Annotated in this window: 51 protein-coding genes (2 of these 51 running past the window's edge); 25 read left to right on the top strand and 26 right to left on the bottom strand. The window is 54.1% G+C overall.

The window, feature by feature from the left end:
- From sapC to pspF, 4 genes are all read right to left on the bottom strand, one after another.
- Nucleotides 1-335: the 5' end (the start) of a putrescine export ABC transporter permease SapC gene (sapC, locus tag SD961_RS10210; protein WP_318790260.1), read on the bottom strand. Its footprint begins 556 nt before the window's first position; the window shows 335 of its 891 coding nt (coding positions 1-335); it begins with the start codon at nt 333-335; the stop codon falls past the left edge of the window.
- Entirely contained in the window at nt 322-1,287 is a 966-nt protein-coding gene (gene sapB, locus SD961_RS10205) for a putrescine export ABC transporter permease SapB (protein WP_318790259.1), read from the bottom strand. Before sapB ends, sapC begins: the two co-directional genes overlap by 14 nt.
- A gap of 2 nt (nt 1,288-1,289) precedes the next feature.
- Nucleotides 1,290-2,912: an ABC transporter substrate-binding protein SapA gene (sapA, locus tag SD961_RS10200; RefSeq protein ID WP_318790258.1), complete on the bottom strand. Its 1,623-nt coding sequence runs from the start codon at nt 2,910-2,912 to the stop codon at nt 1,290-1,292.
- A gap of 319 nt (nt 2,913-3,231) precedes the next feature.
- Nucleotides 3,232-4,221 (bottom strand): phage shock protein operon transcriptional activator, encoded by a 990-nt coding sequence (pspF, locus tag SD961_RS10195; protein WP_318790257.1) that lies wholly within the window; start codon nt 4,219-4,221, stop codon nt 3,232-3,234.
- 171 nt (nt 4,222-4,392) lie between these two features.
- Here pspF and pspA point away from each other — a divergent pair, with 171 nt between their 5' ends.
- The 7 genes from pspA (at nt 4,393) to tyrR (ending at nt 10,249) form a co-directional block, all read left to right on the top strand.
- Nucleotides 4,393-5,058, top strand: a complete 666-nt coding sequence (gene pspA / locus SD961_RS10190; protein ID WP_318790256.1) for a phage shock protein PspA — start codon at nt 4,393-4,395, stop codon at nt 5,056-5,058.
- A 70-nt stretch (nt 5,059-5,128) separates the two neighbouring features.
- The gene (pspB, locus tag SD961_RS10185) at nt 5,129-5,356 is read left to right on the top strand and encodes an envelope stress response membrane protein PspB (protein ID WP_318790255.1); all 228 of its coding nucleotides are present in this window, start codon (nt 5,129-5,131) and stop codon (nt 5,354-5,356) included.
- On the top strand, nt 5,353-5,715 hold the full coding sequence (gene pspC / locus SD961_RS10180; protein WP_318790254.1) for an envelope stress response membrane protein PspC: 363 nt from the start codon (nt 5,353-5,355) through the stop codon (nt 5,713-5,715). Before pspB ends, pspC begins: the two co-directional genes overlap by 4 nt.
- A gap of 54 nt (nt 5,716-5,769) precedes the next feature.
- Nucleotides 5,770-5,994 carry a phage shock protein PspD gene (gene pspD / locus SD961_RS10175; protein ID WP_318790253.1) on the top strand — a complete coding sequence of 75 codons (225 nt, stop codon included), beginning with the start codon at nt 5,770-5,772 and terminating at the stop codon, nt 5,992-5,994.
- Nucleotides 5,995-6,075: 81 nt separating this feature from the next.
- On the top strand, nt 6,076-7,473 hold the full coding sequence (locus SD961_RS10170) for a YcjX family protein (protein ID WP_318790252.1): 1,398 nt from the start codon (nt 6,076-6,078) through the stop codon (nt 7,471-7,473).
- Entirely contained in the window at nt 7,470-8,528 is a 1,059-nt protein-coding gene (locus tag SD961_RS10165) for a YcjF family protein (protein WP_318790251.1), read from the top strand. The genes SD961_RS10170 and SD961_RS10165 overlap by 4 nt, the downstream gene beginning before the upstream one ends.
- Nucleotides 8,529-8,677: 149 nt before the next feature.
- Nucleotides 8,678-10,249, top strand: coding sequence for a transcriptional regulator TyrR (tyrR, locus tag SD961_RS10160; RefSeq protein ID WP_318790250.1), 1,572 nt, complete (start codon nt 8,678-8,680; stop codon nt 10,247-10,249).
- 68 nt (nt 10,250-10,317) lie between these two features.
- Here tyrR and tpx read toward each other — a convergent pair whose 3' ends face one another.
- Nucleotides 10,318-10,821, bottom strand: coding sequence for a thiol peroxidase (tpx, locus tag SD961_RS10155; protein ID WP_318790249.1), 504 nt, complete (start codon nt 10,819-10,821; stop codon nt 10,318-10,320).
- A 162-nt stretch (nt 10,822-10,983) separates the two neighbouring features.
- Between tpx and ycjG the strand changes: the two genes are divergently transcribed.
- Nucleotides 10,984-11,967 carry an L-Ala-D/L-Glu epimerase gene (ycjG, locus tag SD961_RS10150; protein WP_318790248.1) on the top strand — a complete coding sequence of 328 codons (984 nt, stop codon included), beginning with the start codon at nt 10,984-10,986 and terminating at the stop codon, nt 11,965-11,967.
- Here ycjG and mpaA read toward each other — a convergent pair.
- Nucleotides 11,947-12,654 (bottom strand): murein tripeptide amidase MpaA, encoded by a 708-nt coding sequence (gene mpaA / locus SD961_RS10145; RefSeq protein ID WP_318790247.1) that lies wholly within the window; start codon nt 12,652-12,654, stop codon nt 11,947-11,949. The two genes, ycjG and mpaA, sit on opposite strands and share 21 nt — an antisense overlap.
- Before the next feature lie 170 nt (nt 12,655-12,824).
- Here mpaA and SD961_RS10140 point away from each other — a divergent pair, with 170 nt between their 5' ends.
- From SD961_RS10140 to licT, 3 genes are all read left to right on the top strand, one after another.
- Nucleotides 12,825-14,438: a peptide ABC transporter substrate-binding protein gene (locus SD961_RS10140; protein WP_318790246.1), complete on the top strand. Its 1,614-nt coding sequence runs from the start codon at nt 12,825-12,827 to the stop codon at nt 14,436-14,438.
- 243 nt (nt 14,439-14,681) lie between these two features.
- The gene (locus tag SD961_RS10135) at nt 14,682-15,002 is read left to right on the top strand and encodes a hypothetical protein (RefSeq protein WP_318790245.1); all 321 of its coding nucleotides are present in this window, start codon (nt 14,682-14,684) and stop codon (nt 15,000-15,002) included.
- Nucleotides 15,003-15,155: 153 nt separating this feature from the next.
- A complete protein-coding gene (licT, locus tag SD961_RS10130) occupies nt 15,156-16,016 on the top strand; it encodes a BglG family transcription antiterminator LicT (RefSeq protein WP_318790244.1) in 861 nt (286 codons plus the stop codon).
- A 41-nt stretch (nt 16,017-16,057) separates the two neighbouring features.
- On the opposite strand, the gene SD961_RS10125 is transcribed toward licT, so the two are convergent.
- The 3 genes from SD961_RS10125 to bglF all read right to left on the bottom strand — a co-directional run bounded on the left by SD961_RS10125 (nt 16,058) and on the right by bglF (nt 20,852).
- Complete coding sequence (locus tag SD961_RS10125; protein ID WP_318790243.1) at nt 16,058-17,434, bottom strand: carbohydrate porin; 1,377 nt, start codon at nt 17,432-17,434, stop codon at nt 16,058-16,060.
- Between the two features lie 118 nt (nt 17,435-17,552).
- Entirely contained in the window at nt 17,553-18,944 is a 1,392-nt protein-coding gene (locus SD961_RS10120; protein ID WP_318790242.1) for a 6-phospho-beta-glucosidase, read from the bottom strand.
- Nucleotides 18,945-18,971: 27 nt separating this feature from the next.
- Nucleotides 18,972-20,852: a PTS beta-glucoside transporter subunit IIABC gene (gene bglF, locus SD961_RS10115; protein WP_318790241.1), complete on the bottom strand. Its 1,881-nt coding sequence runs from the start codon at nt 20,850-20,852 to the stop codon at nt 18,972-18,974.
- A 338-nt stretch (nt 20,853-21,190) separates the two neighbouring features.
- On the opposite strand from bglF, the gene zntB reads away from it, so the two are divergent.
- The 3 genes from zntB to dbpA all read left to right on the top strand — a co-directional run bounded on the left by zntB (nt 21,191) and on the right by dbpA (nt 25,206).
- On the top strand, nt 21,191-22,174 hold the full coding sequence (gene zntB, locus SD961_RS10110) for a zinc transporter ZntB (protein WP_318790240.1): 984 nt from the start codon (nt 21,191-21,193) through the stop codon (nt 22,172-22,174).
- A gap of 632 nt (nt 22,175-22,806) precedes the next feature.
- The gene (ttcA, locus tag SD961_RS10105) at nt 22,807-23,700 is read left to right on the top strand and encodes a tRNA 2-thiocytidine(32) synthetase TtcA (RefSeq protein ID WP_318790239.1); all 894 of its coding nucleotides are present in this window, start codon (nt 22,807-22,809) and stop codon (nt 23,698-23,700) included.
- 126 nt (nt 23,701-23,826) lie between these two features.
- A complete protein-coding gene (gene dbpA / locus SD961_RS10100; RefSeq protein ID WP_318790238.1) occupies nt 23,827-25,206 on the top strand; it encodes an ATP-dependent RNA helicase DbpA in 1,380 nt (459 codons plus the stop codon).
- 58 nt (nt 25,207-25,264) lie between these two features.
- Here dbpA and SD961_RS10095 read toward each other — a convergent pair whose 3' ends face one another.
- Together SD961_RS10095 and SD961_RS10090 are read right to left on the bottom strand one after the other, a co-directional pair.
- Nucleotides 25,265-25,552: a putative quinol monooxygenase gene (locus SD961_RS10095; RefSeq protein ID WP_318790237.1), complete on the bottom strand. Its 288-nt coding sequence runs from the start codon at nt 25,550-25,552 to the stop codon at nt 25,265-25,267.
- Complete coding sequence (locus tag SD961_RS10090; RefSeq protein WP_318790236.1) at nt 25,542-25,706, bottom strand: hypothetical protein; 165 nt, start codon at nt 25,704-25,706, stop codon at nt 25,542-25,544. Before SD961_RS10090 ends, SD961_RS10095 begins: the two co-directional genes overlap by 11 nt.
- Nucleotides 25,707-26,052: 346 nt before the next feature.
- Here SD961_RS10090 and SD961_RS10085 point away from each other — a divergent pair, with 346 nt between their 5' ends.
- Nucleotides 26,053-26,328: a DUF333 domain-containing protein gene (locus tag SD961_RS10085; RefSeq protein ID WP_318790235.1), complete on the top strand. Its 276-nt coding sequence runs from the start codon at nt 26,053-26,055 to the stop codon at nt 26,326-26,328.
- A gap of 39 nt (nt 26,329-26,367) precedes the next feature.
- Here SD961_RS10085 and SD961_RS10080 read toward each other — a convergent pair whose 3' ends face one another.
- A complete protein-coding gene (locus SD961_RS10080) occupies nt 26,368-27,360 on the bottom strand; it encodes a 2-hydroxyacid dehydrogenase (protein WP_318790234.1) in 993 nt (330 codons plus the stop codon).
- A gap of 185 nt (nt 27,361-27,545) precedes the next feature.
- Here SD961_RS10080 and SD961_RS10075 point away from each other — a divergent pair, with 185 nt between their 5' ends.
- From SD961_RS10075 to SD961_RS10065, 3 genes are read left to right on the top strand one after another with little or no spacing between them, the layout of a single operon-like run.
- Nucleotides 27,546-30,185 carry a YdbH family protein gene (locus SD961_RS10075; protein ID WP_318790233.1) on the top strand — a complete coding sequence of 880 codons (2,640 nt, stop codon included), beginning with the start codon at nt 27,546-27,548 and terminating at the stop codon, nt 30,183-30,185.
- Nucleotides 30,172-30,360, top strand: a complete 189-nt coding sequence (locus SD961_RS10070; RefSeq protein WP_041692015.1) for a YnbE family lipoprotein — start codon at nt 30,172-30,174, stop codon at nt 30,358-30,360. Before SD961_RS10075 ends, SD961_RS10070 begins: the two co-directional genes overlap by 14 nt.
- A 10-nt stretch (nt 30,361-30,370) precedes the next feature.
- Nucleotides 30,371-30,694: a YdbL family protein gene (locus SD961_RS10065; protein ID WP_318790232.1), complete on the top strand. Its 324-nt coding sequence runs from the start codon at nt 30,371-30,373 to the stop codon at nt 30,692-30,694.
- A 39-nt stretch (nt 30,695-30,733) separates the two neighbouring features.
- Here the strand turns inward: SD961_RS10065 and SD961_RS10060 are convergent, their stop codons facing one another.
- A complete protein-coding gene (locus tag SD961_RS10060) occupies nt 30,734-31,339 on the bottom strand; it encodes an FMN-dependent NADH-azoreductase (RefSeq protein ID WP_318790231.1) in 606 nt (201 codons plus the stop codon).
- Between the two features lie 224 nt (nt 31,340-31,563).
- Between SD961_RS10060 and hrpA the strand changes: the two genes are divergently transcribed.
- Nucleotides 31,564-35,460, top strand: a complete 3,897-nt coding sequence (hrpA, locus tag SD961_RS10055; protein ID WP_318790230.1) for an ATP-dependent RNA helicase HrpA — start codon at nt 31,564-31,566, stop codon at nt 35,458-35,460.
- 118 nt (nt 35,461-35,578) lie between these two features.
- On the opposite strand, the gene SD961_RS10050 is transcribed toward hrpA, so the two are convergent.
- The 5 genes from SD961_RS10050 to rstA form a co-directional block, all read right to left on the bottom strand.
- Nucleotides 35,579-36,394 (bottom strand): serine protease, encoded by an 816-nt coding sequence (locus tag SD961_RS10050; RefSeq protein WP_318790229.1) that lies wholly within the window; start codon nt 36,392-36,394, stop codon nt 35,579-35,581.
- Nucleotides 36,395-36,679: 285 nt separating this feature from the next.
- Nucleotides 36,680-37,198, bottom strand: coding sequence for an acid resistance repetitive basic protein Asr (gene asr, locus SD961_RS10045; protein ID WP_318790228.1), 519 nt, complete (start codon nt 37,196-37,198; stop codon nt 36,680-36,682).
- Nucleotides 37,199-37,357: 159 nt separating this feature from the next.
- Nucleotides 37,358-38,848 carry a carboxypeptidase M32 gene (locus SD961_RS10040; protein ID WP_318790227.1) on the bottom strand — a complete coding sequence of 497 codons (1,491 nt, stop codon included), beginning with the start codon at nt 38,846-38,848 and terminating at the stop codon, nt 37,358-37,360.
- Nucleotides 38,849-38,876: 28 nt separating this feature from the next.
- Nucleotides 38,877-40,181 (bottom strand): two-component system sensor histidine kinase RstB, encoded by a 1,305-nt coding sequence (gene rstB / locus SD961_RS10035; RefSeq protein WP_318790226.1) that lies wholly within the window; start codon nt 40,179-40,181, stop codon nt 38,877-38,879.
- Entirely contained in the window at nt 40,178-40,906 is a 729-nt protein-coding gene (gene rstA, locus SD961_RS10030) for a two-component system response regulator RstA (protein WP_318790225.1), read from the bottom strand. The genes rstB and rstA overlap by 4 nt, the downstream gene beginning before the upstream one ends.
- A gap of 175 nt (nt 40,907-41,081) precedes the next feature.
- Between rstA and SD961_RS10025 the strand changes: the two genes are divergently transcribed.
- Nucleotides 41,082-41,495 (top strand): hypothetical protein, encoded by a 414-nt coding sequence (locus SD961_RS10025; RefSeq protein ID WP_318790224.1) that lies wholly within the window; start codon nt 41,082-41,084, stop codon nt 41,493-41,495.
- A gap of 91 nt (nt 41,496-41,586) precedes the next feature.
- Here the strand turns inward: SD961_RS10025 and SD961_RS10020 are convergent, their stop codons facing one another.
- Together SD961_RS10020 and ydgH are read right to left on the bottom strand one after the other, a co-directional pair.
- Nucleotides 41,587-42,978 carry an amino acid permease gene (locus SD961_RS10020; protein WP_318790223.1) on the bottom strand — a complete coding sequence of 464 codons (1,392 nt, stop codon included), beginning with the start codon at nt 42,976-42,978 and terminating at the stop codon, nt 41,587-41,589.
- A 224-nt stretch (nt 42,979-43,202) separates the two neighbouring features.
- The gene (gene ydgH, locus SD961_RS10015) at nt 43,203-44,153 is read right to left on the bottom strand and encodes a DUF1471 family protein YdgH (protein WP_318790222.1); all 951 of its coding nucleotides are present in this window, start codon (nt 44,151-44,153) and stop codon (nt 43,203-43,205) included.
- Nucleotides 44,154-44,671: 518 nt separating this feature from the next.
- Here ydgH and pntA point away from each other — a divergent pair.
- The gene (pntA, locus tag SD961_RS10010) at nt 44,672-46,204 is read left to right on the top strand and encodes a Re/Si-specific NAD(P)(+) transhydrogenase subunit alpha (RefSeq protein WP_318790221.1); all 1,533 of its coding nucleotides are present in this window, start codon (nt 44,672-44,674) and stop codon (nt 46,202-46,204) included.
- Between the two features lie 10 nt (nt 46,205-46,214).
- Nucleotides 46,215-47,603: a Re/Si-specific NAD(P)(+) transhydrogenase subunit beta gene (gene pntB / locus SD961_RS10005; protein WP_318790220.1), complete on the top strand. Its 1,389-nt coding sequence runs from the start codon at nt 46,215-46,217 to the stop codon at nt 47,601-47,603.
- A 78-nt stretch (nt 47,604-47,681) separates the two neighbouring features.
- On the opposite strand, the gene uspE is transcribed toward pntB, so the two are convergent.
- The 5 genes from uspE to dalD all read right to left on the bottom strand — a co-directional run bounded on the left by uspE (nt 47,682) and on the right by dalD (nt 54,025).
- Nucleotides 47,682-48,632 (bottom strand): universal stress protein UspE, encoded by a 951-nt coding sequence (gene uspE / locus SD961_RS10000; RefSeq protein ID WP_318790219.1) that lies wholly within the window; start codon nt 48,630-48,632, stop codon nt 47,682-47,684.
- A 272-nt stretch (nt 48,633-48,904) separates the two neighbouring features.
- Nucleotides 48,905-49,660, bottom strand: coding sequence for an FNR family transcription factor (locus SD961_RS09995; RefSeq protein ID WP_013202029.1), 756 nt, complete (start codon nt 49,658-49,660; stop codon nt 48,905-48,907).
- A 149-nt stretch (nt 49,661-49,809) separates the two neighbouring features.
- Complete coding sequence (locus SD961_RS09990; RefSeq protein ID WP_318790218.1) at nt 49,810-51,102, bottom strand: MFS transporter; 1,293 nt, start codon at nt 51,100-51,102, stop codon at nt 49,810-49,812.
- Nucleotides 51,103-51,148: 46 nt separating this feature from the next.
- The gene (gene xylB / locus SD961_RS09985) at nt 51,149-52,618 is read right to left on the bottom strand and encodes a xylulokinase (protein ID WP_318790217.1); all 1,470 of its coding nucleotides are present in this window, start codon (nt 52,616-52,618) and stop codon (nt 51,149-51,151) included.
- Between the two features lie 9 nt (nt 52,619-52,627).
- The gene (gene dalD / locus SD961_RS09980; protein WP_412916674.1) at nt 52,628-54,025 is read right to left on the bottom strand and encodes a D-arabinitol 4-dehydrogenase; all 1,398 of its coding nucleotides are present in this window, start codon (nt 54,023-54,025) and stop codon (nt 52,628-52,630) included.
- Between the two features lie 167 nt (nt 54,026-54,192).
- On the opposite strand from dalD, the gene SD961_RS09975 reads away from it, so the two are divergent.
- Nucleotides 54,193-55,146: a sugar-binding transcriptional regulator gene (locus SD961_RS09975; protein WP_318790216.1), complete on the top strand. Its 954-nt coding sequence runs from the start codon at nt 54,193-54,195 to the stop codon at nt 55,144-55,146.
- 83 nt (nt 55,147-55,229) lie between these two features.
- A complete protein-coding gene (smrA, locus tag SD961_RS09970; RefSeq protein ID WP_318790486.1) occupies nt 55,230-55,796 on the top strand; it encodes a DNA endonuclease SmrA in 567 nt (188 codons plus the stop codon).
- Nucleotides 55,797-55,802: 6 nt separating this feature from the next.
- Here the strand turns inward: smrA and SD961_RS09965 are convergent, their stop codons facing one another.
- Nucleotides 55,803-56,726: a LysR substrate-binding domain-containing protein gene (locus SD961_RS09965; protein ID WP_318790215.1), complete on the bottom strand. Its 924-nt coding sequence runs from the start codon at nt 56,724-56,726 to the stop codon at nt 55,803-55,805.
- A 305-nt stretch (nt 56,727-57,031) separates the two neighbouring features.
- Between SD961_RS09965 and SD961_RS09960 the strand changes: the two genes are divergently transcribed.
- Nucleotides 57,032-57,432, top strand: partial view of an aromatic acid/H+ symport family MFS transporter gene (locus tag SD961_RS09960; RefSeq protein ID WP_318790214.1) — the 5' portion only. Its footprint extends 919 nt past the window's final position; the window shows 401 of its 1,320 coding nt (coding positions 1-401); its start codon is at nt 57,032-57,034; the stop codon falls past the right edge of the window.

Below are 57,432 nucleotides of genomic sequence, written 5' to 3'. Positions count from 1 at the left end.
CACAAAGCGGCAAAAACCGTGACCAGGAGCGCTGAACCCACGGTGGGTAAGGCTCCGCTGATCAACCTGCTGAGGATATCCCGCCCCAGATCGTCAGTGCCCAGGAAAAAGGAAACATCGCCATACCGTGACCAGGAAGGCGGTAGCAGCTGGTAGCCAAGAAACTGCTGATCCAGCCCGTAAGGGGCCAGCAACCGGCCAAAGAGGCAGACCAGTAACAGAGCAATAAACAGATAGAAGCCCACCATCGCTGAAGTGTCGCGATAGAACAGCCGCCAGGCATTACGTAACGTGCTGGGAAGCCGCTTTTCGGCATAGATATTATCGGCGGGCATACCACTCCTTATGTTTCAGTGGCGTCATCATTGCGCCCAGAATATCGGCCAGAACATTCACGGTGATCACCAGGCCGCCCACTATCATCACGCCAGCTGAAATTGCCGCGTAATCCTGTTGGCGGATGGCATCCACCAGCCAGCGACCCAGGCCCGGCCAGCTGAAGACCACTTCCGTGATCATCGCCAGCGTCAACATGGTGGAAAACTGTAATCCCAAACGCGGAATAACCGGTGGCAGGGCATTGTGCAGAACGTGCCTGCGGATAACCGTAAAGCGTGACAAACCACGCGTTGCGGCAGCTTTGATATAGTTCTGCTCCATCACCTCGCGGGTACTGATGCGCAGCAGCCGTACCACTTCGGTAGTGGGTGCCACGGCCAGCGCCGTCACCGGTAAGACCAGATGCATCAGGGCGCTTACCATCATCTCATGCCGCCAGGGAGAGTGGCTCAGCCACGCATCGAGAAGGGCAAAACCAGTGATGCTCCTGACGGGATAGAGCAGATCGAAGCGACCGGAAACGGGCAGCCATCCCAGGTTCAGCGAAAAGAAAAGTGTCAGCAGCAGAGCCAGCCAGAAGACCGGCATGGAAAAGCCCAGCAGGGCGAGGGCGCTGATCGCTTTGTCCTGCCATTTATTGCGCATTACGCCAGCCGCGATGCCGAGCGGAATGCCCGTCGCCATAGCCAGCACAAATGCCATGATGCACAGCTCAAGCGTGGCGGGAAACACTTCACGAATCTGCCCCAAAATTGGCTCGCCATTAATACTGGAGACGCCAAAGTCCAGTTGAAAAACTCCCTGATACCAGAAGAGTAAAGCATCCGCCAGCGATGCGCCCTGCAGGGGAGCATGCGGGGTGAAATAACTCAGGCTGAAGCCAACCAGCGTCAGCATAAAGAGCGTCACCAGCCACAGCACCAGACGGCGCAGCGTATAAATTACCATGACTACTTAACCTCGCCTTTTTCACGGTGCACACCGGCAAATGAGGCATTACCAAAGGGGCTGAGTACCAGTCCCTGGATATCGTGGCGGTACGCCTGCAAACGAAGCGAATAGGCCAGCGGCAGCACCGGCAGCGACTCTGCCAGCATTTTTTGTGCCTGAGCGTAGTAATCCACCCGGGAGGCGAGCTGTTGCGAAAGCAGCGCCTTATGCAGCACTTCATCAAATCTGGAATCGCACCAGTGAGCATAGTTGGTCTGTGAACCAATGGCGGCGCAGCTCAACAGCGGACGGAAAAAGCTGTCCGGATCGTTGCTGTCGGTGGCCCAGCCGGTCAGCGTCATATCGTGATTCATCTCCATCAACCGCGCTTCCTGGAAACGGCCCTCCACGGAAACAATACTCACCGTGACACCCACCTGAGCCAGGTCAGCCTGGATCAGCTCGGCCGTTTTCAGCGGGCTGGGGTTCCAGGATTGTGAAGCGGAAGGAACCCATAACGTCAGATTAAGATCCTCCACACCCAACGCTTTGAGCGCCTCGCGGGATTTTTGCGGATTATATTCTGTCACCCGGGCATCATTATTGTAAGCCCAGGAGGCGCGGGGAAGGATAGAAGCTGCCGTTTCCGCCGTGCCGTAATAGATCGACTCCATCAGGCGTTCGTTATTGATTGCCAGCGCCAGTGCCTGACGCACTTCAACCCGATCCAGCGGGGCTTTGCGGGTATTAAAGGCAAGGTAGGCGATATTCATCCCTGGCCGCAACGTCAGGCGCAGACGGGGGTCGTCCCGCAAAATCGAAATCTGACTGGCGGCCGGGTAGGCCAGCACGTCGCACTCGCCGGTCAGCAGTTTTGAGAGTCGGCCCGTGCCGCCCGCACCCATATCAATCACCACCTGCGGCATGCGCGGCAGGCCTTTCCAGTAGTCGGGGTTGCGCGCCAGACGGATATATTGTCCGGTACGGTATTCGCTCAGCATAAACGGCCCGGTGCCCACCGGCTGGCGATCCATCTGCTCCTGGCGATCGGCTTTTGTCAGCAAACTGGCATACTCAGCCGAAAGAACCGGTGCGTAATGGGTGGCAATGTGCCAGAGAAAAGAGGCGTCCGGGTTATGCAGGCGGATCTCTACCGTATCTTTGTCCAGCTTCTTCACACTTTTGACAGCATCAGGAAATTGCAGGCTGTCGAAGTAGGGATAGTTGCCGCCGTTGACATTATGCCAGGCGGAATGGCGGTCAAAAATTCGCTGAAAGCTGAAGACCACATCATCGGCATTCAGCGCACGGGTAGGGGAAAACCATGCCGTCTTCTGGAAATGCACATTATGCCGGAGATGAAACCGGTAGGTTGCGCCATTATCCAGCACTTCCCAGCTTTCAGCCAGCTCAGGGATTAGCCGGTAGGTATAGGGGTCTACATCCAGCAGACGGTCATAAAGCTGGGCCGCCAGCGTATCAACCACCAGTCCACCGCTCGCCATCTGCGGATTAAAGGTGGCAATCGCGCCGTTAACGCAATAGACGAAGCCGCTCTGGCGAATATCGCCGGGCGTGTCGGACCAGGCTGAGGCGCTGAACAGGCTAAAGCTGAGTAAAAGCGAGGAGAATAGTGTGCGCATAATTTATCTGAATATCAGGCAATAGTGAGAGTGTACCGCACTCTGCGGTCCGGCCCAAAATTTGCCGAGTTAAGCGATCTTTTTTCTGGCTAAAAGCGGCACCGTCCTTCCCCCGGCAACCGCCGCGTTGTGCATAATACGCCCAGGGTTGTTATGGTAATGAGAAAAATTCTCAACAAACCGCTTTACAGTTGGTGCTGAGAATGATTATTATTCCCCTGCACTTCAACGGTGGCTCTACCGGAGAAGAGCACGACATTGCTCACATTGCTTCCAGTATTTTTTTAGCCCGCCTCGCGCGGGCTTTTTTTTGCCTGTTTTAATTATCCCCGGCTACACCATGCTTTTTCAGCATCGCCCGCAGCTGGTGATAAGTGACGCCAAGCAATTCTGCGGCGCGGCGTTGATTAAACCTCGCCTGAGCCAGACTTTTCTCCAGCAGCTCTTTTTCCTGTTCGTTCTGCCAGCGGCGCAGATCGAGCGGCAAAGTGGGCAGGGAAGGCGCTGGCAGAGCCTCTCTCTCAGCAGCAGGCTGCTGGCGCTGGAAAGGGTTGATGATAATGCTGTCCAGCTCCTGATCGCTATCGGTGTGACGATAAACGGAGCGTTCCACTACGTTTTTGAGTTCCCGGACGTTGCCAGGCCAGTGGTAATCAAGCAGGACCTGCTTTGCCTCTGCGGAAAAACCGGCAAAAAGTTGCAGCCCCAGTTCCCGGCACATCTGAATAGCGAAATGCTCTGCCATCACCAGTATATCGCTCCGGCGTTCACGCAGAGGGGGCAACTGAACGACGTCGAAAGCCAGGCGGTCGAGCAGATCGGCACGGAATTTCCCCTGCTGCGCCAGCAGCGGTAAATCATCATTAGTGGCGCAAACCAGCCGCACGCTGACCTGAAGCGGCTGGCTTCCACCCACGCGCTCAAGGTGGCCATATTCAATAACCCGCAGAAGCTTTTCCTGCACCAGCATGGGAGCAGTCGCCAGTTCATCAAGAAATAATGTGCCGCCATCTGCCCGCTCAAACCTTCCCAGATGGCGCTTCTGCGCGCCGGTAAAAGCGCCCGCCTCATGGCCAAACAGCTCAGAGTCGAGCAGATTTTCATTCAGTGCGGCACAGTTGAGCGAAATAAACGGACCCTGCCAGCGTTCGGAAAGATAATGCAGGCGGCTGGCGATCAGCTCTTTTCCTGTGCCGCGCTCGCCAGTGACCAGCACTGGCTTGTTCAGCGGTGCCAGCCGGGAAACCTGTTCCAGAACTTCCAGGAAATTATTCGACTCACCAAGCAGGGTATCGTTATTTTCACTCATGAAATTCACCAGAAGTTAGTTATTTACGCCACCTTAGCCAATTATCCGCCGGGTGTAAATAAAAGGAATTCAATAAAATCAGCAAGATAAAAGTTGGCACGCATTTTGGATTGTATTTACCGTAGCCGCAACTGTTGCGCACATTTTAATAACATCCAGAGGACACTGATTATGGGTATCTTTTCTCGCTTTGCCGACATCGTAAACGCCAATATTAATTCGCTGCTGGAGAAGGCAGAAGATCCACAGAAGCTGGTGCGTCTGATGATCCAGGAAATGGAAGACACGCTGGTGGAAGTTCGCTCTACCTCCGCCCGTGCGCTGGCTGAAAAGAAACAGCTGGTGCGCCGCATCGACCAGGCTGAACTACAGCAGGCAGAGTGGCAGGAAAAAGCTGAACTGGCGCTGCGTAAAGAGAAAGACGATCTCGCGCGGGCTGCGCTGATTGAAAAACAGAAACTGACCGATCTGATCGCTTCCCTGAAACGGGAAGTTGAGCAGGTAGAAGAGACGCTGACGCGGATGAAGGGCGAAATTGGTGAGTTAGAGAAAAAACTCAGCGAAACCCGCGCCCGCCAGCAGGCGCTGACCTTACGTCATCAGGCCGCCTCTTCTTCACGCGATGTCCGTCGCCAACTGGACAGCGGCAAAATTGATGAAGCGATGGCGCGTTTTGAGTCGTTTGAACGCCGTATCGATCATATGGAAGCGGAAGCAGAGAGCCAGAGCTTTGGTAAAAAGAAAACGCTGGATCAGGAATTTGCCGATCTGCAGGCCGACGATGAAATCGGTGAGCAGCTGGCGGCGTTAAAAGCCAAAATGAACCGCAGCGAGTAATATCTGCGTCTGGCATCCCGCAGGGATGCCCGTTCCTGACCCACTCAGGTAGCTATTTCAAGGAGAATGAATGAGCGCGTTATTTCTGGCCATACCCCTGACCATCTTCGTGCTGTTTGTGGCGCCGATCTGGTTATGGCTTCATTACAGTAACCGTCAGAACGGCGGAGCTGAACTGTCGCAAAGCGAACTGCAACGCCTGCAGCATCTGACCCAGGATGCCAGACGGATGCGCGAGCGTATTCAGGCGCTGGAAGAGATCCTGGATGCTGAGCATCCGAACTGGAGGCAGCCATGAGCGGAGTGACCATTAAAGGCAAAAAACTTTACTGCATCCCGGCGCGGGGAAAAGTGAAGGGCGTTTGTGCCGGGATAGCGGATTATCTCGATATTCCGGTCCGGCTGGTCAGGGTTATTGTGGTGTTGTCGATGTTCTTTGGTCTTTTTATGTTCACGCTGATTGCCTATTTTGGCCTGGCTTTTGTGCTGGATGAAATGCCCGATAATTTACAAAAGGGTGAAAAAGCGCCCACTGCCCACGAACTGCTGGATAAACTCAGCCGGGAGTTGAACGGTGGCGAAACCAGTCTGCGGAACATGGAGCGTTACGTGACCTCCGAAACGTTCAGCGTTCGCAGCCGTTTCCGTCAGCTGTAATTTCTCTGAGCAGGCCCGCAGGCGGGCCGCTCACCTACTTCAGGAGTCACTCTTATGCCTCACTGGCAGACTGCTTTAAAACGTAACGCCGTGCCGACGCTGAAGAAGGCAGGGAAATTTGTGCTGATTAGTGCCATGACCTATGGCCCGGGCGGCGTGGCTGGCTGGGCGGTGAAATCAGTTGCGCATCGGCCGCTCAAGCTGTTTCTGGCCTGGGCGCTGGAGCCGCTGTTACGGCGTGCGCTGCGCGGTATGTCCGCGCGGTGGAATAAACCTTAACAACTTCTTTTTGCTGTAATTTGCTACAATTGCCCTCTTGTTAACTGCATTAAACAGAATAATAAAAGGTGCCGACACCCCATGAAACGACTTCAAAATGAATTGCTGTCGCTGGTGAATCGGGGCGCGGACCGCCATCTTCGCCTTGCTGTCACTGGCCTCAGCCGCAGCGGAAAAACCGCATTTATTACCTCCCTGGTAAATCAACTCCTTCACGTCAATTCCGGTGCCCGACTGCCAATGTTCTCTGCGGTTCGCGAGGAACGCCTGCTGGGCGTAAAGCGCGTGCCGCAGCGGGATATGGGCATTCAGCGCTTTACCTATGACGAGGGGCTTTCGCAGCTCTATGGCTCGCCGCCAGACTGGCCAACGCCGACCCGTGGCGTCAGCGAGATGCGCCTGGCGCTACGCTACCGCTCCCGTGAATCGCTGCTCCGCCATTTTAAAGAGACTTCCACGCTCTATCTGGAGATTGTCGATTATCCTGGTGAATGGCTGCTGGATTTACCGATGCTGGCGCAGGACTATCTGGGCTGGTCACGCCAGATGACCGGTCTGCTGCAGGGTGATCGTGCAATCTGGTCTGAACGCTGGCGAAAACTCTGTGAAGGGCTGGATCCACTGGCCCCGGCAGATGAGAACCGCTTAGGTGAGATCGCCGCCGCCTGGACCGACTATCTGCAAAAATGTAAGCAGGAAGGCCTGCACTTTATTCAGCCGGGACGGTTTGTGCTGCCTGGTGATATGGCAGGCGCCCCCGCGCTGCAGTTTTTCCCCTGGCCGGAGATTGCAGAGGGCAGTGAAAGTCGCCTGGCTCAGGCGGACGCTAACAGCAACATCGGTATGCTGCGGGCAAGGTTCAACTACTACTGTCAGCACGTGGTGAAGGGGTTCTACAAAAATTATTTCCTGCGTTTTGACCGCCAGATTGTGCTGGTGGACTGCCTGCAACCGCTGAACAGTGGCCCGCAGGCGTTCAACGATATGCGCCTGGCGCTGACGCAGCTGATGCAAAGTTTCTCCTACGGACAGCGCACGCTGTTCCGCCGCCTTTTTTCGCCGGTCATCGATAAACTGCTGTTTGCTGCCACCAAGTCGGACCACGTTACGGCGGATCAGCACGCTAATCTGGTTTCGCTGTTGCAACAGCTGGTGCAGGACGCCTGGCAACACGCAGCCTTTGAAGGCATTACCATGGATTGCCTGGGCCTGGCTTCCGTGCAGGCCACACAAAGCGGGCTGGTGGATCATCAGGGAGAAAAGATCCCAGCTCTGCGGGGCCATCGCCTTGCGGATAATGAGCCGCTGACCGTCTATCCTGGCGAAGTGCCGCCTCGCCTGCCTGGCAGCGCCTTCTGGCAGCAGCAGGGATTCCACTTTGAGCAATTCCGGCCGCAGGATCTGGATGTTGACCGTCCGCTGCCACATATTCGTCTTGATGCGGCGCTGGAGTTTTTACTGGGAGATAAACTGCGATGACTACCCCCATCAAACCGCGAATCGACTTCGCAAAACCGCTGGAAGCGGAAAACATTCCTGCCCTGAAAGCCGCGCAGGCTTTTGAACAACAGAATGCTGTGTTTATCCCCGAGGAGCCAGAACTGCAGCCGGAAGAGGAGGGCGAGGGTGAACGCGTGGTCGAGGCAGCGCTAAGGCCGAAACGCAGCCTGTGGCGTAAAATGGTTAAGCTTGGCCTCGCCGTGATGGGCGTCAGCGTGGTGGCGCAGGGCGTACAGTGGGCGCATACCGCCTGGCTGCAACAGGACTGGATAGCCATGGGCGGCTGCGCGGCTGGCGGACTGATTGTCTTTGCGGGTGCCGGTTCGCTGGCTGCCGAATGGCGCCGGCTTTACCGGCTGCGTGAGCGTGCTGAAGAGCGGGACGTCGCGCGCGAGTTGCTGCAGAGTCACGGAATGGGCAGAGGAAGGGAGTTCTGCGAAAAGCTGGCGAAGCAGGCGGGGCTTGAGCCGGGCCATCCGGCGCTGCAGCGCTGGCAGGCTTCGCTGCATGAAACCCATAATGACCGCGAAATTGTCGGACTTTATGCCCAGCTGGTGCAGCCTGCCCTGGACCGTCAGGCGCGGCGTGAAATTGGCCGCAGCGCGGCAGAATCCACCCTGATGATTGCTGTGAGTCCACTGGCGCTGGTGGATATGGCTTTTATCGCCTGGCGCAACCTGCGGCTGATAAACCGTATAGCGGCCATCTACGGCATTGAGTTAGGTTACTTCAGCCGTATTCGTCTTTTCCGTCTGGTGATGCTTAACATCGCTTTCGCCGGTGCCAGTGAGCTGGTGCGGGAAGTTGGCATGGACTGGATGTCCCAGGATCTGGCCGCGCGCTTCTCGGCCCGTGCCGCACAGGGTATTGGTGCGGGGCTGCTGACAGCGCGTCTGGGGATCAAGACCATGGAATTATGCCGTCCCTTGCCCTGGATTGAAGGTGACAAACCCCGGTTGGGCGATTTCCGGCGCGATTTAATCGTCCAACTGAAAGAAACGCTGCAGAAAACCCCGGCCCCTGCGGATAAATAGCCGGAAATTTGTGCACCAGCTAGGGAAATTGCCGGGTTGGTGCGCATTCAGCACGCTTCCTGTCAACTTTTCCTTCCAGAGCACTTCTGGCGCTCTCGGTGATAGCGTATTATCACCCTACGCCCGAAATGAACGAAGGTTGCCCCGCTATGCGTCTGGAAGTTTTTTGCCAGGACCGACTTGGTCTTACCCGCGAACTGCTCGATTTACTGGTTGAACGCAGCATCGATCTGCGCGGAATTGAAATCGCCCCCATCGGGCGGATCTACCTCAACTTCAGCCCGGTTGAATTTGACCAGTTCAGCCAGCTGATGGCGGAAATCCGCCGTATTCCCAGCGTAACGGATGTCAGAACCGTGGCCTTTCTTCCCTCCGAACGCGAACATCGTGCGCTGAGCGCTTTGCTGGTGGCGTTACCGGAACCCGTTTTTTCAATTGATATGAAAGGCAAAGTGGAGCTGGCTAATCCGGCGGCTCAGCTTCTGTTCTCGCTAAACGAAGAGAAAATGCGCAGCTTTGGCGCGGGGACGTTAATCAGCGGTTTTAATTTCCAGCGCTGGCTGGAGAGCGAGCGTATTGAAGCTCAGGCTCACCATGTGGTTATCCAGGGGCGTGACTTCTTAATGGAAATTACCCCGATCTATGCGGCAGGAGAGCAGGAACAGGCGCACAATCCGGTTGGCGCAGTGGTGATGCTGAAATCTACCGCCAGAATGGGACAACAGCTGCAAAACCTGGTCGTTAACGATGACAGCGATTTCCAGCACATCGTGGCGGTGAACCCGAAGATGCGTCAGGTAGTGGAGCAGGCGCGTAAGCTGGCGATGCTTGATGCGCCGCTGCTGATCGTCGGCGATACCGGTACGGGAAAAGATATGCTGGCGAGGGCCTGCCATCTGCGCAGCGCCCGCGGCAAAAAGCCGTTCCTGGCCCTTAACTGCGCATCACTGCCGGATGATGTGGCGGAGAGCGAGCTGTTTGGTCACGCGGCGGGCGCGTACCCGAATGCGCTGGAAGGCAAAAAAGGCTTCTTCGAGCAGGCCAGCGGCGGGTCTGTGCTGCTGGATGAGATTGGTGAGATGACGCCACGGATGCAAACTAAGCTGCTGCGCTTCCTGAACGACGGAACATTCCGCCGGGTGGGGGAAGAGCATGAGGTGCATGTGGATGTGCGGGTGATCTGCGCCACGCAAAAAAATCTTACCGAAATGGTTCAGCGGGGGGAGTTTCGTGAAGATCTCTTTTACCGTCTGAACGTACTGACGCTGAATCTGCCGCCGCTTCGCGATCGGCCACAGGATATTTTACCGCTGACCGAAATGTTCGTGGCGCGCTTTGCCGATGAACAGGGGCTGGTGCGGCCTAAACTCTCTCCGCAGCTGAATGCTTTTCTGAGTCGCTATACCTGGCCGGGCAATGTCCGCCAGTTGAAAAACACGCTCTATCGGGCGCTGACGCAGCTGGAGGGCAATGAGCTGCGCCCTCAGGACATTACGCTGCCAGAGTTTGCGCTGGATATACCGCTGGGCGAAGAGGTGATGGAGGGGTCGCTGGATGAGATCACCAGCCGGTTTGAACGATCGATTCTCAGCCGCCTTTATCTTTCTTACCCCAGTACGCGCAAACTGGCGAAACGTCTTGGCGTTTCCCATACTGCTATTGCCAATAAGCTGCGTGAATATGGTCTGAGCCAGAAGAAAGTAGACGACGAAGCGAAATAGAAAAAGGGCGGAACCTGGTTCCGCCCTTGCTACAGAGCTATTCAGGGCGAAAGCGCCCCTCTACGCTGCTATTTTAAGGCAGCCAGCGCCGCCTCATAATCAGGCTCAGTGGTGATCTCTTCCACCAGTTGGCTGTAAAGAACGTTATCTTTCTCATCCAGCACCACAACAGCGCGTGCTGCCAGGCCTTTTAACGGGCCATCTGCAATCGCCACGCCATAATCCTGTTTGAAATCGCTGCCGCGCAGGGTGGAGAGCGTGACCACGTTACTCAATCCGTCTGAACCACAAAAGCGGGACTGGGCAAAGGGCAAATCTGAGGAGATGCAGAGCACCACGGCATTGTTCATTTCGCCGGCGAGCTGGTTGAATTTGCGGACGGAAGCAGCGCAAACGCCGGTATCAATGCTTGGAAAAATGTTTAACACTTTACGCTTACCGGCATAGTTAGTAAGCGATACTTCTGAAAGATCTTTGGCGACCAGTGTAAAAGGCTTAGCGGCCTCGCCTGGTACAGGAAGCTGACCGGCGACGGCAACAGGGTTGCCCTGAAAATTAACTGTCTGAGACATAGGTTTTCCTTATAAGCGCAGTAAACACTGCATTGAGTGTATGTCATGCTGACAGACACAGACAGTAAAACCTCCATAAAGCGCTACGCATTGCCAAAACCCGTTTCTCAAGTCTATGTTGTGGGTGTGCTTTTCTTTCTTTTCGCTACTAAGGATTTGTTGATGAGAGCTGTAAAGGTTTATCCGGAAGCCTGGCCGCTGCACACCGCTTTTGTTATCGCCCGCGGCATAAGAAGTGAGGCTGGTGTGGTAGTGGTTGAGCTGGAAGAAGAGGGCATTCGTGGCGTGGGGGAATGTACGCCTTATCCACGTTATGGTGAAACAGAAGCCTCGGTGCTCGCACAAATTACCACGCTGTTTAACCAGCTTGAACAGGGAATGAGCCGTGAAGAGCTGCAACAGGCGCTTCCGGCCGGTGCCGCCCGTAATGCCATCGATTCCGCTCTTTGGGATCTACAGAGCAGAAAGCAGGCAACCGATCTGTGGCATCTCACTGCCACCAGCCAGCCCCCGGTTATTGAGATGGCGCAGACGGTGAGTATCGATACGCCAGAAATGATGGCCAGCTCCGCGCTGGCGCTGTGGGAAAATGGCGCCAGGTTAATCAAGATCAAACTCGATAACACATCGATCACGGAAAGACTGGTCGCAGTGAGAACTGCCGTACCGGACGCGACGCTTATCGTGGATGCCAACGAATCCTGGCATGGCGAAGGGCTGGCCGCACGCTGCCAGCTGCTGGCTGACCTGGGCGTGGTGATGCTGGAGCAGCCTCTGCCCGCAGGCGATGACGCGATGCTGGCGAATTTCATTCATCCTCTGCCCATCTGTGCAGATGAAAGCTGCCACACGCGCGCCAGCCTGCCAGCGCTGAAAGGCCGCTATGAAATGGTGAATATTAAACTGGATAAAACCGGCGGGCTGACCGAAGCGCTGGCGTTAGCGCAGGCTGCCCGGTCAGCGGGGTTTGAGGTTATGCTCGGGTGCATGCTCTGTACTTCAAGGGCGATTGCTGCCGCACTGCCTTTAGTGAATTCGGCACGCTTTGTCGATCTCGACGGGCCAACATGGCTGGCGGTGGATGTGGACCCGGCGCTACCGTTCAGCTGTGGAAAAATTACCTTTTCAGGGCTGCCAGTTCAGTAAATCCACCATCGCGCCCAGGTACTTCTCCGTTGCCTCGTCAGCGGAGATGGGCGGAAGCTCTGCGGTGATCACCGGGATAGCCAGGTCAGCACACCAACTGCCAAACGAGCCGGGGGTGGCGTAACCCACGGAGGTCACCAGCGGCAACTCCATTTTCTTCGCCAGCCAGTGCCCCAGCGGCGTGGTTTGCGGATCTTCTATACAGGCCAGCGGCTCGTGGAAAGTCACAATCCAGCCCGGCTTCAGCGCGTGGATCAGATTGCATAACGCCTGCGTTTCCGGCTCTGAACAAGACTTTTCACCGGTAGAGAGCCGGACATCCCGTTCTTCCGCCACGCTATTCCAGCGGTAGACCGTTTCACCGGGCTGCCAGTTAGCCGAAGGGAAGTTGCGGTTTAAATCAACACCACGGGCATTAGCCCGCAAGCCCAGCTGGCAACCGTCCGGGTTCACCGCCAGCACCACGTGATGACGCCGATGGGATTCAAGTAGCGTGCGCATGGCGCAGGAAAGAGTGACCACCGCAGCAGTCTCGTCACCGTGCGTGCCTGCCAGAATCAATCCACTCTCTTCATCCGCAGCAGGAGCGGGAAACCATAACAGCGGTGCGCCCAACACCGAGGCGCCGTAGACTTTGCTTACTGCATCAAGTTTGCCGCGTAAGGGGCGCGGATGGACTGGTGACATGCTCGTTCACTCCTGAAGGGTTTTTCTAAAGCTAGCCTAAAAGCGGGATGAACAAAAGCTGTGCCTGCGTCACGTTATGGCATGCCGGTTGAAAAATGCTATATATTTATCAAATCTTTGCGTTAAAGTGCCGAATATTGCTCCGTTTCTCGCCCTGTTGAGGTCTCCTGATGAACAACTTCCGTTTTACGCTGGGTTTACTGGCGCTATCCGTCACCGCTTCCCTCTCTGCTGCGGTGGTTCCTCCCGGAACGGCTCTGGCGGAAAAACAGGAAATTGTCCGTCATATCAAGGATGAACCGGCCTCGCTGGATCCCGCCAAAGCGGTGGGATTGCCTGAAATACAGGTGATCCGCGATCTGTTTGAAGGGCTGACCAGTCAGGATGCCAAAGGGAATATTATTCCCGGCGTGGCCACGCAGTGGCAGACTACTGACAATAAAACCTGGATATTCACGCTGCGCAAAGAGGCAAAATGGTCGAACGGTCTTCCCGTTACGGCGAACGATTTCGTTTACAGCTGGCGTCGGCTGGTGGACCCGACTGTAGGTTCGACCTTTGCCTGGTTTGCAGAGCTGGCGGGAATTCAGAACGCTGGTGCGATTACGAAAGGCGAGATGAAGCCAGATAAACTTGGCGTGACGGCGCTGGATGACCACCGCCTGAAGGTGACGCTGGATAAGCCTGTTCCCTGGTTCGTCAGCCTTACCGCCAATTTCAGCCTTTATCCGGTGCCGGAAAAAGTGCTTGAAACCTCAGGCAAGGAGTGGACGCAGCCGGGCAACCTGGTGGGCAACGGTGCCTACAAGCTTCAGGAGCGTGTGGTGAATGAAAAACTGGTGTTAGTGCGCAATGAAAACTATTGGGATAATGCCCACAGCGTGCTGACAAAAGTGACCTTTCTGCCGATCAACGAAGAGTCGAGCGCCACTAAACGCTATCGCGCCAATGATATTGATATCACTGAATCCTTCCCGAAAAATATGTACAGCATGTTGAAAAAAGATCTGCCCGGAGAGGTCTACACACCCGATCAGCTGGGCACCTACTATTACGCTTTTAATACCACCAAAGGCGCCACCGCTGATGTGCGGGTTCGTCAGGCGCTCTCCTGGAGCATAGACCGCAAAATTATCGCGGAGAAAGTTCTGGGCACAGGCGAAAAGCCCGCCTGGCACTTTACGGCAGATGTGACCGCAGGCTTTACGCCTAAGCCTGGCTTCCTGCAGCAGCACTCCCAGCAGGAGCTTAATTTGCAGGCCAGAGCACTTCTGGCGGCGGCAGGTTACGGCCCGACTCATCCGCTGAATTTAACGCTGCTCTACAACAGCTCTGAAAATAATCAGAAGATTGCCATCGCGGTCGCCTCTATGTGGAAAAAAAATCTGGGCGTCACCGTTAAGTTGCAAAATCAGGAGTGGAAAACCTATATCGACAGCCGTAACAGCGGCAATTTTGACGTGATCCGTGCTTCCTGGGTGGGCGATTATAACGAGCCTTCAACCTTTCTGAGCCTGCTGACCTCCTCACACAGCGGTAACATCGCCAGATTCAAAAGCCCGGAATATGATGCGATTATGGATAAAGCCAGCCGGGAAACAAATGCGGAAGCGCGCAATGAAGATTACAACCGTGCAGAACAGATCATTGCGGCAAAGGTGCCGATTGCGCCGATCTATCAGTATACCAATGGCCGTCTGATTAAGCCGTGGGTAAAAGGTTACCCGATAACCAATGCGGAAGATGTGGCTTACAGTCGCTCTCTTTACATCATCAAACATTGAGGGTCTATCCGCTCTCAATGGTAATGTAACGCTCATGACTGAACTTACTTTTTAATAGATCTGCCGGGGAGAAACCGGCAGGTTTGGCGCTCTTATCCACTCCTCGCCATTGCATCTGCCGGGTGCTTCAGCCCCTGGGTAATTGAGCAATAAGCCAGCAAAGTGCCTGACTGCTTGCCGCATCGATCCCGTGATCTCTCAGGGATAATGGCTGATATCCTCATATTTCAGAACAGGTGCTTTATGCTGAAGTTCGTTTGCCTGGTTGCCACCACGCTGCTTCTTTCTGGCTGCGCGTTAAAACAGTATCCCACTTCTCCTCCCGTCAGTCAGGTTCAGGCTACCACGCTGGACTGTTCCGGCGTGGGGGCGGAAATCGCTAATCAGAATCGGGTTCAGGCGCAAATTAATAAAACCGGCGAGTTTGATGGCCTGACCGTTCTGGGTGTTATTGGTGATTTCGGCATTGGTAACGGCGTAGCGAAGGGGCTTGCCCAGAAGCATGCAGATGAGCGGATGATGCAGCTCAAGGCGCTGGCGAAGACGAAATGCGTAAGCGCATAAAAAAGTTTACGCGTCGTATCACAATTCTCTTTTCAGGATCTTGAACTCAAATCACGAAGCATTACCGTAAACTCTGGATTGTTACTGCTGCGGCAGGCAAAACCTGAGCATTAATAAACCGATGCTCAGGTTTTTCTATTTATGGGCCTGGATATGGAAATATGCAAAATTCTCAATAATAACGTGGCGATTATTCACGATGTGCAGGGGAAAGAGCAGGTGGTTATGGGGCGTGGACTTGCCTTTCAAAAACGTGCGGGCGACAGCATTGATCCCGCAGCGGTAGAAAAAGTATTCTCTTTGCAGAATCAGGTGCTGACGGGCCGGATGTCGGAGCTGCTTGCTGAAATTCCTCAGGCGGTCACCACCACCAGCGAATGTATTATTGCACTGGCAGAAAAAGAACTTGGTGGCAATCTGCATGAAAGTCTGGTGATTGGCCTGACCGATCATATCAATTTCGCCCTCCAACGACATAAGGAAAATATCCCTCTGCGCAATGTGCTGCGCTGGGAAATTCGCTGCCTTTATCCTAAGGAATATGCCGTGGGATTGAGCGCGCTGGATATCATTTGTCGGTGTTTAGGCCCCCGTCTTGAAGAGGATGAAGCGGGTTTTATTGCGCTTCATTTGGTGAGTGCTCAGCTGAGTAATATGCCCGATGTCCTGTATATCACCCGTTTTATGCAGCAGATCCTGGATATCGTAAAGTATTACCTGCAAATTGAATACCAGCCTGATTCACTCAGCTATATCCGATTCGTCACCCATCTGAAATTTTTTGCTCAGCGAATGCTCAGCAAACGGGCGGTATCCAGTGACGAAGATCCATTGCATGAAGTGGTGCGTAATCGCTATCCACGGGCTTATCGTTGTGCAGAAAAAATAGATCGTCATATTGTGAAAAATTATGCTTACAGGCCTGGCCCTGAAGAGCGCATGTTTTTGACCATTCATATTGAACAGGTCAGAAAAGAGACACTGGCGATTGAAGAGCTTGAGGATGAGGTCTGAAAAGGCATGGCAGCAGAGAAGTTGCCATGCCGGATCAAACGTCAGAATGTAATTACCGTTTTTAATCCTGTTACCCAGGCATTCTGTGTTTGCTTCACTCCTCCGGGTCGATGCCAGAATTGAAGACCAGGCTGAATCTGTAGCCAGTTGGCAGCGTGCAGACGATAGTAAAGTTCCGCATTGACAGAATGCCCCTGAAGCGGGTGATAAAGCGGGTTACTGTATTCGTCCGTGGCCTGGACATCATTCAAATACTGCTGGTTATGACGGGCGCTTTTACTCATTTTAATCCAGCTCACGCCCAGCCCGAGCCAGTCTTCAGGACGTACATCCAGTAAGCCATGATAGCGAAATGCACCCGCAACGGTGAGAAATAAAGGATTGCTGCGCGCGTCGGCAACCCCCAGGCTCAGGGAGCCACTGAGACCGCGGGTCGCATCATCCTGGTGTCGGGTCAACTGTTGGTTGAACCCGCTGTAGAAAAACCAGGTACGGTTATGGATGCGGTAACCTTTCGGGTCGGTGGCGCCAGCCTCCATTGATTTGCCGGCAAACAGATCTTGCTGTGCGGCATTGGTAAAAAGCATCCCAAGATTATAGATCCCTGGTAAGCCGCTGAGGTGGGTCTTCAGTTCAAGCTCTACCGGCAGCAGGATACCTTTGCTGCCCTTTGTTGATCCGCGCCATGCATGACTTCGGGCCGGTGCATCAGGATTTTGTTCCATAATCCCGCTTTTAAAAGTCAGCCCATCGGTAAGCTTATATTGTAACGTTGTCCCCCAGTAATGGACGTTCCAGTTATACCAGGTCAACGAATTTGCAGATTTTGCACCGCATTGTGAAAGCATCTGAAAATCGCAGGGAATGATTTGATCAAAATCCTGTACCTTGTTCATCAGTCCGATGCGCCAGTGCAACCTCTGGCCGTAAAAACTTCGGGAGAATGTCAGCCAACCCAGCCGTGTAATTGAACCACCTCCTGCACTTTCTTGCGTACTGTCATTAATACCCACACGCGTATCCTGCAGACGTTTTGTCGTGAGGTTGTCATCATGATTACGGTTTACAATGTTTCCTTCAATTTTCGCATCGGATATTCCGCTAAGAGCTTCAAGGTCTTGCTGGAATGTCAGGGAAAACTGATCGATATAGGCCTTATGCTTATCAGAGTTATATCCACCGGCATTATTGACAGCTAACTGGCTTAAATAACCGGCATTAAAATAAAACCCGTAATTTTCCAGTCCCGATCGTAATCCTGCTATGTCACCCAAAAGCCCCGGCTCGGGGGGCGTAAAGCCTAACGTTATCCCTTCCCAGGATTGTGAGAACGCGTTTTCTGCACCGGAAAAAAGTAGCAGGGCAGTAAATATAGAAAGGTAAGTTCTTTTTTTAAATGTGAATACAATCCGTGTCATCAGTCACTCCCTGAGAACATTAAGATGGAATTCATTCGGATCTGAATGAAATTTTCACAGGTTATTTTCTGAATAATCAGGACAGGGAAAGGAAATTAATATTCCCTGTCCTGGAGGGCTATTTTAAAGATGCGCCCTGGGATTTAATTACGTCCTGATACCAGAAAAAACTTTTTTTACGTGTTCGGGCTAATGTCCCCTGGCCCTCATCATTGCGGTCAACGTAAATAAAGCCATAGCGCTTGCTGAACTCAGCTCTGGATGCGCTGACAAGGTCAATTGGCCCCCAGCTGGTATAACCTAATACCTCAACGCCATCGGCAATGGCCTCACCGACCTGCACCAGATGATCGTTAAGGTAGGCAATACGATAGTCGTCATTAATGCTGCCATCGGCTTCTACGCGATCCCGGGCGCCCAACCCATTTTCTACAATGAAAAGCGGTTTTTGATAGCGGTCATAAAGCTCGTTCATCAATAAACGCAATCCCTGTGGATCTATCTGCCAGCCCCATTCTGAGCTGGGGAGATACGGATTGGGCACCATATCAAGAATATTTCCGCGCTTAACATCCTGGTCTTTGTCGGCCGTTACGCAGCCGGTCATGTAATAACTGAAAGAGATGAAATCAATCGGCGCGCGCAGGTCATGCTTATCCTGCTCCTCTATAGCCAGCTCAATACCATTCTCGCTAAAAAAACGCTGCATATAAGCCGGATAATATCCCCGAACCTGTACGTCGCCAAAAAAGAGCCACTCCCGGTTCTTTTGCAACGTTTCGATCATGTCTGCGGGTTTACAACTGAGTGGATAGAGCAAGCCTCCCAGTAACATATTGCCGATTTTCCCATCAGGAACAATCTGGTGACAGGCTTTGGTTGCCCTGGCACCAGCCACCAACTGGTGGTGAATAGCCTGATAAATCGTCTGTTTGTTACTGTTTTCAGGCAGCCCCACGCCGGTAAAAGGCGCATGCAACGACATATTGATTTCATTGAAGGTCAGCCAGTATTTCACCTTATCTTTGTAGCGTTCTAAGACCGTGCGGGCGTAATGTTCAAAAAAACCGATAGTTTTACGACTCCCCCAGCCTCCATAGTTTTTTACCAGACCATAGGGCATCTCGTAATGTGAAAGGGTGACCATGGGCATAATGTTATATTTCTTCATCTCATCGAACAGTCGATCGTAAAAAGCCAGGCCCGCTTCACAAGGTAAGGTCTCATCACCCTGAGGGAAAATACGGGTCCAGGCTATGGAGGTGCGTAATACGGTAAAGCCCATCTCAGCAAAAAGTCTGATGTCTTCGGGGTAGCGATGATAAAAATCGATCGCCATATCTTTAATATTAAAATCTCCAGGTTTACGCTCTACGCGCTGGCCAAAAATACCCTGAGGCTGGAGATCGGAAGTGGAAATCCCTTTGCCATCCTCCTGCCAGGCGCCTTCAACCTGGTTGGCAGCAATGGCCCCGCCCCATAAGAATGTATCTGGAAAACGTGGTGTCATGATTCTCTCCTTGTCAGGACAAATGAATTAAACAACCAGGGTCAGTAAGGAAACATTTTCCTGCACATCTCTCTGCTGGTTGCTGGATAAAACTTCCTGATAATCATCGCTGTTGCTGATTATCACAGGTGTGGTCAGGTTATAACCTGCCTGGATCAGGGCTTCCAGATCAAACTCAATCAGAAGATCGCCACGGCGAATTTGTTGCCCCTGTTTAATATGGGAGATGAAATGTTTACCGTTCAGCTGGACGGTATCCAGGCCAATGTGGATTAAAATTTCCGCTCCGTTATCGGCTATTAAGCCAACGGCATGCCCCGTTTTAAACAGCGAGGCAACGCTACCGTCAACTGGTGATATCACACGTCCCCGTACAGGGATGATGCCAATGCCCTTGCCCAAAAGGCCACTGGCGAAGGTTTCATCAGCAACTTCTTCAAGCGGAATGACCCGGCCTGCCATAGGGCTGTATATAGTCAAGGTGGTCAGCAAGGGACTTTGGGATTTCTTACTGTTGGGCAAGGGTGAAGGACTTTTCGCCGGTATAGTCTCTTTCATACCAAAGAAGTATGTGGCCATTGCCGGGAAGCTGAGCGCCAGCAGCGAGCCGACAGCGGCAGCGATGACGGTGCCGTCAATGCCGCTGTTGGGCACGCTCTGGAACAGAGTAAATACACTGGCGAGGCCAAAAGAGTAGACGTTTGTTTGATAAAATCCGATAAGCCCAGCGCCCAGCGCGCCACCGATACAGCCAAAAATAAACGGACGACTGCGGGGCAGGGTAATACCATAAACGGCGGGTTCAGTAATGCCAAACAGACTGGCGCTGAAGGCAGAGGCCGCCATTCCCTTTAATTTCACGTCACGAGTACGCAGCATCACACCCAGCGTGGCGCCAGCCTGGCCCAGCACGGCGGCCAGTAGCAGCGGCAGCATTGAATCTTGACCATAGACACTCAGGTTATTGATCATCAGTGGCACCAGCCCCCAGTGCAGACCAAAGATAACAAAGACCTGCCAGAATCCCCCGACGAACAGGCCAGCAAACAAGGGGCTTAATCCATAAACCCACCGATAGCCGTTTGCAAGCAAATGACTGAGCGAGGTCGCAACCGGCCCAATCAACAAGAAACTAAGCGGCACCACGACTGCAAGGCAAATGAGAGGAGTGGTAAAGTTGCGGATCGCGTCGGGGAGACGCGGGCTAAGAATACGTTCAATAAAACAGGAGACCCAGGCAGCAAGAATGATCGGAATAACGGAAGATGCGTAATTGATCATAATTACCGGGATGCCAAAGAAATATAAGGAAGCCTGCCTCGCCTGTTCCTGGCTAAACGCTTCAAGCATCACAGGGTGAACAAGCGCAGCACCGATAGCCATACAGACAAAAGGGTTACCGCCAAATTTTTTTCCAGAACAGTAACCCAACACCACGGGCAGAAAATAGAACAACGCGTCGCTGGCTACGAACAGCAATTTATAACTACCGCTTTGCTCCTGCAGGAGACGAAGCGCGAGCGCCAGAGCCAGTAGCCCTTTCAGCACCCCGGAAGCGGCCATTACGCCAAGAAAAGGGGTAAAAATGCCTGAGACGATATCTATGAAACGGGCAAACAGCGTCTGTTTTTCCTGAGGCTCATCTGAACGCTCGACTTCCTCTAATCCACCTGCGCTTAAGAGTGCCTTGTATACCTCCCCAACCTGGTTGCCAATAACCACCTGATATTGACCGCCGCTCTCTACCACGGCGATGATATCGCTATTCTGATTCAGTGCCTGGGTATCGGCCTTTGAGGTTGATTTGAGCTTAAAACGCAGGCGGGTAGCACAATGCACCAGCGACTGAATATTTTCTCTGCCGCCGACTCCCTGAAGAATTGATTGAGCAACTGATTGATAATTCATTACTTATACTCCATGTAATCCGTAATAGTTTTATTGCTGGCTGGATCAGAACCAAAAAAAAACCTAAACCGCTTCTTTCTGCCCTCTGGAGGGTGGAAAAAGCGGTTTAGGTTTTGCCTGTTAAACAGTCACAATCCTGATTTGCTGACAAAATACTTCACTATTTTCTGGAAAATGACAAGGAAGAGCCAAAACAGGATAACGGAATCGTGAACTTGATCTTGTTTCAGTCATACCCTGTCAGGGTTTGTAACCGTTCTGAGTAAGAAGGTAGTATTGCATCATAGTGGCAGCAGGCTAGACTGTATCACATTGATTATACTGAACGCGGAGCAGGTGTGGACGTTATTGCAGGCAAAGCTTTACACATTTCAGACGCCATTATTTCCTGCCAGCTGGATGGGAAGGGCGGCTTAATTCCTATTGATGACAAAGATGTCATTAATTGCGATCGACCCTGCTGGCTGCATCTCAACTACACCCATCGTGAAAGTGCAGACTGGCTGACCAGCACGCCGCTGCTACCCGATTCAGTGCGCGATGCGCTGGGCGGCGACAGCATGCGCCCCCGCGTCAGCCGTCTGGGCGATGGCACCATGATTACGCTGCGCAGTGTCAATCTGAATAGCGAGTCGCGCCCCGATCAGCTGGTGGTGATCCGGGTTTTCATTAACGACAAACTGATAGTCTCTACGCGCCAGCGTAAAGTGTTTGCGATTGATGAAGTGCTGACGGATCTGCAAAACGGCAACGGGCCGGTTAACGGCGGAAGCTGGCTGGTGGAGGTCTGTGACGCCCTTAACGACCATACCAGTGAATTTATTGAAGAGCTGCACGACAAAATTATCGATCTGGAAGATGCCGTGGTGGATCAGCAGGTGCCGCCGCGCGGCGAACTCGCTCTGATCCGTAAACAGCTTATTATCATGCGTCGTTACATGGCGCCACAGCGGGATGTCTTTTCGCGGATAGCCAGCGAGCGGCTGCCGTGGATGAGCGATGATGATCGCCGCCGTATGCAGGACGTGGCAGACCGGTTGGGCAGAGGGCTTGATGACCTGGATGCCAGCGTGGCGAGAACCGCAGTGCTGGCTGATGAAATCAGCACGGTAATGGCTGAGGCGATGAACCGCCGGACCTATACCATGTCGCTTTTGGCGATGGTTTTTCTGCCCACCACCTTTCTCACCGGGTTGTTTGGCGTGAACCTGGGCGGCATCCCTGGCGGAAACTGGCGGTATGGCTTTGGTACATTCTGCTTTCTGCTCGTCGCGCTGGTGCTTGGTGTTGCATGGTGGTTAAGGCGACGTAAATGGTTGTGAGCAAAGCAAGAAAGAGTAAAAAAACCTTTCCTGAAACTGACCAAAATCAATATTTCCAGGGCCGTAATGCGGGAAACTCTTTTCCGCAGGTGAATGCAACGTCAAGCGATGGGCGTTGCGCTCCACATTGTCTTACTTCCTTTTTTTGAATTACTGCATAGCACATTTGATTCGTAACAGCCGGGGTTTCCCGGCTTTTTTTTGTCCATTTGCCAGCGATGGCTCAGGTGCCTATGCTTTAGATTCATGCTTTATCTGAGGAGGAAGAGATGTTAACTGCCAATATAATGGATATCACGCGGGCTTCTGACCCCATCCCCACCGATCCGCTTCCGATTCCAGATCCGATTCCTACGCCGCAGCCGATGCCCGATCCACCGCCTGGCGATCCGGATCCGATTCTCGACCCGCCGCCTCATATGTAGTCGTTATCTTACGGTGGTGTTAACACCCTGACGGCCAAAAAGGGGATACGTCCCCTTTATTCCTCCCATCACTGCCAGCATTGCCTTACTCCCTTCAGGCTGGCCGCCAGCGCCGGACATTTCAACCTGTCGTAAAAACCCGTATACTCCCCGGCAATACAGGGTTAAACAAGCCATCTACATCACCTGGCGGTACGAGAAGTAGCTATGAATCAGACAGATACAAGAAAAGAATCGCTTGAATACAATAAACTGCAGAAACGTCTGCGGAGAAATGTCGGCAACGCCATCATCGACTACAACATGATAGAAGAGAATGATGTGGTGATGGCCTGCATGAGCGGTGGCAAAGACTCCTTCGCTATGCTCGATATTCTGCTGAATCTGAAGAAGGTTGCTCCGATCCATTTCGATGTGGTTGCCGTAAACCTTGATCAGAAGCAGCCAGGCTTCCCTGAGCACATTCTTCCTGACTATTTTGAACGTCTGAATATTCCTTACTACATCGTGGATAAAGACACCTATTCGGTGGTGAAAGAGAAGATCCCCGAGGGGAAAACTACTTGTGGCCTCTGCTCAAGGCTGCGCCGTGGAACGCTCTACTCCTTTGCTGAACGTATTGGTGCCACCAAAATTGCGCTGGGCCATCACCTGGACGATATTGTGGAAACGCTGTTTCTGAATATTTTCCACGGTGCGCGCATGAAAGCGATGCCGCCGAAACTGCGCTCTGACGATGGCCGCAATGTGGTGATACGTCCGTTGACCTATTGTCGCGAAAAAGATCTGATCGCCTATGCGGAACATAAAGCCTTCCCTATAATTCCCTGCAATCTTTGCGGCTCCCAGGAGAATCTGCAGCGTCAGGCAATCAAAGCGATGCTGAGCGAATGGGACAAAAAAGAGCCGGGCCGCGTGGAAAGCGTGTTTAAATCCATTCAGAACGTCAGCCCCAGCCAGCTTGCGGACCGCAACCTGTTCGATTTCGTTAACCTGCCGCTGGAGAGAGAAGGTGAGCGGGAAGAGTATGCCTTTACGGAAGCTACGGTCTCTTCCAGCAATATCGATAAAGCCCTGTATATCGACGTAACCAATCTTTAGCCCTGTCTCACCGGCTGGCATTGGGCCATGCCGGTGTTCCCGTTAATTGCCCGGCAGTAACGGGGAACCATGGTTTCTGCTACACTCAGCGCCATTCCGCCCGCCGGTTTTATCAGAGAGTAATTTGTGACTGCTTTTTCAACCCTGACATCGCTGCCAGCCAGCCAGATCGACAATCTCAACGAGCTGGGCTACCACACCATGACCCCAATCCAGGCTGCTTCTTTGCCCGCCATTTTGGAAGGGAAAGACGTTCGCGCCCAGGCGAAGACCGGCAGCGGCAAAACCGCAGCATTCGGTCTTGGCGTGCTGCACCGCATTGATGTCAGCCAGTTTGTCACGCAGTCGCTGGTGCTTTGTCCGACGCGTGAGCTGGCCGATCAGGTAGCAAAAGAGCTGCGTCGTCTGGCGCGCTTCACCGCGAATATTAAAATTTTAACCTTGTGTGGGGGTCAGCCTGTGGGTGCTCAGCGTGACTCGCTGGTGCATGCGCCGCATATTGTGGTGGGGACTCCTGGTCGTATTCTTGATCATCTGAAACGTGAAACGTTGCAGTTGGGTCAGATTACCACTCTGGTGTTGGATGAAGCGGATCGGATGCTGGAAATGGGCTTCCGCGAAGATATCGATGCGATTATTCGTCATTGCCCGCCGTCACGCCAGACGCTGTTGTTCTCTGCAACCTGGCCGCAGGATATTGCGCAAATCAGCCAGTCGGTGCAACGTGACCCTGTCACCGTTGAAACCGATGTGGTCTCCGATCTTCCCGCCATTGAACAGCGCTTTTATGAAGCGGGTCCGCGTGAAAAGCTGACGGCGCTTATCGGCTTGCTCAGCGATCGTAAACCGACTTCATGCGTGGTGTTCTGCAATACCCGGCGGGAGTGCGATGACGTTGCTTATGCTCTGGAAAAAGAGAATATCAGCGCGCTGGCGCTGCATGGCGATTTAGAGCAGCGTGACCGCGATCAGGTGCTTATCCGCTTCGCTAACGGCAGCTGTCGCGTATTGGTGGCAACTGATGTTGCTGCACGTGGTCTTGATATTAAAGCGCTGGCGATGGTGGTGAATTACCAGCTCTCGTTTGATCCGGAAGTGCATGTGCATCGTATTGGGCGTACTGCCCGCGCGGGAGCGGAAGGGATCGCCATCAGTCTGGTTGCACCCGACGAGATGAGCCGTGCCCATGCGCTGGAAGATTATCTGCAGAAGAAGCTGAGCTGGCACAGCGTCACGGAGCTGAAGTCTGTGGCTTCGCAGCCGCTGCTGGCGGAAATGGTCACCCTGAGCCTGGACGGCGGTAAAAAAGCCAAAATCCGCCCGGGAGATATTCTCGGTGCATTGACTGGTGAAGCGGGATTAAGCAGTGAAATGATCGGTAAGATTGATATCGCACCCACTCAGGCTTACGTGGCTATCCGCCAGGAGAGCGCCCGTCAGGTGATGAAGCAGCTGCAGCAGGTCAAAATCAAAGGGAAATCGTGCCGCGCACGGTTAGTGAAATAACCCCAGCGATAGCAGAAAAAGAAAAGGCCAGCTAGTCTGGCCTTTTTTATCAGAACACTCAGATTTTATGGACTTCCGGCGCTCTGGCCAGCAGAGGTTCTGCATCAGCCATCAGCGTCTGGAAATGCGGCTGACCGCCATGGATCTCAACCGCTTCGGCATTGCGCCAGGTTTCGTGAAACAGAAAGACATTACCATCCTCCACGCTGCGGTAGAGGTCATAATGCAGGCAGCCCGCTTCCTCACGGGCAGGCTTCACGCCGTGGTTCAGCACTTTCTTTAACTCATCAGCCTTACCGGGCCTGGCGGTAAACTTCGCCACAATAAGAATCGTTTTATCGCTCATCGACTTCTCCCTCTCGTTTCTGCATATCCAGGCCGAAGATCGGCCCTGTAACCGGGCAGGATAGCGTCAGCGTCAGACCGTCCGGGCTGTAAGCGCCAGAACGAGCCTTTCGTTGCACCTCACTTATGGCATCATGCCATAAACGCCAGATCACTTCAGGTAGTCTCTTCTCTCAGAGGGATAAAAATGGCGCGAATAAGATAACCCTGCCTCTCGCAGCAGGGAAAAAATATCATGGACATCCATAGTACGTGACAACGTCACAGCCACATGACTGATAACCCGTTATGTGTGGCTGAGTAGCGCAAGGTAAGCAGAACGACTTAACTTTATGAAAGAGAGGTGTTTTACTGACTACTTTTCGCAGAGAAAAAAATGAGACGGCAGGCTATTGCTATTTTTGGGCTTTTTAATTTGGTAAATATTCGTGACAGCTCTCGACCCGCCTTAGTTCGTAGCCTATGCTGGCTTTCTGCATAATTACCGTTCCCGGAGAAGAGATGAAAGCAGCGACCTTTCTGCTTGTGGGTTGTGCGCTGTTGCTGTCCGCCTGCAGCAGCAGTGAAACCGACAACGAACCGCCGCAACAGGCAACCAGCGCCCACGTGCCGCCGCGTGTTGTGATGTCAGATTTAGCCGCCAGCACTTGCGCCAGTGCGGGGGGAACGTTAGCGCTGTCCCGCCAGCTGGATGGCAGTGCAGTGGGCATGTGTCAGTTAGCCAATGGCCGTCGCTGTGGTGAAAGCGCACTGGCTGGCGGTACCTGCGCCCGATAAACCGGCCGGCAGAAGAATAACCGGCCAGCATTCTGCAAATTATGCAGTCAGTTCGTTCTGGCAGGGTTGTCCGGTTGTTAATTGTTTAAGATTTTCCAGCGTCGTTTCAGCAATGCTGGTCAGTGCTTCCGCCGTCAGGAAAGCCTGATGCCCGGTAAACAGCACGTTGTGGCAGGCTGAAAGGCGACGGAAAACATCATCCTGAATCACATCGTTCGATTTATCTTCAAAGAAGAGATCCCGCTCGTTTTCGTAGACATCCATTCCCAGTGAGCCAATTTTTTGCAGCTTTAGCGCGTCAATTGCCGCCTGGGAATCTATCAGGGCGCCCCGGCTGGTATTAATAATCATCACGCCATCTTTCATCTGTTCGAACGCGGCCATATTTAACAAATGGTGGTTTTCCGGCGTGAGCGGGCAGTGCAAAGAGATCACATCGGACTCTCTGAACAGGGTATGAATATCGACATATTCAGCGCCCAGTTCCAGCGCGGCGGGGTTAGGATAAGGATCAAATGCCAGCAGGCGCATGCCAAACCCCTTGAGGATACGCAGCGTGGCAAGACCAATTTTTCCGGTTCCTACCACGCCAGCGGTGCGGCCATGCATATTAAACCCAATTAATCCTTCCAGAGAGAAGTTGGCGTCACGGGTACGCTGATAAGCACGATGAATGCGACGGTTAAGGGTCATCATCATGCCCACGGTATGCTCTGCCACGGCCTCAGGCGAATAGGCTGGCACGCGAACCACTTTGATGCCCAGCTCTTTAGCAGCCACAAGATCGACATTATTGAAGCCAGCGCAGCGCAGGGCGATAAATTTTATCCCCAGTTCGGCCAGCTCTTCCAGCACTACCCGGCTGGCGTCATCGTTAACAAAAATGCAGATGCCGTCGCAGTTCACGGCGTTTTTCGCCGTGCGTTCGGTCAGCAGAAAGTCGAAGAACTCCAGTTCAAAACCATACTGCTCATTGACCTGCTCAAGGTATTTCCGGTCATACTGTTTGGTACTGTATACCGCAAGTTTCATGTTCTCTCTCCTGTGACCCTAAGGGAATGCTACTTCCATCATAGTAACAATAATTCTTAACAAGCGGCGACTTGCTGGCTGTCGCCGCGCAGATTTGCGCATAATCATGATTATCGGTTAAAAACTTCTCCACCGGGGGATTCCATGCCATCATTTCATTCTATGCTCTTCACGGATGGAACAGAATGTTGACTGGCCTCTCACGTGGCTGGAGAGTCGTCACTGCGATAATAGCAATCGTGGTGCTGTCGCTCGCCGCTTTGCTGCTGACTGTGCCTCACTGGCTGCCCCGGCTGGTTGGGTTGTGGTTGCCTGCCAACACCTCTCTGGTGATGACGGGGAGTCCGCAATGGCAATCGGGTAAACTGACGCTGCCGGACCTGCGGTACCTTGTGGCAGAGTGCGATCTGGCCGACATACACGATCTCTCATTAGGGCGTAAAGCGGGTCGTTGGGCGCTACAGGCTGGCAGCGTGGCCATTGAGAGCAGCTGTGCCAGCAAGCTCCCGGCCAGCGAACAGCCTGGTACGCCGCGCACCCTGGCCGACTGGCAGGCAATGCTGCCCGCTGCGGATATTGCCATCACTCATCTTACTATTTCCCCCTGGCAAAGCTGGGCTGGTGCGCTCGATCTGAGCACCGATAATCAGCAACAAACGCTTCACTATCGCAGCCAGAATCTGGTGCTGGACGCGCAGCTTAATGGTCAGACGCTGGCGCTGAACAGGCTAACCCTTAACCTGCCGGGTGTTCCTGACCCTGTTAATATTGCCGGGACGTTACGCTTACCCACTGTTCCCAACGCGTTACCTGATAGCGGTAAACTGAACGGGAAAATGACCCTGCAGGGTGTTCCTGCACCTTTGAACGTTAACCTGGAGTGGCAACAGCAAACGGGAGAACTGGTTATCCATCAGCAGGGGGATGAGACGCCGCTGGTCAGCCTGCCGTGGCAGATCTCTGAGCAACAGATCCTGATCCAGCAGGGCCAGTGGCGCTGGCCCTATGCGTCCCAGCCTCTCTCCGGCGGCGTTACCCTGGCTCTGAAAAACTGGCAGCATGGCATCCCGGCAGCAGAGATAACCGGGCGACTGAACGTACTCACACAGGGCCGTGGGGGAAAAGGAAACGTTGTGCTTTCACTGGGTCCGGGCCATCTTGACTGGCAGAAGAGCCAGCTACCCTTTCGTCTGACCGGTGAGAGCAAACTCGCTTTACTGCAATTTTATGCCGGTCTGCCCGGCGAGCTGCAAGGCCCGCTGCTGGACCCGGTAGTGCAACTCAAGCCTGGCGCGTTGCTGCGGCTGCGTGGTCGCCTGCTCTCCACGCTGGAGGTCGATGAAGCCCGCTGGCCGCTGGCGGGGGTGACGCTCTCTTCGGCGGGAATTACTGGCCGTCTGCAGGCAATCCTGACGGCTCACGATCCGCAGTGGGGCCGTTTCAGACTGCATCTGGATGGTCGCGCTACTGATTTCTGGCCCGATAAAGGCAAATGGGGCTGGCGCTACTGGGGCGAGGGGTATATGGCGCCGCTTGCGGCCAAATGGGATGTTAATGGCCGGGGCCGTTGGGAAGGGCCGCTGATTGAGCTTTCATCTCTTTCAACAGGCTTTGACCAGATAAGTTACGGCAGCGTTAACGTCCGGGCGCCACGGCTGAGTCTGGCAGAGCCGGTCCACTGGCAACGCGAGAGCGAAAAACCGGAGTTTGCGGGCAAATTCCGGCTGGATGCGCAGCAAACCACCTTCAGCAACGGCGGTTTTTTACCGCCCGCCACCCTCAGCCTTAACCTGAAAGGGCGCGATCCTGCCGCGTTTCTTTATAGCGGCACGCTTCAGGCTCAGGAGATTGGCCCGGTGCGTCTGCAGGGACGTTGGGATGGGGTGCGCCTGCGTGGTCAGGGCTGGTGGCCGGAACAGTCGCTTAGCGTTTTCCAGCCGCTGCTGAGTGATGACCTCAAAATGAAAATTCAGGGTGGCAAGCTCAAAGCGCAGGTCGCCTTTTCCGCCGCCGCCGATCAGGGATTCGAAGCTGGCGGGCACTGGGTGGTCAGTGAGGGCAGCGTGTGGATGCCGGACAATGAAATTAACGGTATTGATTTCTCGCTGCCGTTCCGGCTCCGGGCGCACCAGTGGTATTTCGGCGCAAAAGGGCCGGTTTCGCTGCGTATCAAAGAGGTGAAGAATCAGTTTGCGCTAAAGGATATCACTGCTGATCTACAGGGCTGGTATCCATGGAACGCCAGAGAGCCACTGCGGCTCAGCAACGTCTCCGTCGATGTGCTGGGTGGGCAACTCAGTATGGAGAGTCTGCAAATGCCCCAGAGAGAAGCGGCGACATTGCGTCTGCACAATATCAGCATGAGTGAGCTGGTGACGGCGGTGAAACCCAAACAGATCGCGATGTCCGGGCATATCAACGGCGCGATGCCGCTGTGGCTGACCAATTCACGCTGGCTGATTAAAGATGGCTGGATCGCCAATAACGGGCCGCTTACCGTCCGGCTGGATAAAGATTTTGCGGATGCCATCGCCAGTAACAACATTGCCGCCGGTGCTGCGATGGACTGGCTGCGATATATGGAGATCTCTCGCAGCTGGGCGACGATAGATATTGATAATCTTGGGGCGATGACCATGAAGGCGCAGGTCAACGGCACCAGCCGCTTCAGTGATAAAAACCAGCGCGTGTCGCTGAATTACACGCAGCAGGAAAACCTTTTTCAGCTCTGGCGCAGCCTGCGCTTTGGCGATAATTTGCAATCCTGGGTGGAACAAAATGCCACGCTGCCGACGCAAAAGGAAACGACTGATGAAACGCATTAGCCTGCTGATGCCTGCTGGCATATTGCTGCTGAGCGGCTGTGTACCGCGTATTGAAGTAGCGGCGCCGAAAGAGCCGATCACCATCAATATGAACGTGAAGATTGAACATGAGATCCATATCAAAGTTGATAAGGATGTCGAGGCGCTGTTAAAGAACCAGAGCGGTCTGTTCTGAGGAGCTCAGCATGAAATTAAAAAGCCTCCTGCTGGCGCTGCTGTTACTCTCTCCGGCAGCACTGGCACTGACCCTGGATGAGGCGCGTGGTCAGGGTCGGGTAGGTGAAACGCTAACGGGCTATATAGCGCCGCTGAAGCAGGACCAGGAGACGCTGGAGCTGGTAGAGCGCATTAATCAGGGGCGTAAGCAGCAGTATCAGACGCTGGCACAGCGAAATAATATGACCACTGCGGCGGTCGCCAGGATAGCAGGGCAAAAGCTGGTTGAACGCGCAGCGGCCGGGGAATATGTGCGGGGCATTAACGGGCAGTGGTTGCAAAAAGGGCAATAAAAAAGCAGCCCTCTGGGCTGCTTCTCTGAAAAGTTAGCGTTAAGCTGCAACGATCTGCTTCAGAACGTCTTTTGCATCATTAGCTGCTTTGGTCGCCACTTCCGGACCGTAAGCAATGCCTTCAGCGAAGACAAAATGCACGTCGGACATACCCAGGAAGCCCAGGAACAGCTTCAGGTATGGGGTCAGCAGATCGCTTGGGGTATCTTTATGGATGCCGCCACGGCTGGAGATCACCACAACTTTCTTACCGGTGATCAGGCCTTCAGGGCCGTTTTCACTGTAACGGAAGGTCACGCCAGCACGGGCAACCAGGTCAAAGTAGTTTTTCAACTGGGTTGGGATATTGAAATTGTACATCGGCGCCGTCATAACAATGGTGTCATGAGCCTGAAGTTCTGCAATCAGCTCGTTGGAGAGATCCAGCGCTTCCTGCTGACGAGGAGTGAGTGTGGCATCTGAAGGACGCAGCGCGCCAACCAACTCGCCATCCAGAACCGGGATTGGGTTTGCAGCCAGGTCACGTACGGTAATTTCATCGCTGCCGTGCGCCGCTTTCCACTCTTCAATAAAGTGGTCGGCCAGCTGATTTGACTGAGAATAACCGGCAAGAATACTGGATTTCAGAACTAAAACTTTGCTCATGTTAATTTCCTGTTTGGGATGCGAAAGGTGTTCCGCTCAATGCTTTACACTCTAGGGATAATTGATTCCCAGTGATAGTGCAATATTCTGAGGCCTATGTTCGAAATTACTGAACAAGCTTACCCGTGCAGAGCCAGAGCTAAGTGTTTGTCTGTGCTACAATAGGCAAAATTTTTATCCCCATCGTCTGCCGCACGCCCGGCAGTTAGCGAGTTTTGAATTTTATGTCGATAACACCGCAATCGCCCCTTGCCACGCTCTTTCCCCGTCTGGACGCCGTTATGCTGCGCGATCGCCAGCGGTTGCTGAAGCGCCTGAACGGAGCTAAAAAAGCCAGGCCAGCCGCCTTAGAGGCTATTGCTGACGAGCTGGCAGCAGAAATTACCCTGGCTGAACAGCGGGTAGCGCAGCGTCGTGCGGCAACGCCTGTGATTCGTTATCCGGAAAACCTGCCGGTCAGCCAGAAGAAACAGGATATTGCCAACGCCATTCGTGATAATCAGGTGGTGATTGTTGCCGGTGAAACTGGCTCAGGTAAAACCACTCAATTACCCAAAATTTGTCTTGAACTGGGCAGAGGCATCACCGGGCTGATTGGCCATACTCAGCCGCGCCGCCTGGCTGCCCGCACGGTGGCCGATCGCATTGCCGATGAGCTGGAGACCAGCCTTGGCGGCTGCATTGGTTATAAAGTCCGTTTTAACGACCAGGTCAGTGAAACCACCCAGGTTAAGCTGATGACCGACGGTATTCTGCTGGCCGAAATCCAGCAGGACCGGCTGCTGATGCAGTACGACACCATCATTATCGATGAAGCGCACGAACGCAGCCTGAATATCGATTTCCTGCTGGGCTACCTGCGGGAGCTGTTACCGCGTCGCCCGGATTTAAAAGTGATCATCACCTCCGCGACCATAGATCCACAGCGCTTCTCAAAACACTTTAACAATGCGCCGGTGATTGAAGTTTCCGGCAGAACTTATCCGGTTGAGGTGCGCTACCGGCCGGTGGTGGAAGAGGCTGATGATACCGATCGCGATCAGCTACAGGCGATTTTTGATGCGGTAGACGAGCTGGGTAAAGAGAGCCGTGGCGATATTCTGATCTTTATGAGCGGCGAACGCGAAATTCGCGATACTGCCGATGCGCTCAACCGTCGCGATCTGGCTCACACGGAGGTTCTGCCGCTCTACGCCCGTTTGTCGAACGCCGAACAAAACCGCGTATTCCAGTCCCACGCCGGCAGGCGTATCGTGCTGGCTACCAACGTGGCAGAGACCTCGCTGACCGTGCCGGGCATCAAGTATGTTATCGATCCGGGGACGGCGCGCATCAGTCGCTACAGTTTCCGCACCAAGGTGCAGCGCCTGCCCATTGAACCGGTTTCCCAGGCTTCAGCTAATCAGCGTAAAGGGCGCTGCGGCCGTGTTTCTGAAGGGATCTGTATTCGTCTCTATTCAGAAGAGGATTTCAACAATCGTCCGGCGTTTACCGACCCGGAAATTCTGCGCACTAATCTGGCTTCGGTTATTCTGCAAATGACCGCGCTGGGGCTGGGCGATATCAGCGCGTTCCCCTTTGTAGAGGCGCCAGATAAGCGCAATATTCAGGATGGCGTCAAGCTGCTGGAAGAGCTGGGCGCCATTACCCAAAGCGAAAATCAGCACTACAAGTTAACCGCGTCGGGCCGATCGCTGGCACAGCTACCGGTAGATCCCCGTCTGGCTAAAATGGTGCTGGAGGCTCAGCGCTACGCCTGTACGCGGGAGGTGATGATTATTACTGCGGCCCTCTCTATTCAGGACCCGCGCGAGCGTCCGGCAGAGAAAAAACAGGCCTCTGATGAAAAACATGCCCGCTTTGCGGATAAAGAGTCCGATTTCCTGTCGTTCGTGAACCTGTGGAACTATCTGCAGGAGCAGCAAAAGGCGCTCTCCTCCAGCCAGTTCCGCCGCCTCTGCAAGATGGAATACCTTAATTATCTGCGCGTGCGTGAATGGCAGGATATCTATACTCAGCTGCGTCAGGTCGTGCGTGAGCAGGGAATTCCGCTTAACAGTGAACCAGCGGATTTCCGTGGTGTGCACACGGCGCTGCTTACCGGACTGCTCTCCCATATCGGGCAAAAAGATGCCGATAAGCAGGAATATACCGGCGCGCGTAACGCCCGTTTTGCTATTTTTCCGGGGTCCGGGCTGTTTAAGAAACCGCCTAAATGGACCATCGTGGCGGAACTGGTCGAGACCAGTCGGTTGTGGGGGCGCATTGCCGCCCGTATCGATCCGGAATGGATTGAGCCGGTCGCCCAGCATCTGATTAAGCGCAGCTACAGCGAACCACACTGGGAAAAAGCTCAGGGCGCGGTAATGGCCAGTGAAAAAGTGACGCTGTATGGTCTGCCCATCGTTGCCGCCCGCAAAGTCAATTACAGCCACATCGATCCGGTTTTATCCCGCGAGCTGTTTATCCGCCATGCGCTGGTGGAAGGCGACTGGCAGACTCGCCACGCATTTTTCCGCGCCAACCTTAAACTGCGTGAGGAAGTGGAAGAGCTGGAGCATAAATCCCGCCGTCGCGACATTCTGGTGGACGATGAGACGCTGTTTACCTTTTACGATCGGCGTATTCCGACAGAAATTGTCTCAGCACGCCATTTCGACAGCTGGTGGAAGCAGGCGAGCCGTGAAGAGCCGGAGCGGCTGAATTTCGCTAAAGAGATGCTGATTAAAGAGGGCGCTAACGATGTCAGCAAGCTCGATTATCCGAACTTCTGGCAGCAGGGAAATCTTAAACTGCGTCTGAGTTATCAGTTCGAGCCGGGAACGGATGCGGATGGGGTGACGGTGCATATTCCGCTACCCTTGCTGAATCAGGTGGAAGAAGGCGGCTTTGAGTGGCAGATCCCCGGCCTGCGCCGTGAGTTGATTATTGCCCTGATCAAATCCCTGCCGAAACCGGTTCGCCGTAATCTGGTACCCGCACCTAACTATGCTGAAGCGTTTTTAGGCCGCGTGACGCCGCTGGCATTGCCGCTGCTGGAAGCGCTGGAGCGCGAGTTCCGCCGCATGACCGGCATCACTATTGACCGCGAGGCCTGGCAGTGGGATCAGGTGCCCGATCACCTTAAAATCACCTTCCGGGTAGTGGATGAAAACAACCGCAAGCTGAATGAGGGGCGCGACCTGGCCGCACTTAAGCTGCAGCTGAAAGGCAAGGTGCAGGAGACGCTGTCGCTGGTGGCGGACGATGGGCTGGAACAGAGTGGGCTGCATATCTGGAGCTTTGGCGATCTGCCCGATCATTTCGAACAGAAGCGGGGTAACTACAGCGTCAAGGCCTGGCCTGCGCTGGTGGATGAAAAGGATAGCGTAGCAATCCGGCTGTTTGATTCGGAGCACGAGCAGAGAAAAGCAATGTGGCGGGGGCAGCGTCGTCTGCTGCTGCTGAATATCCCTTCGCCAATTAAATATCTGCATGAAAAATTGCCGAACAAAGCCAAGCTGGGGTTATATTTTAACCCTTACGGCAAGGTGCTGGATCTGATTGATGACTGCATCGCCTGCGGCGTGGATAAGCTGATTGCTGAGCACGGCGGTCCAAGCTGGCAGGAAGCTGGTTTTGCAGCCCTGCACGAAAAAGTGCGGGCAGAGCTGAATGACACCGTGGTTGATATTGCGAAAAAGGTGGAGCAGATCCTGACGGCGGTCTTCAACATCAACAAGCGGCTGAAAGGGCGGGTGGATATGACCATGGCGCTGGCGCTCTCTGATATCAAAGCGCAGATGTCCGGGCTGGTCTACAAAGGGTTTGTGACCCAGAACGGCTGGAAGCGACTTTCCGATACGTTACGTTACCTGAACGCTATTGAACGCCGTCTGGAAAAGCTGCCGGTCGATCCGCACAGTGATCGTGCCAGGATGCTGAAGGTGGAGAACATACAGCAGGCATGGAATACCTGGTACAACAAGCTGCCGCCGGTTCGCCGTGAGGATGAAGATGTGAAAGATGTCCGCTGGATGATTGAAGAGCTGCGCGTCAGCTACTTCTCTCAGCAGCTTGGTACGCCTTATCCGGTTTCTGAGAAGCGCATCCAGCAGGCAATGGATGAGATCGTGGTGTGACCGAACGCTGAATTGTTGCTGATAAAAAGGGCAGCAGATTTATATCTGCTGCCCTTTTTTCATGCTGCGCCGGTAATCCGACGCGCTATGGTCACCTTCAGGCGGATTACGTCAGGGATTATTCCTGCGCTAACGCTTCCAGATTATCGCGAAACGCGGTGACGGCAATAGCGCGGTTATCCGCCTGATAACGATCTTTCGCCGCCGGGGCCGAGCTTTGCACCGCAATCAGCTGCCAGACGTTATCCACCTGCATCAGCAGCGGTGAGCCGCTATCGCCGGGTAACGTATCGCACTGATGTGACAGTACGCCTTTCTGCGCCCATCCGGTCACCAGACAGTTGCTGTGGGAATAGAGCGTTTCAAGGTGGTCCAGCGGGTAGCCCGCCTGGGTGACTTTGCGATCCTGTGCTTTCAGCGCGGCAGTTAAATCGCTGCGGCTGCCGTCGAACAGCGGGACCGGGGTAATACCTGATGGCGGATTATGTAATATCACCAGGCCATAATCGTAAGGGGCGGCGGAAGAGGGCACAATCCACCCGTCGCCATCTGCTTTCAGCTTATGGCCCAGCTCAGGATCGACACGCGTTTCAATATCATGAATTTCATAACGCCAGTGGCCTTTATTGTTTGCAATAAAGCGCAGGGCGATAGCGTTGTCGATTTTACCCGGCGGGGTCAGCAGGCAGTGGCCGGCAGTCAGCACCAGGTGGGCTGAAATCAGCGTGGCGCTACAGAGGTTGCCGCTGGCGGTTTCCAGCTGTCCAATCGCCTCCCAGGGCTGGCTGGCGGTATCAGCAACCGCTTTTCGGTCGTCGTGACCAAAGAAGAGCGTTTTGACATCAGCTTCGCTCGGACTTTCATCATCATCGTCAGCATGGGAATAAAAAGAAAAGGCTAAGCATCCAATTAAAAAAACAGCTGTCAGGCGCATGTTTCTCTCTGAGTGGAGAATGAAGAGTAAGGGTTAACCACGGCGTGATAATAACTATAGACGGATAGCGGTAAAAAAGGGAGTTTAATTTGGAATATCAGCACGCTACGCAAGTTAAAGATAAAAGCTGGCGGCAATAACCCCACAGACGATCATAAAGCCCAGGATAATTTCGAATAAATAGCGGCGTACCATCATCCGATCTCCAGGAAAGAAACACCCGGAATAATCCGGGTGTTTGAATTAAATCATGTTGAGGGGGGAGCCAGGCTCCCGCTTCATTAATTACGCCTTAGGCGCAGCGGCTTTCTTAGCCATTTTCTTGTGGTGTACTTTTTTAGCAGCCTGAGCTTTCTGCGCTACTGGTTTAGCTGCTTTCTTGTGGTGCATTTTTTTAGCAGCCTGAGCTTTCTGGGCTACTGGTTTAGCTGCTTTCTTGTGGTGCATTTTTTTAGCGGCCTGAGCTTTCTGTGCTACTGGTTTAGCTGCTTTTTTGTGGTGTACTTTTTTAGCGGCCTGAGCTTTCTGGGCTACTGGTTTAGCTGCTTTTTTGTGGTGCACTTTTTTAGCAGCCTGGGCTTTCTGATCTACAGATTTTTTGGCGGCTTTTTTGTGGTGCTTTTTAGCAGCCTGCGCTTTCTGTACGGTAGCTTTATGATGTTTCTTGTGGTGTGCAGTAGTGGTCGCTTTAGCCGGAGCTGCGGTAGTGGCAGACGCGGCTGGTGCAGCGGTGGTATCCGCAGCGAAAGCCATTGAAGAGATACCCATTGCAGCGGCTACAACCAGAGCAAATAATTTTTTCATTGCAAAACCCTCAAATGTTTAGTTCATGTATCAGCCCACTGCGGGGCCGGTAGAGCAACTATAGGGGAAGGCATGAGGGCTTTCAGTGAGTGATTGGTATCGGCGTGTAACGGATTGTACAACCGGGAAGAGCAGGCGGATTGCCTGCTCTGAGGGGGATCAATTACCGTTCAGGTAGCGGTTTTCCAGATGCTGGCGGAAATAAGCAGGGTTGAGATCTTCACCGGTCGCATTCTCGATCAGCTGACGGGTGCTGAAACGGCTGCCGTGCTGCCAGATGTTTTGCTGCAGCCACTCAAACACCGGCTCCAGGTTGCCCTCGCGCAGCAGTTCATTAACCTGCGGCAGCGCTTTTTTCACTCCCTGGAACAGCTGTGCGGCATACATTGCCCCCAGCGTGTAGGTCGGGAAATAGCCGAATGCACCATCGGTCCAGTGAATATCCTGCATACAGCCGTCGCGGTAGTTGCCGATGGTATCCAGCCCCAGCAGCGACTGCATTTTCTCCTGCCACAGGGCAGGAATGTCGTCGACCTCAATGTCACCGGCAATCAACGCACGTTCAATTTCATAGCGCAGAATAATATGGGCCGGATAGCTGACTTCGTCCGCATCGACGCGGATCAGGCCCGGCTTCACCCGCTGATTCAGAGCGATAAAGTTAGACTCTTCCAGCGCAGGGCCGTCGCCGATCAGCAGCTTAACCTGCGGCAGGATCAGGCTGAGGAAATCAGCGCTGCGTCCGAGCTGTTTTTCAAAGAACAGACTCTGGGATTCATGGATTGCCGTCGAACGCGCCAGGGAAACTGGCTGGCCTGCCCACTGCTTCGGCAGATTCTGCTCATAACGTGCGTGGCCCGTTTCGTGGATCACGCCCATCATGGCGCTGATAAATTCGTTCTCATTGTAACGCGTGGTAATGCGAACATCTTCCGGCACGCCGCCGCAGAAGGGATGCGCACTGACATCAAGCCGCCCGGCGTTGAAGTCAAAACCCAGTTGCTTCATGATCGCCAGGCCAAGCTGTTTTTGCGACTCCACGGCAAAAGGCCCCACCGGGACATCCACGGTCTCCTGCGCCTGTTTCTCAACGATACGTTGCAGTAAATCCGGCAGCCAGGCTTTGATGTCGCCAAAAGTTTTATCCAACTTCGCGCTGGTCATGCCCGGCTCGAAAATATCTAACAGCGCATCGTAGCGCGAACAGCCGTTGGCCTGAGCGCGGATTTCCGCCTCCTGGCGACTGAGTTTTACTACCTCTTTCAGATTCTCTGAAAACCCCTGCCAGTCATTGGCGGGGCGCTGCTGGCGCCAGGCGTGCTCGCAGCGCGAACCCGCCACCGACTTCGCTTCCACCAGCGAGGCGGGAAGCAGCGAGGCCTGCTGCCAGGCGCGACGCATCTCGAACAGGTTGGCGCGTTCAACGTCGTTTAAAGAAGCCTGTTCAGCTTCGTTCAGCCACTCTCCCACCTCTTTTGCCGTCAGGATTTCATGCTGCAACACGCTGAGTTCAGCAAGCGCAGCCCCACGGGCACTGCTGCCTCCGGGTGGCATCATGGTCATCATATCCCAGCCGGTAATAGCGGAAAGATGAGCAAAACGTGAAAGGCGGGTAAAGGTACGGGTTAAGTTAGCGTAGGCAGTTGACATGAGGCTCCCTGTAAAGTTTTTTGCGCTGTCAGGCAGCGCCTGTAGAGGATGATAAGGGTAAATCAACAGGCCAGCAAAAGCGAACGCTGGCACCGCCGAGCGGACTGGCATCTATTAACACATAACCATTAAAGGCCTGGGCGACAGAGTGAACAATCGCCAGACCAAGACCGCATCCGCCGGTGGCGCGGTCACGGCTGGGGTCGAGGCGTACAAAGGGTTCAAACACCCGTTCCCGCTCATTCAGAGGAATGCCTGGTCCGTCATCCTCCACCTGCAGACAGGCGATAGTGCCATCAAACCAAAGGCTGACGCGCAGCCGTTCACTGGCGTAGCGCAGCGCATTGTTCACCAGATTGTCCAGCACGCGCTCCATCAGGCGGGTATCGGCAACGCCTGTGTTATGCCGCTGCGGCATATCAAGTTCAATCGCGAAATCAGGGTGCAGGGTGCGGATATCGTCGAGCCGCTCCTGGAGCCATTCGGCCAGATCCAGAGTCTGAAGGTTAAGATCGACTTTTGGCCGATCAAGCCGCGCATAGGTCAGCAGCTCTTCGATCAGTGACTCAAGCTGGCCAATATCACGATTAAGGGCCGCGGCTTCAGCCTCTGTTAAGTTATCGCTCATCTCCAGCCGGTAGCGTAAACGCACTAACGGGGTTCGCAGCTCATGAGCAATCCCATCTATCAGCTGTTTTTTACTGGCCACCAGGGTGTTGATATTGTCCGCCATCTGGTTAAAGGCCACACCGAGCCGCAGCAGGCTCGATGCACTGTCAAAATGGATGCGCTCGTTAAGATGCCCCTGCCCAAATCGCTGCGCGGCCGTTTCCAGCCGCAGCATATCTTTCCAGTGCGGCCGCATCCAGATAAACACCGGCAGCGCCAGCGAAATGCCAATAAAGGCCAGCAGCACGATATCGAGAATGCGCATCTCATGCAGGAAAAACAGATAGGGGATTGGGCCTACCGCCAGCACATAATGGCTGCGGGGAATATGCTGAAGAAAGGTGTACTCATCGTCCAGCGCCACTATCTCTCCGGCGCGCAGGTGCCGCAGCGTAACGGCATCAAGCTGATATTTGCTCATCGGTTCAATATGAAGCTTAAACGAAAGATTCAGCTCCAGATTATCGATGGTCTTGTTCCAGTCGCGCGGCGGGATCTCGCGCAGTTCGCTACGCATCAGGTAAAGCGAGCTTTTCATCAGGTCGTCCATCGACTGACGTCCGGCCCGTTCGGCAGTGAATTTGTAGACCAGGCCAACCAGCATCGCCATCACCAGGAAGCAGACAAACAGCAGCAGATAAAACTGGATAAACAGTTTTTTCATTTGGCGTCCCAGGCATGGGGGGCAAAGAGGTAGCCTTTGTTGCGGATAGTTTTGATGCGATAAGGCTCGGTGGCGTTGTCGAGCAGTTTTTTACGCAGTCGGGAGATGGCCACGTCGATACTGCGATCCATGCCATCGTAGCTGACGCCGCGCAATGTTTTTAACAGCGCATCGCGATTCAGGATAGAGCCAGCGTGCGTCGCCAGCTCCCACAGCAGGTCAAAATCGGCGGTGGAAAGGGCAATGACCTCACTGCCAAGCGTGACCTGACGGTTGACCGGATCGATAGAGAGCGTGCCAAAACGGAGCGCATTCTGTCCTGCGACTTTAGGCGCAATCTCATCGCCCTGGCTGCTGCTGCCAGCCTGACGCAGATGCAGCCGTAAACGGGCCAGCAGCACAGCCGGCGGGGTGGTTTTCAGAATGTAGTCGTTAGCACCCATTTCAAGAGAGAGAATATGATTCATGTCGCTGTCCAGGGAGGTCAGCAGCACAATGGGGCCAGACCAGCTTTCACTGGCGCGCAAATCACGGCACAGCGTCATGCCATCTTTGCCGGGCAGCATAATATCCAGCATTACCAAATCTGGCAGAACAGCCGCAATCGTCGCTTCTGCACGATCGCCACGGCTCTCAACAATCACTTCTATATCATGACGATTCAGGTAGGCAGCAATCAGCTCGCCCACATCCTGGTCATCTTCAACGAATACAATTTTATTCATAGCGCTGTTTTTCTGGGGTGAGAGGGCAAGATTACTCTTTGTTAAACTTAACTACTATTACCCACCGCGAAATAACATCAGATGTATAGTATAAGCACCCTTATTTATGCCATTATAGCCGCCGGCCTGCCGTGGCAGCCCGGGAGGAGTAATCATCAGAGAAAGGAGAATAAGAGTGTCTGATAAAAAGCTGGCTTCTGCCGGGCACAGTGACTATATCTGCCTCAATTATATCGATTTCCTCGCCGCTTCCTGTAAAAAGCGCTGGAGCTTTGTCGACGCTATCTATGGCGTGATGCCTATCTTCGGCCTGGTCACCAGGAACTCCCGCAATTTACCCCAGGTGCCCTCAGAGCGGTTAAAAGTCCTCGCGTTGCAAATCATCTCTACTCAGGTCAGTGACGAAATTAACATCGCCCGACTGATAACGCTGGCTGAACAACAACATATCGAAAAGTTTGATATTCTGCTGCCCTATACGCTGTCAGAGCCGCAGCTTGACCTGGTGCGTCAGGAGTACGTTAAACCCCTTACTCTTCAGCAGCATGATGACCGCCTGACGGTCAGCATTCCGGCCTGGTCGCACTGACACAGCCTTACCCCTTTAGCATCCCGGCGTGGTTACACCCATCGCCAGAGTATGATGACCGTTTGACGGTCACCATCCCCGACTTTTCGCACTAACGCAGCAGTACCCACAGCGCCGGAGCCATTCCCGCCACCAGTAGAGCCATCGTGCCTTTCTCCAGCATGCTGAGTTTTTCCACACCTCGTCCACCCCGGCGCGCAAACAGGAACAGCAACACGCCTGGTGCGTAAAGCACCACGGAAAGCAGCAAATGCAGAGGCCCGGAGGCGTACAGCAGCCAAAGCCCGTATGCGCTGGCGCCGCAGGCGATAGCCATCACGCCAGGGCGTGCATGGGATTTGGCAACCTTAAACAGGTAGGCGCCCACCAGGAAATAGGGCACCAGAATCATTTCCGAGGCGATAGTCAGCAGCGTGTTGTAGTCAGAACCGGTGAGCCAGATGAGTACCAGACAGATTTGCACACTGCCATTGGTCAGCCACAGCGAGGCCGCGGGGGCGCCACGGGCATTTTGTCTGGCCAGCGAACGCGGAAAGGCCCCCTGTGCGGCGGCAAGCAGGGGCACTTCAGCTGCCATAATTGTCCAGCTCAGATAGGCACCACAAACCGAGACCACCAGGCCAACGGCAATAATCAAATCGCCCCAGGAGCCAACCAGACGCGTCATTAATCCAGCCATTGAGGGATTACGCATCTCTGCCAGTTCCGCGCGCGGCACAATTCCCAGCGAAAGTAGCGTGACCAGCAGATAAACGATCAGCGCCGCGATCACCGCCAGCATTGTCGCACGCCCCACATCCCGTTTGTTGCGGGCGCGGGCCGATACCACCACGGCACCCTCGACGCCTATAAACACCCATAACGTTATCAGCATGGTGTCTTTAACCTGCTGCCACACAGGTTTACCCAGCGCCACTCCGGTGAAATCAAAATGAAAACGGTCGTAGTTAAATGCCAGTATTGCCAGCACCACAAACAAGCCCAGAGGGAGAAGTTTACCCAGCGTTGCCACTATATTAATGCTGGCTGCGGTTTGCACTCCCCGCAATACCAGCCAGTGAACCAGCCACAGCAGCAGAGAGGCCCCCAGCATCGCCTGCCAGGTATTGCCATCACCAAACACCACATGACCCGGGGAGTCGGTAAAGAAGCTCAGCGCAGAAAAAACGATAACCAGGTAGGAGACGTTAGCAATGACCGCGCACAGCCAGTAGCCCCAGGCGGAACAGAAGCCGACAAGCTCACCGAACCCGGCTCTGGCATAGGTATAAATGCCGCCGTCCAGCTCTGGCTTCAGCCGGGTCAGCAGCAGCAAAGCGAGCGAGAGCAGAATAATACCGCCTCCCGTAATGGCCCAGCCAATCAGCAAGGCAGCCGGGCTGGCAACCATGGCCATATTTTGCGGCAGACTGAATACGCCTGCGCCGAGCATTGAACTGAGCACCAGTGCGGTGAGGGCGGCAAGGCCTAATTTTTTGTCCAAAGAAAGGTCCCAATAGCAGAATAAAAAACCAAACCAATGGTAAACCTTCGCTTTTCATGCCGGAAAAGTGCGACTGAGATGAAGGAATACCCTGAAGTCGGCGGAGATTCTACGGAGTGAGAACAGGAGATGCAATGCGATTAGCGAGGATTGTGAGTGGTTATGCAAAATAACCGCCTTCACTATGCAAAAAAGCAGGGACGGCAGGCGCCGTCCCGGAAGAATTACTTAAAGAGGTCTGCGGAGACGGTAAGGTTACCACCGCTCTGATTAGACCATTGGCGGGTGACGTGGTAGTACTTCGCGCCTTTTTTAATCGCGGCCTGACCTACTGCCTCAGACACCTCTGTTGGCGTACCAAAGTGGCCGGTAAAGGTTACGCTGTCAAACGGCTGCATCTGTGCCGCCGTAATGGCGTTAACTTCCTGAACGCTTTTACCATCCGGCGTTTTAATGGTGTAACGCTGGCCCGTGGAGGATTGCGTTTCAAAGAAACGACCTACGTTAGCGCTTGGGGTTTCTGAAGAAGCAACGCCGGGGATCTGAACGGCTTTAGCCGCAGCGCCGCCGGTAGCCAGCGCCGCTTTACCCGCCTGGGAATCAGCCGGGATCAGATCGGGAGACTGAACTTTACGCTCTGGCGCATCCGCTTTGTAAACGTAAGCGGTGATGTACTGATTACCGCCGCTGTTGGCATCGATCTGGCGAATAATAAAGAAGGAGGCCGCCTCTTTCGCTTTTGCCGCTTTGGTAATAGCATCATTCACTTCTGGCTGACTACGGTAGAAACCACTTATCGAGACCGTATCGAAGGGTTCAAGTTTGTAGGCTTCTGCCTTCTTTAATTCCCGGATGCCATTGATGATACGGTCATCCGAAGGAGCCGCTTTGGGCGCATCCGCGTGATAGAGATCTGCCACTACGCGCCAGTTCCCGCCGTTTCCGTTGGTATCGCTGATATTCTGAATGTAGTAAGAAGCCGCGCCCATTTCGTCGGCACGTTTTGACACCGCTGCGCTGGCGTCATTGATAGCATTGAAACGACCGGAAACCGCAATACGATCAAACGGTTTCATCGAGGCCGCTTTTTCCGGGGCCAGCTCCTGTGCCGCAAAAGCGGATAATGATGTCAGTGACAGCAGGGCTGATGCCAGAAGGGTGTTCTTCAGCTTCATAAAAATAATCCTTCGCCTTACGCAAAAAATGAGTACGAAAACGTGCTGGACTCTTGATGTGTAACAGATTAGCTACCGATTATTACATGTAATAATGCCTGCTGTCTCAGCCATTTTGAGTCATCTGTCGCGCTTCGTTTTGCCGGAGCGCTTAATGATATTAATAAATTGTTAAATTGCGCTGTTAGCCCGCCGCTTACCACTTAAGCTGGTTATTGATACCACTAATTAAGTTAATTCATTGTTAAATAGTGTCTTTTCTATTTCATTAATTGGTCAATACACTTTTTTAGCCAGCAGATTATGCGCTATTATCGAATAAATTCAGCCGCAACGTGCTGCTTTTGCTGCCTGCCTCTGAATTATTGTATGAAAAGCCGTGAACCGGCCCGCTGCGGCTGGATCGCAGCACATATTTTCAGTAGGTTATAAACAGTTTGAAACAGATCCTGTCGCGGTCATTCGGGCCGTGACAGTCAGGACCAACCATCAATTTACCTCTGATGAAAGGGAATATTATGCTAATTGGAATAACCAAAGAGCGCTTGCCCAACGAAGCCCGGGTTGCTGCCACGCCAAAAACGGTAGAGCAGCTACTGGGGCTTGGTTTTACCGTCGCCATAGAGCGCGACGCAGGGAAACTGGCGAGCTTTGATGATGCCGCCTATGTCGCAGCTGGCGCTACCCTGGTGGATACCGCCACCGTCTGGCAGTCAGACATCATTCTGAAGGTCAATGCACCCACTGAAGAAGAGATTGCGTTAACCAAAGAGGGCAGCACGCTGGTCAGCTTTATCTGGCCTGCGCAAAATCCCGATTTACTGGAAAAGCTGGCTGCCCGCAAGGTCACCGTGATGTCGATGGATGCGGTGCCCCGTATCTCGCGCGCGCAGTCACTTGATGCATTAAGTTCCATGGCCAACATTGCCGGTTATCGGGCGATTGTTGAGGCAGCCCATGAGTTTGGCCGCTTCTTTACCGGGCAAATCACCGCCGCAGGTAAGGTGCCGCCAGCAAAAGTGATGGTAATTGGCGCGGGCGTGGCTGGCCTTGCGGCAATCGGCGCAGCTGGCAGCCTTGGTGCCATTGTTCGTGCTTTTGATACCCGTCCGGAAGTCAAAGAGCAGGTCCAGAGCATGGGCGCCGAGTTCCTTGAACTCGATTTTGAGGAGGAAGCGGGCAGCGGCGACGGCTATGCAAAAGTGATGTCAGAAGCCTTTATCAAGGCAGAGATGGCGCTGTTTGCCGCCCAGGCAGAAGAGGTGGATATCATCGTCACCACCGCGCTGATCCCGGGTCGTCCCGCACCGAAGCTGATTACTGCCGATATGGTGGCTTCAATGAAGCCTGGCAGCGTGATTGTCGATCTGGCGGCACAAACCGGCGGCAACTGTGAACTCACGGTGGCCGACCAGGTGACCACTACCGACAACGGCGTAAAAATTATCGGCTATACCGATCTGCCAAGTCGTCTGCCTACCCAGTCGTCACAGCTGTACGGCACTAACCTGGTCAATCTGCTGAAGCTGCTCTGTAAAGAGAAAAACGGTGAAATCACCGTGGATTTCGATGATGTGGTTATTCGCGGCGTGACGGTCATTCGTGACGGCGAAGTCACCTGGCCAGCGCCACCGATTCAGGTGTCTGCTGCCCCTAAAGCGACGCCAGCAGCGGCGAAAACGGTTGAGAAAGAGGAGAAGAAACCCGTCTCTCCGTTCCGCAAATATGCGCTGTTTGCGTTGGCAGTTATCCTTTTTGGCTGGTTCGCCAATGCGGCTCCTGCCGCCTTCCTTTCTCACTTTACGGTGTTCGCGCTCTCCTGCGTAGTGGGTTACTACGTGGTCTGGAATGTCAGTCATGCCCTGCATACGCCACTGATGTCGGTAACCAATGCGATCTCCGGGATTATCGTGGTCGGCGCGGTGCTGCAAATCGGACACGGCGGCTGGGTCAGCTTCCTGTCGTTTATCGCGGTGCTGATTGCCAGTATCAATATTTTCGGTGGTTTCACCGTGACTCAGCGCATGCTGAAAATGTTTCGTAAGAACTAAGGGGTAATCAATGTCTGGCGGATTAGTGACTGCAGCATACATTGTTGCCGCAATTCTTTTTATATGCAGCCTGGCTGGGCTGTCAAAACATGAAACCTCTAAGCAGGGCAACCTGTTTGGCATGAGCGGGATGGCTATCGCGCTGGTGGCTACCCTGCTGGGACCGGACAGCGGCAACGTCGGCTGGGTACTGGTGGCGATGGTGATTGGTGGCGCCATCGGCACCCGGCTGGCGAAAAAGGTCGAAATGACCGAAATGCCTGAGCTGGTTGCCGTACTGCACAGCTTTGTTGGCCTGGCTGCGGTGCTGGTGGGCTTCAACAGCTATCTCGACCATGCTCCTGGCCTGGACGCGGTACTGGAAAATATCCACCTTACCGAAGTGTTTGTAGGAATCTTCATTGGCGCGGTGACCTTCACCGGATCGCTGGTGGCATTTGGCAAGCTGCGCGGGAAGATCTCTTCCCGTCCGCTGATGCTGCCGCATCGTCATAAGCTCAATCTGCTCGCGCTGGTTGTCTCACTCTGCCTGCTGATCGCCTTTGTCCGCACTGACAGCGTTGGCGTACAGGTCTTTGCTCTGCTGATTATGACGCTGATTGCGCTGGCCTTTGGTTGGCATCTGGTCGCTTCAATTGGCGGCGCAGACATGCCGGTAGTGGTCTCTATGCTGAACTCCTATTCAGGCTGGGCAGCGGCGGCGGCAGGCTTTATGCTCAGCAACGATCTGCTGATCGTGACCGGCGCGCTGGTGGGGTCAAGCGGGGCAATTCTCTCTTACATCATGTGTAAGGCGATGAACCGCTCATTTATCAGCGTGATCGCGGGCGGCTTTGGCACCGACAGCAGTTCAACCGGTGAAACTGATGAAGCGGGCGAGCATCGCGAGATTGATGCGCAGGCAACGGCAGAGCTGCTGAAAAACTCCAGCACGGTGATCATCACGCCGGGCTACGGCATGGCGGTGGCGCAGGCTCAGTATCCGGTGGCCGAAATTACCGAGAAGCTGCGCGCACGTGGCATCAAGGTTCGCTTTGGCATCCATCCCGTAGCCGGTCGTCTGCCAGGACACATGAACGTCCTGCTCGCTGAGGCGCGCGTTCCTTACGATATCGTGCTGGAAATGGATGAAATCAATGAAGATTTCAGCGACACAGATACGGTACTGGTGATCGGCGCAAATGATACGGTTAACCCGGCCGCGCAGGAAGATCCTCGCAGTCCAATCGCTGGCATGCCGGTGCTGGAAGTGTGGAAAGCGCAGAACGTCGTGGTGTTTAAGCGTTCGATGAATACCGGTTATGCCGGTGTGCAAAATCCGCTGTTCTTCAAAGAGAACACGCAGATGCTGTTTGGCGATGCGAAAGCAACCGTCGATGCAATTCTGAAAGCGTTATAAGCATAAACCCCACCCTAGGTGGGGTTTATTATTGAAGAGGGCCAGCTAAGCTGGCCTTTTTATTTTCTGCAGTCAGGCTCAGTCGTCTTCGTCATCATCCAGTTCAACCGGAGAGACAAATCCGTCTGGTTTGATCGCCAGCAGATCGCAACGCAGATGGTCAATAACCTGTTCGGCGGTATTGCCCAGGAAAGCTGCCGAAAGGCCTGTTCGCCCTATAGTCCCTAATACCACCACGCCTGCATCCAGATGCTCCGCCAGGTTGGGAATAACCTCTTCAGGAAGCCCTTTGTCCACATGGGTGAATTTTTCGTCGATACTGAATTTCTGCCGTAACGCTTTCATCGCCAGCAGATGCTGACCGCGGATGGCATCGTTATAGACGCTGGGATCAAAGTCGGGCAGTTCAATGGCGATATTGATTGGCGTAATCGGGTAAGCCCCGACCAGATGCACTTCCGTATGATTAACCAAATTAGCCATCTCCAGCGTTTCTTTCACCAGTTTGGTATTCAGCGGGTCGTGATGCGGCTCTTCACTGGCCAGATTTACGGCGACAACGGCGCGACCGCCTTCCGGCCAGGGTTGGTCTTTCACCATCCAGACCGGGCAGGGGCATTTGCGCAGCAGGTGCCAGTCGGTTGGGGTGAAGACCACCGACTGCAAGCGGTCATGCTGGTGCGCCATTTTCAGCACCAGGTCATAACGGCCATTCAGGACTTCCTGAATAATCGCCTCATAGGGACGGTTATGCCAGATAACCTTGATATCAATCTCTACGCCCGCTTCCAGATAAGCCTGAGCCTGGTCGCGGATCCACTCGGTGCGCTGACTTACCACCCCTTTACGCATGGTGGTACGCTCGTCCGGTGAAAGCAGGGTCGTCATCTCATAGGAAAAGTCATAAATAGGCAGGAAGGCTGTGATCCGGCCACCAAGGCGCTGGTTCAGATAAACAGCACGGCGGAGCGCTGGCTGGTCATCCTGCTGCGGATCGACAGCCACGAGAATATTTTGATATTTAGCCATAATGGGATCTCCAAACGCTGGTTAGCTTAAAGATAGCCCAATCAGAGGCCGCGCAGAAGGAAAAAGTTATAGCGGGATCAATATTATAACTAATAATAAGCAGACTATTTACGGCAGTACAGTGGGTAAGGAGAGGGGAAAGAGAACCGGGATGGCAGGGCAGAATTTATCATCGGGATTTTAAAAAAATTACCGGTGAGCGCATGAAGGAGGCAGGAAGAAACCGGGTTACGCTGTTAACCGGGTTAACAGCGTAACCCGGTTAACAGGGATCAGGCGATGGCGCGGCTCTGTCCGGCCAGTTGCGACAGCACATCGTGATCTTCAATAGTGATGTACTTGCCTTTCACCGCCAGCATTCCGCTTTTCTGGAAACGGCCCAGCAGACGGCTGATGGTTTCAACCGTTAAGCCAAGATAATTGCCGATATCCCCACGGGTCATGGTCAGCCTGAATTCACGCGGTGAAAAACCGCGTTCGGCAAAGCGACGGGAGAGGCCATAAATAAAGGCCGCCAGGCGCTCTTCCGCATTTTTCTTGGAAAGTAGCAGGATCATCTCCTGGTCTCCCTTAATCTCGCCGCTCATCAAGCGCATCATCTGCTGACGCAGGCTCGGCATTTTGCCTGAGAGATCGTCAAGGGTTTCAAACGGGATTTCGCAAACCATCGCCGTTTCCAGCGCCTGAGAGAAACTCGGGTGCTGACCGCCGTTAATGGCATCGAACCCTACCAGGTCACCGGCCAGGTGGAAACCTGTAATCTGCTCATCACCCTGTTCGGTAATCGTGTAGCTCTTGATGGTCCCGGAACGGATGGCGTACAACGACTTCAGTTCATCCCCAGCTTTGAACAGCGTCTGGCCTTTCTGGATCGGCTTTTTGCGTTCGATAATATTATCCAGCTGATCAAGCTCATGCTCGTTCAGCGTGAAGGGAATACAGAGCTGGCTGATGCTGCAATCCTGACAGTGAATCGCACAACCGCCAGACTGAATACGTCTGTTGATAACACGCTTTTCTGGGATCATAGTGATACGCTCGACTGATTATTGATTGGGGTCAATTTTACAATTTTTTGTTAACGAAGGGAACTGATCCGAGCAGTTTTAGGCACATAAAGAGCAGGGATGCTGTTCTGCTACCAGCATCCCGTTGAAAGTATTGACTTTAGTGGGTTTTATGAATTGTTATCCGCAGTAATCACCGCAGGGCGGGACTTTATTTTATCTTTTGTTGCAATACGGGCAGGTTGCTCTACTTTGATGATCAGCGTCAGGATCCCCGCTACCAGATATAAGCCGGTATAGGTCCAGACAACCCCGACGATATCAAAGAACGGCAGAACCAGTGAAGCGATGGCTGGCGCAAGGAAGTTACTCAAACCGGCGGAAAGATTATAAATGGAAATAGCCGCGCCTTTGTGTTCAGGCTCCAGCACCGGAAAAACAGCCGTCATAGGTACAAAGGCCGCCACCGTTATTCCCAGCATCACCGCAGGTATCATGGCAATCCAGTAATTATGCCCGAAGGTCACCGGCAGATAATAAAACGCCAGGCTGGAGAGGGCGCAGCCCAGGCAGCCAAACCACCGTACCTGACGTATCCAGCCGATATATTCGCCCAGCACGCCCCACATGATGTTGGTGAAAATGGTGACAAAGAAGAAGACTGCCCAGATTTGCAGCCATTCCGACATGGTAAAGCCAAGGCGGCCAACAAACAGCATCGGCATCACTACCGCGAAGCCAAACAGCGACAGCGTATTAATGATCCTGATTAGACAGGCGAGGAAGATATTGCGATTAGTAAAGAGGATGGTGACCGCTCTGGAAAGCTCGGTAAACTTCTCTCTGGTCGTCAGGTTAGCCTTTTCGCTCTCCCCACCCACATTACGCAACAGCGTCATGGCCATCACACCTCCCACCACCACCCACGCAATCGCAAACCAGAGCGTGCCGGTTTCGCCAATCCAGGGAATGGTAAAGCTGGGCAGATAGCTCCCTATGCAGCCAATGCCGACAGAGTACATGGCCCAGAACCAGCCCATAGCCGATGAGAGCTGATGTTTCGGCACGTTCTGCACCACCAGCATCACGAAAGAGTAGATAAAGAGGGGATAAGCCAGCCCGCGAATACCGTAAAACAGCAGCATCAGCGGATAGTTACGCATGCCCAGTCCCAGCGTCATAAACAGGATATGCATCACCACCCACAGGATAAACCCAATCCTCATGGCACGCTGAGGGGTAATAATTTCCGCTACCACGCCGGAACTCCAGGCTGCCAGCGCCGCGGCACCACCATAAATCGTAAATACCAGCGCAGATTCAGCTGGGGTAAACCCTAAATCCGTAATGTGTTTTGACAGAAATGCCATTTCAAACCCATCACCACTCATAAACATGGCGATAGCGATATAGCCCCAGATTAAAGGGATGGGGAGACCGAACCAGTTTGTTGCTGATTTCATCTTATTTCCTTAACAGCAGCCGGACGACAGTTGTCGCCGGACAGGGTTAAAAGCCGAGTGCGCGAGCCTCAAGCTGTTGTTGGTAAAGCAGCCGGAACCAGGCGAGTCGTTTTTGCAGCAAGTGATGGCGACCGGCATCAGGGAGATAGCGCTGGAGCACCGGCGGTTTCTGGCAAACCTCAGCCTCATCTCCGCCAACCGCCAGCCATCCCAGCCTGGCGGCACCGAGCGCGCCGCCCGCTTCGCCGCCCTGATGGGTAACGATGGGCATGTTGAGTACGTCGGCTATCAGCTGAGCCCACCAGGGACTGCGAGCGCCACCGCCAATTAGTGAGCAGCATTCCAGCGAGGTTCCTGCTTCCTCCAGCGCTTTCAGCCCGTCAGCTATGCCGAAGGTCACCCCCTCCAGTACGGCATAAGCCAGCAAGGCGCGCTGGGTAGTGTGCGTTAATCCATGAAAGGCACCTGTTGCCTGCGGATCGTTGTGCGGCGTCCTTTCCCCCGAGAGATAGGGCAGGAATAGCGGGGCGCTGTGACAGTCAGCCTGGCTTAGCGTTGCCACTTCCGAGAGAAGCGTGGTTTCCGATGCGCCAAGCAAATCACACAGCCAGCGCAGGCCGCTGGCGGCAGTCAGCATCACGCTCATCTGATGCCAGCGGTGGGGTAACGCATGGCAGAAAGCATGTACCGCCGATGATGGGTTGGGGCGAAAGCTGTCGTTGACGGTAAACAGCACGCCCGAGGTTCCCAGAGAGATAAAAGCGTCCCCCGGCGCCACTGCCCCAATTCCCACAGCGCTGGCCGCATTGTCACCGCCGCCACCGGCAATAATCACTTTCTCGCTCAATCCCCACTGACGAGCCAGTTCCGCCCGGAGCTTGCCGGCAGGTTCGGAACCTTCAACCAGCCCCGGCATCTGGGCGCGGGTCAGGCCGCAGGAGGATAACAGGCTGTCAGACCAGTCACGCTTCGCCACATCCAGCCAGAGTGTGCCTGCCGCATCGGACATATCGCTCAGCTTCTCACCGCTCATTTTCCAGCGCAGATAATCTTTTGGCAGCAGGACGCAGGCCGTTTGTTGGAAAATCTCTGGCTCATGTCGAGCCACCCAGAGCAATTTGGGTGCCGTGAAGCCGGGCATCGCCAGATTGCCGGTAACGCTGTGCAAATCGGTCGCCAGCGCGGTGAGTTCACGACACTCAGCCGCGCTGCGCATGTCATTCCACAAAATGCAGGGACGCAGTACCCTGTCCTGATTATCGAGCAGGACGGCACCGTGCATCTGCCCCGAAAGACCAATGGCGCGGATTTCGCCCCAACCGTTGCCGACCTTTTGCCGTAATTCCGTTATGGCCTGCTGCAATGCCTGCCACCATTCGGCAGGATCCTGTTCACACCAGTGAGGATGAGGGCGCTGCAGAGTCAGTTTTGCCCCTGCCGTAGCGAGGATGCCACCCTGCGCATCAATCACCAGCGCTTTGATTTCCGATGTCCCGGCATCAATTCCAAGGTACATAACGACTCCTTATTCAGTGACGGGTTGAGGGTGTTTTGCCCAGCTTTGCAGGCTGGCAACGGCGCTGTGCAACAGTTGAGCAAAGTCGCTGCTGGATGCCAGTGAGCCAAACAGAGCGCTGTTTGCGGCAAACCGCGCCAGCGCATCTTTCTGGCTTAGCAAGGCGTGCAGGGCTTCAGCATCCAGCGCGCCATCCTGATAGTGATAAGGAAGCTCGCCCTGGTGCCAGCGCTGTAAAAAGAGGAAAAACAGGGCAGGCAGCAGCGTCGTTGCTCTCGGGGTCTCTCCGCGCTGGTAGCTTTCAATCAGGGTCGGAGTAATAAAACCTGGGATTTTAGATAGCCCGTCTGCCGCCACGCGTTGGTTAGTATCCCGAATATAGGGATTGGCAAAGCGCGCCAGCACCACATCGCGATAGGCTTCGAGATCCAGCGGGCTGGGCATTAGCGAAGGGATAACGTCCTGGGTGACATACTCCCAGGCCATCTCTTTAATCTCCTGAGTTTGCGTACTCTGATGAATATAGTCCTGCCCGACCAGCGTCCCGGCCCAGGCGATGCAGCTGTGACTGGCGTTCAGTATGCGGATTTTGGCTTCCTCCCACGGCAGCACCGACGCCACCATCTCCACGCCTACATTTTCCAGCGCGGGTCGTCCTGCGGCGAAATCATCCTCGATCACCCACTGAATAAAGGCTTCGGCCATCACCGGGGCTTTATCTGCAAATCCTGTAGCGGCCAGCACGCGTGGCGCGATGTCGGCCGTAGGGCGTGGCGTGATCCGGTCAACCATCGTATTTGGGGAAGTAGTGTGCGTGGTTACCCAGGCATGCAGGGCTTCTTCCTTACGCAGCTGTAAAAAGGTCAGAAAACCCTGGCGGAAGCGCTCACCGTTGTGACGTAAATTATCGCAGTTCAACAGCGTCACGGGTTCGCCATGCGCCTGCATTCGTGCCTTTAATACACGGGTAAGCGCGCCATAAATTGTTCGGACTTCCCCGTCAATATCCGCTTTAATATCGGGATGAACAGCATCAAGCTGATGCTCTGTATCTAAATAGTAGCCGCTCTCGGTAACGGTAAAAGCGATCACTCTGGTGCGGGGATCGGCACCCTGGGTAATCAAACCTTGCAGCTCTGCATCCCACGGGATCAGCTTTTTGACAGAGGTGATTTTTTCATAACTCCGTTCGCCTTCCGGTGTTACCGTTTCCAGCGTATATTCGCCGTTTTGCTCAGCAAGAGCGGTGAGCAGGGGCACTGCGTCATCGCGAATATTGCTTAAGGCAATCTCCCACCGGTTATCGCCTGCCTTCAGCAAACGGTGAAGATACCAGGCCTGATGGGCGCGGTGGAACGATCCTGCGCCAATATGCAGCCAGACAGAGGGGGCGGTTAAATTCATCATTATCTCCTGGTTTGGGCTTTTGCTCTCGATGAGAGCTTTTGCCTGATATGACTATAGCCTGGGGATCTCCGGGCCGGGTGTCTGCGGGAGAGATCACAAAAATTGCTTTTGCCCACCATTCGGGCAATTATTCGGACCAGGATGAGTAAAACGCGGGGAAAAGAGCAATGAGCAAACATAATAAGAAACTGGACCAGGCTGCACGGGCCGCCTGGATGTATTACGTAGCGGGCGAGACGCAGCATGATATCGCCGACAAACTCGGTGTTTCGCGCCAGGTCGCGCAGCGCCTGGTAGCGCTGGCGGTGGAAGAGGGGCTGGTCAGCGTAAACATTACGCATCCGGTGGCTGACTGTATGACGCTGGCGGAGCAGCTTAAAGCGCGTTTCCAGCTGCAACTCTGCCAGGTTGTGCCTTCCTCGGGCGTTGAATCGGCTGGTTTGCAGCAGATGATTGCGGTAGCTGGGGCAGAGGTAATGGCGCAAACCCTGAAGCAGGAGCAGCCGCAGATAATTGCCGTGGGATCGGGGCGGACGCTTCGCGCCACCATTGATGAGTTGCCGGAGTTCGAACGCCCACAGCACAGCTGTGTCTCACTGATTGGCGCCATAGCCAGCGACGGCTCCTGTACCCGTTATGATGTGCCGCTGTGGATGGCTGAAAAAACTCAGGGCCGCTATTTTATTCTGCCTGCACCGCTTTATGCCGACAGCGCGGAGGATCGTGCGCTCTGGTGCCATCACCGCATCTACCGTACCGTCACGGATAAGGCCGCACAGGCTGACGTGATGTTTGTCGGCATCGGTCAGGTTGCAGCAGGGTGCCCGCTTAATGCGGACGGATTCATCAGCGACAATCAGGTAAGCCAACTGGTGAAGCAGCATGTGGTGGCTGAAATGCTGGGCCATTTTATTGGCGAGGATGGCGAGCGCGTGCGCAGTGAACTGGATGAGAGGCTAACCAGCGTCGAACTCACGGCGCAAACGCAACGTAGCGTTATCGCCTTCGCTGGCGGAGCAGAAAAACATCGGGCGATTGCGGCAGCTCTTCGTGGCGGCTGGATGTCGGGACTGGTTACCGATGAGGCAAGCGCGCGTTTTGCTCTTGGGCTAAATAATTAAGAGGATCGCATCCCGGCGCGGTTTTGCTAAACTAGCCGGGTAACTCGCTTTCCTCTTTTCCAGTTCAACGGGGGACCTGCATGATGGAATTTGACGATTGGGATTTGTTCAAAGATGCCATGGAAGACGTCACACCGCTTAAGGATTGCGCTAACGTACACTGGCTGAAATCCCCCGCAACGAAACCGGTCCGCGCTACCCTGCATGACCTGCAGTTGGATAATCCTCTGACCACGGGGTATCTCACCATTGTACCCCTTACCACGCCGCTGGAGTTCAAAGCAGAAGGCATTCAACAGGGCGTCCTGGAGAAGCTGCGCATGGGGAAATATGCCCAAAACGCCACGCTTAATCTTATCAGACAGCCCGTGGAAAGCTGTCGGCAGCAGCTCTTTAACTTTATGCTGCAGGCCGAGCAGGAGAATTATCGCAACCTGCTGATTGTGCATGGTAAAGGCCGTGAAGAGGGGTCACATGCGAATATTGTGCGCAGCTATCTTGACCGCTGGCTGCAGCAGTTTGAGCAGGTGCAGGCCTATTGCACTGCCCAACCTCATCATGGCGGCAGCGGAGCATGCTACGTTGGGTTGCGTAAAAGTGAGCAGGCGCGACTGGAGAACAGGGAACGTCACGCCAAGCACAGTCGCTGAACGCGGCTAGCCGGAATGAGATTTTCGCGCAGTAGCCATAAACACTTGCGCACACAGGCTTAATGGCGCGCCGGAGCGGGTAATAATACCAACTGACTCGCCCGGTCCGTGTGCGGCTATGGGCAGGGCAGCAAGGGAATTATGCAGCAAATCCTCCTTAATCGCGCCTGAAGGCACAAACCAGACGTAGTTGTAGCGGAGCGCAAGCTGTCGGGCCAGTGAAGTGGCGGAAGTTTCCACCAGCGTGGAAGGCAACCGGCAACCGTGCTCTTTTATCATCTCGTCGGCCAGCCTTCGTGGCGCCGTGCCCTCCGGAGAGATCACCACCGGCCACGACAGAGCTTTCGACAGCGTGACGTTGTCACTCAAGAGGGGATGTCCTGGCCGTACTACCAACCGCAGCGACTCCATAAACAGCAGTTCATAGCTTAATCCTGCCATCATATCGGGGTCGGCCATCCGGCCAATGCCAACGTCAAATTCACCCGCCCTGAGTCCGGCAAGCAGCACATTGTTGTGCAGGGTCGCTACCTGGACAATAGCCTGCGGCTGTAACTGATGAAAGCGGTCCAGGATCGAAGGCAGCATACCCAACGCCACCGTAGTCAGCACGCCGGTGCGTAGCACTGCAGGTTCATCAAGTTCTGAAGGCGTAAAGGATTGTCCGGCATGGTTAAGGGCATCCAGCACCCGCACGGCATGGGTCAGAAATTGTTCGCCCATGGTGGTTAACTGGGCGCCCAGGCGGCCTCGCTCAAATAATCTGGCACCCGCCAGCTCTTCCAGTTCGTTCAGCGTCTTAGAGAGGGCTGGCTGACTGAGAGAGAGCGTTTCGGCGGCACGCCCCAGCGTCCCTTGCTGAGCAACGGCGACAAAGGTGTGCAGATGGCGCAGGCGAATGCGCTGATTAAACTGGTAATTTTTATCCATACCCCAGCGTAAGCAGTGGGCCGGTGAACAGGCAAGCCGCACAGAAGAAATCTGTTAACCTTATTGCAAAATTTATTTAACATTCACCGCTTTTGCACAGTTTTCCATCACTTTTAAGGCCTCTCTGAGCAGATAACCATCAGCACTGATTATCTAAACGCCTTTAAGAATGCTGCATAAGCACGCTTTCCGGCATGCAGCGCGAATTAGTCAGGTGCGGTGACGGACAATCCGTTATTATATCGCACACTTTTTTCAGGACAAAGAGGCCAGCGCCGCGACAGACTGGCTTATGGAGCGCTTACGTGGAGAATACCGCTGCGATTGATGTGCGTGCCTTGATTAATCAGGGCAGCGTCAGCCGTTACCAGCAACGTATTATTGCCCTGTGCTTTGCCGTGGTGGCCATGGATGGCATGGATATCGCCCTGATGGGCTTTATTGCGCCCGCGCTGAAAAGCGACTGGGGCGTTACAACCCATCAGTTAGGCATAGTGATCAGCGCAGCGTTGATTGGCCTTGCCTCCGGCGCGATGGTGGCTGGTCCGCTGGCAGACCGTTTTGGCCGCCGTGTGGTGATTATCAGCAGCGTATTCTTCTTTGGTCTCTGGACGCTGGTCACCGCGTTGTCACAAAACAGCGAGCAGATGATGCTGTTTCGCTTCCTGACCGGACTGGGCCTGGGGGCAGCAATGCCGAACGTCAG

Source organism: Erwinia sp. MMLR14_017 (assembly GCF_033657285.1).
In the GTDB taxonomy this organism is placed as follows: domain Bacteria; phylum Pseudomonadota; class Gammaproteobacteria; order Enterobacterales; family Enterobacteriaceae; genus Erwinia.
This window is presented reverse-complemented; position numbering and strand designations above follow the sequence as displayed.

Excerpts from the sequence above, each read along its gene's own strand:
- sapB (WP_318790259.1), bottom strand. The coding sequence starts at position 1,287 with ATGGTAATTTATACGCTGCGCCGTCTGGTGCTGTGGCTGGTGACGCTC.
- sapA (WP_318790258.1), bottom strand. The coding sequence starts at position 2,912 with ATGCGCACACTATTCTCCTCGCTTTTACTCAGCTTTAGCCTGTTCAGC.
- pspF (WP_318790257.1), bottom strand. The coding sequence starts at position 4,221 with ATGAGTGAAAATAACGATACCCTGCTTGGTGAGTCGAATAATTTCCTG.
- pspA (WP_318790256.1), top strand. The coding sequence starts at position 4,393 with ATGGGTATCTTTTCTCGCTTTGCCGACATCGTAAACGCCAATATTAAT.
- pspB (WP_318790255.1), top strand. The coding sequence starts at position 5,129 with ATGAGCGCGTTATTTCTGGCCATACCCCTGACCATCTTCGTGCTGTTT.
- pspC (WP_318790254.1), top strand. The coding sequence starts at position 5,353 with ATGAGCGGAGTGACCATTAAAGGCAAAAAACTTTACTGCATCCCGGCG.
- pspD (WP_318790253.1), top strand. The coding sequence starts at position 5,770 with ATGCCTCACTGGCAGACTGCTTTAAAACGTAACGCCGTGCCGACGCTG.
- SD961_RS10170 (WP_318790252.1), top strand. The coding sequence starts at position 6,076 with ATGAAACGACTTCAAAATGAATTGCTGTCGCTGGTGAATCGGGGCGCG.
- SD961_RS10165 (WP_318790251.1), top strand. The coding sequence starts at position 7,470 with ATGACTACCCCCATCAAACCGCGAATCGACTTCGCAAAACCGCTGGAA.
- tyrR (WP_318790250.1), top strand. The coding sequence starts at position 8,678 with ATGCGTCTGGAAGTTTTTTGCCAGGACCGACTTGGTCTTACCCGCGAA.
- tpx (WP_318790249.1), bottom strand. The coding sequence starts at position 10,821 with ATGTCTCAGACAGTTAATTTTCAGGGCAACCCTGTTGCCGTCGCCGGT.
- ycjG (WP_318790248.1), top strand. The coding sequence starts at position 10,984 with ATGAGAGCTGTAAAGGTTTATCCGGAAGCCTGGCCGCTGCACACCGCT.
- mpaA (WP_318790247.1), bottom strand. The coding sequence starts at position 12,654 with ATGTCACCAGTCCATCCGCGCCCCTTACGCGGCAAACTTGATGCAGTA.
- SD961_RS10140 (WP_318790246.1), top strand. The coding sequence starts at position 12,825 with ATGAACAACTTCCGTTTTACGCTGGGTTTACTGGCGCTATCCGTCACC.
- SD961_RS10135 (WP_318790245.1), top strand. The coding sequence starts at position 14,682 with ATGCTGAAGTTCGTTTGCCTGGTTGCCACCACGCTGCTTCTTTCTGGC.
- licT (WP_318790244.1), top strand. The coding sequence starts at position 15,156 with ATGGAAATATGCAAAATTCTCAATAATAACGTGGCGATTATTCACGAT.
- SD961_RS10125 (WP_318790243.1), bottom strand. The coding sequence starts at position 17,434 with ATGACACGGATTGTATTCACATTTAAAAAAAGAACTTACCTTTCTATA.
- SD961_RS10120 (WP_318790242.1), bottom strand. The coding sequence starts at position 18,944 with ATGACACCACGTTTTCCAGATACATTCTTATGGGGCGGGGCCATTGCT.
- bglF (WP_318790241.1), bottom strand. The coding sequence starts at position 20,852 with ATGAATTATCAATCAGTTGCTCAATCAATTCTTCAGGGAGTCGGCGGC.
- ttcA (WP_318790239.1), top strand. The coding sequence starts at position 22,807 with ATGAATCAGACAGATACAAGAAAAGAATCGCTTGAATACAATAAACTG.
- SD961_RS10095 (WP_318790237.1), bottom strand. The coding sequence starts at position 25,552 with ATGAGCGATAAAACGATTCTTATTGTGGCGAAGTTTACCGCCAGGCCC.
- SD961_RS10085 (WP_318790235.1), top strand. The coding sequence starts at position 26,053 with ATGAAAGCAGCGACCTTTCTGCTTGTGGGTTGTGCGCTGTTGCTGTCC.
- SD961_RS10080 (WP_318790234.1), bottom strand. The coding sequence starts at position 27,360 with ATGAAACTTGCGGTATACAGTACCAAACAGTATGACCGGAAATACCTT.
- SD961_RS10075 (WP_318790233.1), top strand. The coding sequence starts at position 27,546 with ATGTTGACTGGCCTCTCACGTGGCTGGAGAGTCGTCACTGCGATAATA.
- SD961_RS10070 (WP_041692015.1), top strand. The coding sequence starts at position 30,172 with ATGAAACGCATTAGCCTGCTGATGCCTGCTGGCATATTGCTGCTGAGC.
- SD961_RS10065 (WP_318790232.1), top strand. The coding sequence starts at position 30,371 with ATGAAATTAAAAAGCCTCCTGCTGGCGCTGCTGTTACTCTCTCCGGCA.
- SD961_RS10060 (WP_318790231.1), bottom strand. The coding sequence starts at position 31,339 with ATGAGCAAAGTTTTAGTTCTGAAATCCAGTATTCTTGCCGGTTATTCT.
- hrpA (WP_318790230.1), top strand. The coding sequence starts at position 31,564 with ATGTCGATAACACCGCAATCGCCCCTTGCCACGCTCTTTCCCCGTCTG.
- SD961_RS10050 (WP_318790229.1), bottom strand. The coding sequence starts at position 36,394 with ATGCGCCTGACAGCTGTTTTTTTAATTGGATGCTTAGCCTTTTCTTTT.
- asr (WP_318790228.1), bottom strand. The coding sequence starts at position 37,198 with ATGAAAAAATTATTTGCTCTGGTTGTAGCCGCTGCAATGGGTATCTCT.
- SD961_RS10040 (WP_318790227.1), bottom strand. The coding sequence starts at position 38,848 with ATGTCAACTGCCTACGCTAACTTAACCCGTACCTTTACCCGCCTTTCA.
- rstB (WP_318790226.1), bottom strand. The coding sequence starts at position 40,181 with ATGAAAAAACTGTTTATCCAGTTTTATCTGCTGCTGTTTGTCTGCTTC.
- rstA (WP_318790225.1), bottom strand. The coding sequence starts at position 40,906 with ATGAATAAAATTGTATTCGTTGAAGATGACCAGGATGTGGGCGAGCTG.
- ydgH (WP_318790222.1), bottom strand. The coding sequence starts at position 44,153 with ATGAAGCTGAAGAACACCCTTCTGGCATCAGCCCTGCTGTCACTGACA.
- pntA (WP_318790221.1), top strand. The coding sequence starts at position 44,672 with ATGCTAATTGGAATAACCAAAGAGCGCTTGCCCAACGAAGCCCGGGTT.
- pntB (WP_318790220.1), top strand. The coding sequence starts at position 46,215 with ATGTCTGGCGGATTAGTGACTGCAGCATACATTGTTGCCGCAATTCTT.
- uspE (WP_318790219.1), bottom strand. The coding sequence starts at position 48,632 with ATGGCTAAATATCAAAATATTCTCGTGGCTGTCGATCCGCAGCAGGAT.
- SD961_RS09995 (WP_013202029.1), bottom strand. The coding sequence starts at position 49,660 with ATGATCCCAGAAAAGCGTGTTATCAACAGACGTATTCAGTCTGGCGGT.
- SD961_RS09990 (WP_318790218.1), bottom strand. The coding sequence starts at position 51,102 with ATGAAATCAGCAACAAACTGGTTCGGTCTCCCCATCCCTTTAATCTGG.
- xylB (WP_318790217.1), bottom strand. The coding sequence starts at position 52,618 with ATGTACCTTGGAATTGATGCCGGGACATCGGAAATCAAAGCGCTGGTG.
- dalD (WP_412916674.1), bottom strand. The coding sequence starts at position 54,025 with ATGATGAATTTAACCGCCCCCTCTGTCTGGCTGCATATTGGCGCAGGA.
- SD961_RS09975 (WP_318790216.1), top strand. The coding sequence starts at position 54,193 with ATGAGCAAACATAATAAGAAACTGGACCAGGCTGCACGGGCCGCCTGG.
- smrA (WP_318790486.1), top strand. The coding sequence starts at position 55,230 with ATGGAATTTGACGATTGGGATTTGTTCAAAGATGCCATGGAAGACGTC.
- SD961_RS09965 (WP_318790215.1), bottom strand. The coding sequence starts at position 56,726 with ATGGATAAAAATTACCAGTTTAATCAGCGCATTCGCCTGCGCCATCTG.